Here is a 57,671-nt window from a genome sequence, read left to right on the forward strand (position 1 = left end):
CAAAGACTAAATTAATCACCAAACGGTATACACTCCTGAATATTTTTTACAAAAAATATAACCTAAACCGTAAACATCACATCATTAAAGTATCTATCTTTTTCTTATTTGTGCGGTGGCTAACAAGTTTATAAATTTTAATTGATACTAGCTGATCATACCTTTTAACAAATGAAAAACCACAAAGACTAAATTAATCACCAAACGGTATACACTCCTGAATATTTTTTACAAAAAATATAACCTAAACCGTAAACATCACATCATTAAAGTATCTATCTTTTTCTTATTTGTGCGGTGGCTAACAAGTTTATAAATTTTAATTGATACTAGCTGATCATACCTTTTAACAAATGAAAAACCACAAAGACTAAATTAATCACCAAACGGTATACACTCCTGAATATTTTTTACAAAAAATATAACCTAAACCGTAAACATCACATCATTAAAGTATCTATCTTTTTCTTATTTGTGCGGTGGCTAACAAGTTTATAAATTTTAATTGATACTAGCTGATCATACCTTTTAACAAATGAAAAACCGCAAAAGCTAAATTAATCACCAAACGGTATACACTCCTGAATATTTTTTACAAAAAATATAACCTAAACTGTAAGCATCACATCATTAAAGTATCTATCTTTTTCTTATTTGTGCGGTGGCTGACAGGTTTATAAATTTGGATGCCTAACCATAAAACGTTTAGCTAAAACGGTAACAATTATTTTCTTTATAATTTAAATACCTTATCTATTGTCTAAGATGCGGTTTTATGAGGTATTGATTACAGTCGTTTCTCGAATTACTGTAAATAACGTGAGTAATTCTGACATTTATTGCTTGATCTATCGATAAGAATATTGGCACAAATAGCACAATTTAGTATATAATCGCCCCTTATTTTTAAGACACTTTAAAACAAAAGGTAACAAACAGTATGGGATTTAAATGTGGGATTGTCGGATTACCGAATGTAGGTAAGTCAACGCTTTTTAACGCACTAACTAAAGCAGGCATTGAGGCAGCTAACTTTCCGTTTTGTACTATCGAGCCAAATACTGGGGTTGTGCCGATGCCCGATCCACGTTTAGATGAGCTAGCTAAAATTGTTAAACCACAACGCACTTTGCCAACAACGATGGAGTTTGTTGATATTGCAGGCCTTGTTAAAGGGGCGTCAAAAGGTGAAGGCCTTGGCAATCAATTTTTAGCCAATATTCGTGAAACCGAAGCCATTGGGCATGTTGTGCGTTGCTTTGAAAACGAGAACATTGTCCACGTTGCGGGTAAAATCGATCCTGCTGAAGATATCGAAATTATCAATACCGAGCTAGCATTAGCCGATCTTGAAGCGTGTGAACGAGCAATAACTCGCCAACAAAAACGCGCTAAAGGTGGTGACAAAGACGCCAAATTTGAAGTGGAAATCCTTGAAAAGTGTTTACCTCATCTTGAGCAAGGCAAAAAACTACTCTTATTAGATCTTAGCAAAGAAGAACTTGAAGCCATCAAATACCTTAGTTTTTTAACGTTAAAACCAACTATGTACATTGCCAATGTGAATGAAGATGGTTTTGAAAATAACCCTTATTTAGATAAAGTAAAAGCAATAGCAGAACAAGAAAAGGCGGTTGTAGTGCCAGTTTGTGCAGCAATTGAAGCTGAACTTGCTGAACTTGATGATGCCGATCGTGATGAGTTTATGCAAGATTTAGGTTTAACCGAACCTGGCTTAAATCGTGTGATTCGTGCTGGCTATAGTTTACTTAATCTGCAAACTTATTTTACCGCAGGCGTAAAAGAAGTTCGTGCTTGGACCATTTCGGTTGGTGATACAGCTCCACAAGCAGCAGGAAAAATTCATACCGATTTTGAAAAAGGCTTTATTCGTGCGCAAACCATCGCTTTTGATGATTTTATTAAATACGGCGGTGAGCAAGGTGCTAAAGAGGCAGGAAAAATGCGCGCCGAAGGTAAAGATTATATCGTGCAAGATGGCGATATTATGAACTTCTTATTTAATGTATAGTTGATTATTTTACGTCGCCTTTTGGCGACGTTTTTGTATTGACTTTATATAACTAATTAATATTAAGTTAACATTAAGATAAAATTAATTTTTTTACTTAAACGCAGGTGTTTCCTGAAACTTCTTGTCAAGCGTTTTAATAACAGATTGGTAAATATAAGGACTGCTCACTTTTATGTTACTCACTTTTCAACAAGCCAAACAGCAAGTACTACAAAGCGTATCAACCATAAAATCACTCACTCACGAAAAAATTGGATTATTCGATGCGCTAGATCGAATCACTGCTGAGAATGTGATTTCACCAATGAATGTGCCACAATTTGATAATTCTGCGATGGATGGTTATGCGGTTCGATTAGCGGATCTTAAGCAATCAACCTTATTACCCTTAGCAGGGGCAATTTTTGCAGGCGATGATATAAGCAATCTTCATTGGCCACAAGGTACTTGTTTACGCATTATGACAGGCGCTCCAGTGCCAAATGATGCCGATGCGGTTGTTATGCAGGAGCAGACCGAAAAATCTGATCTAGGGATTACCTTTTTAAGTAACGTAAAAGCTGGCGATAATATTCGTCGTATAGGTGAAGATGTTAAAAAAGGTGCGATCACAGTCAAAAAAGGGACTAAATTAACGATACCAACACTATCGACACTTGCAACATTAGGCATTAGTGATCTTGTTGTCTTTAAGAAATTAAAGGTAGCCATCTTATCAACGGGGGATGAATTAACGCCAATTGGTGAACCGTTATCAGGTAATGGTGCTATTTATGACAGTAATCGCTTTACGCTAAAATTATTACTGAGTAAACTTAACTGTGAAATTGTTGATCTTGGTATTATTGTTGATGATCCAAACCAAATTAAACAAGCGTTGATAAGTGCATCAAATCAGGCTGATTTGGTGATAACCAGCGGCGGTGTTTCAGTCGGTGATGCTGATTATACCAAAACAGCCTTAGAAGAGCTGGGTACAATCAACTTTTGGAAAATGGCAATAAAACCAGGCAAACCTTTTGCTTTTGGTAAAATCGGCAATGCGCTATTTTGTGGTTTGCCGGGTAATCCTGTTTCAACCTTGGTGACATTTTACCAATTAGTGCAGCCTTTGATTTTGGCGCTTTCAGGGCTTGAAGATTCATCCAAAGATTTAAGCTTTAAAGTTAAAACAGCAACAAATCTTAAAAAAAGTATTGGCAGATTAGACTTTCAACGTGGCATGTTGCAAATCAATGCACAGGGCGAATTAGAAGTAAGTACAACTGGAGCGCAAGGTTCGCATATTACTCAATCATTTAATCAAGCAAACTGTTTTATTGTGCTTGAACAAGAACGAGGCAATGTAGCTAAAGGTGAACTTGTTACTGTTGAGCTATTTAATGCGCTATTAAAGTAGCCTAGGTTCAGATTAATGCACTATTTAATATCAAAATAGTGCAACCAATATCGCACCTGCCGCGATCATGGCAACGCCAATCCCTGCTAATAACGAGATCTTTTCACCAAATAAAACCACAGCAAACACAACCGCAAACACAACACTTAATTTATCAATTGGCGCAACTTGCGACACCTTGCCTTCTTTGATCGCCATAAAGTAAAATAGCCAAGATAACGCACCTGCAATACCGCTTAGCGCAATAATAAGTAATGCCTTTTTATCATTAAAAAAAGTGTTGATAAGATTTAATTTACCTTGAACAACAACCACACCGACTAAAAAAATGGCCATTACAACGGCACGAATTGCAGTTGCGGTGTTAGCATCAAGATGCTGTAAACCTATTTTCCCTAAAATAGCTACACTTGCCGCAGTAATAGCAGAAAGTAATGCGTAAATAAGCCATGCACTCATATTAGTATTTATCGACTTTAAATAGATATTGTTGATTATTGGAATTAGTATTACATTGTTGCGATTTATTCATTACACCACGACAATCTTCTAAAACACCGTGAACTTTTGACCAATGATAGGTCTTACCTTCGTCGTTTTTGCCACCACATCCGACTAATGCTAAGCTAAACATTAAACAAGACATCCCAATAATGGCTGATTTCATTTACTCCTCCTTTTTTGGCAAACGCATTGAAATAATAAACGGTATTACGTTTGTTTTTATTTGAATTATTCTACTTCAGAATCAATACGATTAATAGCTTGGCTACCACCTATTTTTATTAGATGAAAAGAGCGATTACCTTTGTAGGCATTTAATAATTGTGGAGGTTCGTCTAATGGTTCATCAGCTAGCTCAAATGCCCCCCAATGAATAGCTATTGCACAATGACAATTGAGTTCGTCATATAATTGTACAGCTTGTTTGGGGTCAATATGTTGTGATTGCATATACCAACGTGGTGCATAAGCGCCAATAGGGATTAAAGCCAAATCAATTGAAGGAAATCGCTTAGCGATCTCTTTTAATTCAGCAGAGTAGCATGTATCCCCCATAAAATAGACTGTCTTTGATTGATCTTGATTATCAATATTAGATTGAATCACCCAACCACACCATAATGCTTTATTTACATCAAATAATCCACGATTGCTCCAGTGTATAGCCGATGTTGCCGAAAAAGTAAGCCCATCAACAGTTACGCTATCCCACCAATCTAATTCAGTAATCTGTTTTGCTCCCAATTTTAATAATGCTTTTTTTAAACCAAGAGGAGCCATTATTGCAATATTAGGAAAACGCACAATTAATTTCCGAATGCTATGATAATCAAGATGATCATAATGGTTATGTGAAATTACAATAAAATCAATCTGCGGTAGTTGTTCGATTTCTAAAGCTGGAGGTGTGCGACGTTTCGGTCCGATCAATTGTAATGGCGAAGCTCGTTTAGAAAAGATAGGATCTGTCAAAATCATTTTACCGCCCAAACGAATCAATGTTGTTGAGTGACCAATCCACCAAACTCTATCATCGGGCAAGTCAAGATTTATTTGCTCAAACCACGTCTGATTAAAGTTGTGATAACCCTCTTTAGGAGGTAAAACTTTACGTTCAAAACGCCAACGCAAAAACTCACTTATTTTTATTTTAAAAGATTCGTCGTGCCTAAACCCTTTAGCTGTATGATGTTTTTTGTTAGTAATTAAATCTTGCTTTTTATTATCTATCATTGTTACAGTATCTTTACCACTAGTTAGTTTATTTATTTGCCGTACGTTCAATTATTACAGCAACATTTCGAGCATTAGCTATTGCATTCGGTTTGGATACTTTAACTTTAAGCCAATTAACCGAAAATTGTTGAATAATACGCTCAGCAATACGCTCAGCAACACATTCAATCAATTCAAAATTCGAACATTCAACCAATTGTGTTATAGTTTGACTAACCACAAAATAATCTAAGCAAAGTGATACGTTATCACTTTCTCCAGCAGGTTTATTATCCCACGCCATTTCAAGATCAATAATTAATTTTTGTTTGATGGTCTTTTCCCACTCATATACGCCGATGGTGGTTAAAACAGTTAATCCTTCGATTAATACCCTATCTTTGCTATATGTATTCATACCTGATTCCAAAACATAAGTTACATTAAATAGAGATTACCGAATCTTGTTAAATTACGCTATAATTTATTGCAAATAATATAAGATATACAAAATTATGACTCGAATTTTTCAACCATTTACCATTGAGCCAAATAGTCTTGTTACCCTAGATGATAATGCATTTAACCATCTTATTCGCGTGTTACGCATGAAAGTAGGTGAAAATATTATTTTATTTGATGGTTCAAACCATATTACTCCTGCAGTTATATATGAAATCAATAAAAAAACAGTTACAGTAAAAACCTCTTTGCCCATTTTAGATAATCGTGAATCACCATTAGATATTCACTTAGGGCAAGTGATTTCACGCGGTGAAAAAATGGAGTTTACAATTCAAAAATCAGTCGAATTAGGCGTAGCGAGTATTACCCCACTCCTTTCTGAACGTTGTGGCGTCAAACTTCATGAAGAAAGGCTCGAAAAGAAAATCCAGCAATGGCAAAAAATTGTTATTTCTGCTTGTGAACAATGCGGTCGAAACGTGATCCCAGTTATTCATCCAGTAATGAAGTTAGAAAGTTGGTGTGCTAGTTTAACCGAAGGCTTAAAACTCAATCTACACCCCAAAGCTGAATATGGTATTAAACAGTTGACTAATACGCATAAACAAATTCACTTACTAATTGGACCTGAAGGTGGTTTATCTGATAATGAAATTAGCATGACACATAACTATCATTTTTCAGACATTTTACTCGGCCCTAGAGTGTTGCGAACAGAAACTGCAGCATTAACGGCTCTCACCGCCTTACAAGTACATTTAGGCGATCTTGGATAAATATATCTTATACAAATGATAAGTAATGATTGCTTTGCAACTGAACTTGTAACGAGTATGATAACAACAAATATTAAATTTTAATTTGGGTATTATGATTAAAAACCTGTTAAAAAGTTTCAGGAATACCCATGTTTCAGTATAAAACAATTTTATAAAGACAAAATAGGTAAGGAGTCATCATGATAAAGCTGGGCATTGTAATGGATCCAATTAGTCACATCAAAATAAAAAAAGATACCAGTTTTGCCATGTTACTTGAGGCGCAAAAAAGGGGTTATGAACTTTTTTATATTGAAATGAATGACCTTTTTCTAGATACTGGCGAAGCTTATGCCACAACTCGCTCTTTAACAGTTTATAACGATAAAGATCATTGGTTTGAATTTGGGCAAGAACAGACAATTCCACTAAGTGACCTTGACACAATTTTAATGCGTAAAGATCCACCTTTTGATACTGAATATATCTATGCTACATACATTCTAGAGCGTGCCGAAGCTAACGGTGTGTTAGTCGTAAATAAACCACAAAGTCTACGCGATTGTAACGAAAAGCTTTTTACCGCTTGGTTTGCCGAGTTTACACCAAAAACCTTGGTTACACGTCAAACACAGCATATCAAAGCTTTTCACGAACAACACCATGATATCATTTTAAAACCACTTGATGGCATGGGGGGATCATCCATTTTTCGAATCAAACAAGACGATCCCAATGTTTCAGTGATTATTGAAACGTTAACCGAACATAACACACGTTATTGCATGGCTCAAAACTTTATTCCTGCGATTAAAGACGGTGATAAACGTGTATTAGTGGTTGATGGTGAACCTGTACCTTATTGTTTAGCACGAATCCCTCAAAAAGGTGAAACTCGTGGCAACCTTGCTGCTGGAGGACATGGCGAAGTTAGAGCCTTAAGCGAAAGCGATTGGCATATAGCTAAAAGCATCGCCCCAGTTTTAAAAGAAAAAGGCCTACTATTTGTAGGACTTGATATCATTGGTGATAAGTTAACCGAAATTAACGTTACCAGCCCAACCTGTGTTCGTGAAATTGAAGCAGCTAACCCAGGCCTTTCAATTACCGGTATGTTAATGGACGCAATAGAACATCGATTAAATAAAAAGAGTTAAACAATGATTAGAGAATATAAACCCACAGATTTAAACAGTGTAATGACGATATGGTTGCAAGGTAATTTGCAAGCTCATAGCTTTATCAATCCTGAGTTTTTTAAACAAAATTGTGATTTAGTAAAAATGTTAATTCCAATGTCTACTTTATACGTTCAAGACCTTGATGGAGTTAAAGGGTTTATCGGTATAACTGAAAATTATATTTCAGGTCTATTTGTAGATGAAGCTTTTCGCCGGCAAGGAACAGGTAAAGCTCTTGTTGAAAAAGCAAAACAACGCCATAACGAACTGTTGGTACATGTTTATAAAAAAAATACTAATGCGATCAACTTTTATCTTTCTCAAAATTTTGAAATTGTTTCAGAATCGATCAATGAAGAAACAAATGAACCAGAATTATTAATGCACTGTAATGTTGAACACAACGTTAAAATTGGCAAATGTGCATTATAAAATTAACTTGAATGTAAAACTATGAATTTAAAAAACCATTTTATTATCGCAATGCCAACACTTGATGATTCTATGTTTAGTCATTCAGTTATTTATATTTGTGAACATAATCGTGATGGCGCTATGGGGATTATGATTAATAAACCAATTATTGAACTTAATGTGGCAACCGTTCTTGCACGTTTAGAAATTACATCACCTACAAGTTGCGCAGAACTAGAACAACCTGTATTTTGTGGTGGCCCCATTGCTGATGAACAGGGTTTTATTTTACACACACCTTTAGATGGGTTTGCTTCTAGTATTCAGATTTCAGATGATGTGATGATTAGTACTTCGCTTGATGCACTTAAATCAATCGGCTCTCCTGAACAGCCCCAAAATATCTTTTTGGCTTTAGGTTATTCAAGCTGGCAGTCTCTACAACTCGAAAATGAAATTGCTCGTAATGATTGGTTAGTGGTTGATGCCGATCCTCAAATTATTTATGAAGTTGCCATTGATGAACGTTGGCAAAAAGCCGCTCAATCACTTGGAATCAATATGAATACTATTTCACACCAAATGGGAAATGCATGACCCATGGCAACCATTATCGCATTTGATTTTGGCACTGCCAGTATTGGAGCGGCTATTGGACAAGATATAACTAAAACAGCCAATCCTTTATGCTCGTTTAAAGCCCGCGATGGTATTCCTAACTGGCAAACTATCGAAAAGGTCTTAAATGAGTGGAAACCCGACTTTTTAATAGTTGGGTTACCCTTAAATATGGATGGTACAGAACAACCTCTTACGGCTAGAGCACGCAAATTTGCTAACCGATTACACGGTATGTTTGGCTATCAAGTCCATCTACAAGATGAGCGCTTATCAACTGTTGAAGCTAAATCTCATATATTTGCATCTCGTGGTTTTCGTGCACTGAAAAAAGGTCATGTAGATGCTACATCGGCAATCATTATTTTAGAAAGTTGGTTTGAAAATAATTAGTAATTTTATTTAATTGGTTATTTTGTAAATAATTAATCGCCATTAAATTTCATCCTTGCTAAAATAGTAACAACTTTTTATTGTAAGGACTACTTACCGTGTCAAACAACAATTCTCTTAGTTATAAAGATGCTGGTGTCGATATTGATGCTGGCAATGAACTTGTTAATCGTATTAAATCTGTTGTTAAAGAAACCAAACGACCTGAGGTTATGGGTGGACTGGGTGGCTTTGGCGCACTGTGTGCTATTCCACAAAAATATAAAGAACCTATTTTAGTATCTGGTACCGATGGTGTCGGAACTAAATTACGTCTAGCCATGGATTTAAATCGCCACGAATCAATCGGCATCGATTTAGTAGCAATGTGTGTTAACGATCTGATTGTACAAGGTGCTGAACCTTTATTCTTCCTTGATTATTATGCTACCGGCAAACTTAATGTTGATGTTGCAGCCACTGTGGTAACTGGTATTGCTGAGGGTTGTAAACAATCGGGTTGTGCTTTAGTTGGCGGTGAAACAGCCGAAATGCCGGGTATGTATCATGGTAATGACTATGATTTAGCAGGATTTTGCGTTGGTGTTGTTGAAAAGTCGGCTATGATTGACGGTAGTAAAGTACAAGATGGTGATGCATTAATTGCATTAGCATCAAGCGGTGCTCATTCTAATGGCTATTCATTAGTGCGTAAAATAATTGAAGTCAGCGGTGTAAATCCTGCCACTGAACAGTTAGATGGCAAAACTCTTGCCGATCACCTACTTGCACCAACTAAGATCTACGTTAAGTCCGTTCTTGACCTTATTACTCAAGTTGATGTGCACGCCATTGCCCATATAACTGGCGGTGGATTCTGGGAAAATATTCCTCGTGTTTTGCCTGAAAATACTCAAGCAGTCATTAATGAAGCTAGTTGGCAATGGCCAGCAATATTTAATTGGTTAAAACAATCGGGAAATGTTAGCCGTCACGAAATGTATCGAACTTTTAACTGTGGTGTTGGCTTAATTATTGCTTTACCAAAACAGTTAGCCGATAAAGCAATTACTTTACTAAATAATCATGGTGAAAAGGCTTGGCTATTAGGTGAAATTAAACACGCTACATCAGGCGAGCGCGTTGTAATAAAATAGCGTACAATCTATTGGAGATATTATTCAACTTTATAAGTTGGATAATATCTATAAACTATTCCCATAATTATCGATTTAAACAATAATCTATGGTATGACTCTAAGATATTATTATTTTATTTTCAGTCGTCATCATTCATCTATTAGAAACCCAAAAAATCAACGCATTTTACTTCAAAATTAATGTAAAATAGCTCAAAGCAATCTAAGTTTTTGATACAATAATATAAAATATTATAACAAAGTAATGTCATAACACTATAAAATAAAAGGTTTTTTAATGATCATATCAGACGCTAATAGTGCGGTGTCATCCGTCGCTTATCGGGCAAACGAAGTCATTGCTATTTACCCAATCACACCAAGCTCAACCATGGCCGAGCAAGCTAGTACTTGGGCTGAGTTTAATAAACCAAATGTCTTTGGTGATACACCAAGAGTGATTGAAATGCAATCCGAAGCAGGTGCAATTGCAACCGTTCATGGGTCATTAATGACAGGTGCACTTGCAACTTCGTTTACTTCATCACAAGGTTTGCTTTTAATGATCCCATCGCTGTACAAAATAGCCGGTGAACTGACTCCTTTTGTTTTGCATGTTGCCGCACGTACTGTTGCAACGCATGCTCTTTCAATTTTTGGCGATCATTCTGATGTGATGGCAATTAGGCAAACTGGTTTTGCGATGCTTTGTTCTAGTTCAGTGCAAGAAGCGCAAGATTTTGCCTTAATTTCGCAAATGGCCAGTTTTAATAGCCTTGTTCCTTTTGTTCATTTTTTTGATGGATTTAGAACCTCACATGAAGTTAATAAAATCTATCCAATAAGTGATGACCAAATCCGTAATTTATTACCACACGAAGCCATTAAAGCCTATCGCTCACGAGCATTAACGCCTGATAAACCGGTAACTCGAGGTACATCAGCTAATCCTGATACATACTTCCAGTGCCGAGAAGCGATAAATACTTATTATGATAATGTCTATCAACATGTTGTTGATGCTATGGATGCTTTTGCAGCAGAAACAGGCCGAAAGTATCAACCATTTGAATATTATGGTGCTAGTGATGCTGAGCATATTATTGTTATTATGGGATCTGGTGCTAGCACCGCAAAAGAAGTAGTTGATGTTTTACTTAAACAAAACGAAAAAGTCGGGGTTGTGATCGTTCGGCTATTCCGCCCATTTTCAGCCAATCATCTGCTCGAAGTTATTCCAAGTACTGTTAATAAAATTGCTGTGCTTGATAGAACTAAAGAGCCGGGAGCACAAGCCGAACCGCTTTATTTAGATATTATGACCGCATTTGCTGAAAGCCTGTCGCGCAAAGAATGCGCAACTATGCCACTTATTATAGGTGGACGTTATGGGTTATCATCTAAAGAATTTGATCCTCGTTGTGTACTTGCTATTTTTACTGAACTTGGATTAGATAAACCCAAACCACGTTTTACCGTTGGTATTTATGATGATATAACTGGGCTTTCTTTACCTTTACCTGACCAATCAATACCACAAAAATCTGCTCTTGAAGCGCTATTTTATGGGCTTGGCAGTGATGGCACGGTATCTGCAACCAAAAATAATATTAAAATTATTGGTGATAATTCTCCTTTTTATGTACAAGGATATTTTGTATATGACTCTAAAAAGGCAGGAGGTTTGACGACTTCACACTTACGAGTCAGCTTAGATCCAATTGATTCACCCTATTTAATTACCAGTGCACACTTTATTGGCTGCCACCAAGATCAGTTTATCGATAAATATCAAATTGTTAATAAGTTAAAAGACGATGGCATCTTTTTGCTTAACACGCCGTATAGCAAAGATGAAGTTTGGCATAGACTTCCAAAAGAAGTGCAAGCTCAATTAATACAAAAACGAGCACACTTTTACATTGTCAATGCGGCAAAAATAGCTCGTGAATGTAATTTAGGTGCAAGAATTAATACCGTTATGCAGGCGGCATTTTTTCATCTAGCTGGAATTTTTAAAAACGATTTTAATATCGCCCAATTAAAAGAAGTCATTGCCAAAAGTTACAGCAGTAAAGGACAAGATTTAGTTGAAAATAACTGGAAAGCGCTCGACTTAGCTATAGCTTCGCTTGAACAAATACCACTTAGCTGTGTTGACCAAAGCAGTTCAACAATGCCATCTATTGTACCTGCTAACGCGCCTGATTTTGTTAAAACAGTCACTGCTGCAATGTTAGCTGGTTTAGGCGATAATTTGCCTGTATCAGCATTTCCACCCGATGGAACTTGGCCTATAGGTACAACTAAGTGGGAAAAACGTAACATTGCTGAAGAGATCCCTATTTGGCAACCCGAACTCTGTACCCAATGTAATCATTGTGCGGTTGCTTGTCCTCATGCAGCTATTCGAGCTAAGGTTGTTGATCCTGATGAAATGATCAATGCGCCTGATTCATTAAGCTCACTTGAAGTAAAAGCTCGTGATATGAAGGGACAACGATATGTTTTACAAGTTGCACCAGAAGATTGTACGGGCTGTAATTTGTGTGTCGAAGTTTGCCCAGCTCGTGATCGTAATAATTTTGAAATTAAAGCCATTAACATGCAATCACGTATCGATAATCTTGAGACTCAACGCACTAACTTTGAGTACTTTACTGCATTGCCTGATCGTGATATCAGCACGCTTGAACGCATTGATGTGCGCACATCACAATTACTTACACCGCTATTTGAATATTCGGGTGCTTGCGCAGGTTGTGGCGAAACACCATACATCAAATTGTTGACCCAACTTTATGGTGACCATTTAGCCATTGCCAATGCCACTGGCTGTTCCTCAATTTATGGTGGCAACCTCCCATCATCTCCTTACACTACTGATCGAAATGGTCGTGGTCCAGCTTGGGCAAACTCATTATTTGAAGATAATGCAGAGTTTGCATTAGGATATCGTATTACTTATAACCAACATAAAAAACGAGCGTTACGCTTACTTGATTATGTAGCTGGCGACATTTCGCCCGAAATAGTCATCGCCTTAAAATCGCCAGAAACCTCTATAGCGGAAAAACGTCAACAAGTCGAGTTATTACGTGAACAGCTTGCACACTTAGATTCTTCGCAAGCACAAGAGTTGATGATAGATGCAAATTATTTGGTAGATAAGTCAGTTTGGGCTATTGGTGGCGATGGTTGGGCTTACGATATTGGATTCGGCGGGCTTGATCATGTTATGAGTTTAACTGATAACGTAAATATATTGGTATTAGACACTCAGTGTTATTCAAACACTGGAGGTCAACAATCAAAAGCTACGCCGATGGGTGCGGTATCAAAATTTGCTGATTTAGGTAAGCATAAAGCACGTAAAGATCTTGGTGTTAGTGTAATGATGTATGGCCATGTCTATGTTGCACAAGTTGCATTAGGTTCACAACTTAACCAAACTCTTAAAGCCTTACAAGAAGCCGAAGCTTATGATGGACCATCTTTAGTTATTGCTTATAGTCCTTGTGAGGAACATGGCTATGATCTGGCTAAATCGCATGAACAAATGAAAGATCTAGTTAAATCAGGATTCTGGCCTTTGTATCGTTACGACCCACGCCGTATGGCAGAAGGCAAACCAGGATTGGTGCTAGACTCAAAAGCACCAAATAGTGAGTCACTAACTGGTATCTTACTAAAAGAACAACGTTTCCGTCGTTTAGAAACACTTGAACCTGTAATTGCAAATACCTTGCATGAACGTTCAACAAAAATGGCAGAGTCTAAATATAAATTCTTACAGATGCTAGCAACCTATTCGGATATTGAAACACCAGCAGATAGCTAACAATGATCACCAACGGTAAAATAGTTACCCTCGGTAATTTACAAATCATTATAAAGGACTGTTATTAATACAGTCCTTTTTATGTGCTTTTTTTGAGCAATAAGGCACCAAATAGGTGCGTATTTAGCTTAATCTGTCCTCAATAATAACTATCTTATCGTTAACTTTTTGTTATCTAATACTGTACAAATCAGTAATCTTAGTGATTTTTTAAAACTTGGTATTATTTTTGCATGATTGATAATTGACCATATAAAAATTAATTAAATGGGAGGTGAATCATGATATCCAATTTAAACGTCAGTAGAAGAAAATTAATCACATTTTCCAGTGCGGCAATTGCAGGGCTATCTATTAATCAATTATTATCTAAAGCTCATGCAATAGAATCGCAAAACTCGATTTCATTCTCTCTACCTATGCTTGAAAATGTTGCAACGCCTGATATTAACAACCCAATAAGGCTCAATTTCAATGAAAATGCGCTTGGTATGTCACCACGTGCAAAACAAGCTGCAATTGATGCTGTACCAAAAGCTAATCGCTATGCCAAAGCCGAAATGCCACTACTTAACAAACGATTAGCTAAACATCATAAAGTCGATGAAACTCAAATTTTATTAACTGCAGGATCATCGGAAGGTATTCGAAGTGCTATTTCTGCATTTGTTAAGCCAAATACTCAATTAGTCATTCCAGAGCTTACTTATGGTGATGGAGAACATTTTGCACAAATCTTTAATTTAAAAATTACTAAAGTACCAAGTTTGCCAGATTGGCAGATCGATATAAAAGGCATACAAAAAGCTGCTGAAGATTATAATGGATTTTCAATTGTTTATTTGGTTAATCCAAATAACCCTACTTCGACAGTTTTTGCAACAGGTGAAATTGAACCTTGGATAAAAAGCAAACCTAAAAATACGATCTTTATTGTTGACGAAGCTTATGCTGAATTTGTTAATGACCCTGTATTTAAGTCAGTTGATGAATTAATTGCAAAAGGTTGTGACAATATTATATTACTTAAAACATTTTCAAAAATCCATGCAATGGCTGGATTACGAGTCGGTTATGCAGTCAGCTCAGTTGCAAATATTCAAAATATGGCTCAATATGTAGCTGGCGAAAAACTCAATTATTGTGGTGTTTGCGCTGCACTTGCATCAATAGATGATCAACCATTTTTAACATACTCTAAAAAAGCGATCGATGTGTCACGTCAAATCATGGAAAAAGCGTTATCAAATCTAGGTTTACACTATTTAAAATCACAAACTAATTTTATGTTTCATCAAAGTCCGATTAATTTAAAAGATTATCGTGAATTAATGAAAAATAATTTCATATTGATTGGTAGAGACTTCAATCCTGCAACAAATTGGTGTCGAATATCACTTGGTTCACCAAGCGAAATGCTCTATGTAGCAAATACAATGAACGAATTAAAAAATAAAGGCAAGATTTAACAATAGCTATTTTATTACAGATAAAAAATAAGCTCTTTAATATTGATTAATTTAAAGAGCTTTTTATTATTATCTTATTCTTTAAAAAAGGAAATTTAACTACCCATAACGCGACGCGCCATCCAGTAACGCTTCTTCCAATAACTGTCATTTAAATTTGAATAAGTTACACCTTTTGATGTTGAAGCATGTAAAAATTTACCATCTGCATAATAAATGCCAACGTGTAAACCGCTTGCTCCGCGACCTGTTTTAAAAAATACTAAATCACCAGCTTTAGGTGTGTTCACCTTAACACCTAATTTAGCTTGTTCAGCAGCACTTCTTGGCAAATTTTTTGAAAATTTGTTTTTAAAAAAGTTCATCACCAAAGCTGAACAATCACTACCGGCTAAAGTTGTTCCACCATAACGATATGGCGTGTTTTGCCATTTTTTATAGTGAGATTCTATTTTAGTTAACATAGCTCGGTTAGATTTAGTATTTTTAGCAGAAACTTGACTTTGGGTAGTACTACAGCCAAATAACATAAAAGCAGAAAAAATCAATGTAATTATTAAAAAATGTCTTTTTATATTAATGCAATTGCTGAGCGACATTCCTAATAGTCGATTGTCTTTTTTTGTCATTTCTTTTTATTCCTTTATTTAACGTCGACCAATGCGAATAACGTCTTGCTACTTTTAAGCTTTTAGGTAACACACCTTTTTCCCATTCAGTTTTATCTAATTTAGACAATCTGACTGGGCTCGTATCCGCATGGCTGCGATGATTTAAGCTTTCTTTAAGGCGAATTAATCGTAAAGAAAGAAAACAGATAATAACATCATCAACACTTAATTTATTATAACCAGAAAGCTGATACCGCATTCTAGAACCATAATGCTTGGCAGTTTGCATTAAACTACCAACTACAGCGCCAACCAATGCAGCTGAACCAAGTGAAATACCACCTGTTGCTAAATCAATACTTGCACCAATTGTTGCCCCCGATACAAAGCCTTTAGTCAAATGCATGCCCATTGTTTTTAATGCATCAATATTAAAAAGGTCAGCATTATAACGGCCTTTGATTAAAGGCAAGCTTTCTTCACTTTCTTGGGTTGAATCAAATTGATACAATTTCAATAATTCGTTAATCGCTGTTTGTTCTCGTTTTCTAACTTTATTTTGCATATCAGCAATAGCTTGATCATCGTTTAGTTTAGCCATTTCATAAAAGGCGGTGACATCAACGAGCGTTTCAGCAATAATCCGATTAGCCGTTTGATTACGAGATTTACGAATTTGTGCGATTTTATCTAGCCAATTATCTAATATTTCTTTAGCTGGTTCAACCAGTAAAGCAAGGCTATGGTATAAACGCTCTTCACCATCTAAAGGAGGGAAAATAGCGTCAAATCGAATAATAGCATGAATCCCAATACGTGACAGTAATCTTTTCCATTCATTTTCATTTTGGTTGCTATCAGCAATAAAGTTTAAAACGGCTAATATCGGTTTATCGCTATTGGCTAAAATAGCTAATTCATCATGATATTTAGGCAATACAGGTTCACGAACATCTATCACATAGATAGCAACATCACTATTTAGTAGTTGTTTGATAACTTTTGCTTCTTGATTAAAGGTACTTTCAGCCTCTGGGCTTTGTAAAAAAAGAGTTAATTTGTCGACACCATCAAGTTTTGCATCAGTAGGTAGTAATTGGTTAATATAATCATAAAGCGCTAAACTGTCTTCTAATCCTGGCGTATCATAAAAGATAATCGATTTATTATTCTCAAGTGGTAAAGTTATTGATTCAACATGTCTTGTGGTACCTGGACTATCAGACACATGACCAAAATGACTATTGCGAATTAAAGTGCGTAATAAAGATGTTTTGCCGACATTAGCATGACCAACCATAGATAATTTTAACGTTGATAGCATGTTAGAGATCCTCACCTAGCCAGTCAGGTTGAGCCAACTGTAAAGATAATGATTGCCAATTATGATACTGTTTACCTTGATTAATAAACCAAATACGCGTCTGCTGAGATTTATTAATCAGTTGATTAATAAAATTCAATACTCCCCTATCTGGCGCTCTATCGGTATCAACCGCAATTAATAATTTTTGAGCTGGCGTTAATTGCAAATAATCTAGAATATTACTGCGCTGTTCACGGGTATTTAAAAAACCTAAAAATGAAACAGAGTCAGGATAATGCCAACTTTCTTGTACATCTACGGCAACCAAAAAAGCACCCTGGCCATCTTCAATGGAATTCATAGAAAAATTCCATTGATAATTACTGTTGCCTAGCTTATCAGCATCTTCAATGTTAACAATTAATAATGGTTGTAGTTGGTTGGCTAAGGCTTGATAATCGGAATGAGAAATATTTAGCTGAATCTGACGACAACTAATCAACCAATTAACGCCACAAAATACCATACATAAAAATCGTAGCATCAATCCATAAACAATAAACACACCCAATAACCAAACAGCCCACGACGAACGAATTTCACCAGTGTTTAAAGCATTTTCACTTAATTTTATTATTTCGTCTTTAGGAATGTCAAAACCAAATAATGATGGGAAATAGCCTAGATAGTGCGTTAAACGAACAATGGTATCAGAACTAAGTAATGTAGTTTGCCACTCAAAACTATAGTGCTTGGTTGAAAATAACACAACTAAAACTAATAATGCACAACTTAAAATCACAGTCCAAAATAGGTTAAGCACAAATCCAATAAGCCAACGTATGCGGGAACCAAATAGTTCAACAAATGCAGGAATCAATTGTTGCACCGTTTTTTTTTGAGAAAGTTTTTTAGCTAACCACAGCCAGCAATGAATCAATAAACTACCACCAAAATTGGTAAAGAAAAAAAACGAACCAAGCCAAATAATTAGTGTAATTAAATGGACTCCTAATAAACTAAAAAGTGCCCAATACAAATTGATAGGGTTTTGGCTTAAAGCCCCCAATGCTAAAGAACTACCTAAAAATACAGATAACAATAGCAATAATACAAAAGACAACTTTACAGACTGTATTAGTATTTTTTGTGAAGAATATAGCCCGTTTTGTTTTGACAATATAGTGGCTCGCATCACAATTCGATCAGTGATCGATATCTGTTCCGCTCTTACTTGTCGGTTGATGTCTTGGTCAGCAAACCGTCCAGATTCGCTTTCAATTAAATGGATTGTTTGAGTCAACCAGAGGGATTTTAGCTTTTGTCGCATTAGACTTAATCTTCACCATTATAACCAATAAACTATAAAACAAACGCGACAAAAGTCGCGTCAAAAAGTCGAATCAATTATTGTGTAATTTCACTAATTTTACTTAATAATGTTTGAATTCGTTGTTGCCATATTTGTTGATCTTGTTTTAGTTTTTCGTTTTCATCACGTAATGCTTTCATTTCATCAGAACTATCATTAATCAGTTGCTCCAACTCTTGATTACCTTGTTTTAAAGTAGCAATCTCTTGTTGTAATGTGGCGATAGTATTAACGGTATGTTGGATTTTATTTTCCAATTGATTCAATATTTCTAATGACATATTTTTCCTCAAGCTTTATTTATTTGGTGTATAATATTAACTATTATACCGAATTCATTCTAAAATCAACACTATTTTAAACTTTAAGTTGGAGAAAATTATGCGTAAACCACTTGTTATGGGAAACTGGAAGCTCAATGGTAGTAAAGATATGGCTAAAAGCCTAGTTGCAGGGCTACGAAGCGAACTATCAAATAACACAGCTTGCAATGTAGCAATTGCACCACCAGTTGTTTATCTTGATTTTGTAAAACATCAATTAGATGGGGCTAATATCATTTTGGGAGCACAAGATGTTGGCGTGAATCTTTCTGGTGCTTATACTGGAGAAATATCCGTTGAAATGTTAAAAGATATTGGCGTAACTCACGTTATTATTGGACATTCTGAACGTCGTACTTATCACAAAGAATCAGACGAATTTATTGCTAAAAAGTTTGGTGTCATTAAAGAAGCAGGATTAGTGCCTGTATTATGTATTGGTGAAACCGAAGCTGAAAACGAAGCTGGCCAAACACAAGTTGTTTGTGCTCGTCAAATCGATGCAGTAATTAAAGCACTTGGTGTTCAAGCATTTAATGGTGCAGTAATTGCTTATGAACCAGTTTGGGCAATAGGTACTGGCAAATCAGCAACACCAGAACAAGCACAAGCTGTTCATAAATTTATTCGTGATCATATTGCTAAGCAAGATGCAAAAGTAGCGCAGCAAGTAATCATCCAATATGGTGGTTCTGTTAACGATAAAAACGCAGCGGAGCTCTTTACTCAACCTGATATTGATGGTGCATTAGTAGGTGGAGCTTCATTGAAAGCGGATGCTTTTGCAACAATTGTTAAAGCAGCCGAACAAGCTAAAAAATAAATCGCAATATAGTAGATAATAAAAAGACGCTTAATAACATAGCGTCTTTTTATTATTAAATTAATATTATTTTTGGTTTTTTAGCCGGTAACGCGAAGGCCAAATTTTTTCAACAGGGACTTTTAAATATTCAGAAATAATTCGCTCATACTTAGGGCAATGTCGATATAAAGCATTTCTTAAAGTATCAGCCTGCAATCCACTATCTCTCGACAATGCTCTTAGACTTCCGCCTCTTATTTTAATTTCACCTACTACTCTAGATGGTGTCCAGTCTTGATCTTGTTCTCTCATTATGAGATCCTCTATTAGTTAGATTCGTGCTATTGTAAAGATTATCGGTATCACAATATTAAAGAAATAATAATAAACCATATAGCAAAGAATAACACATAAAATGACGAATTAAAACAATAAAAACGAAAAACACTAAAAATGGAATAGAAAATGACAGAAAACAAAGTAAAAAAACAAGATAAAACGGAAAAAACACGAGCTTTAACTAATACAGGAGTTATTAACTTTAGAAATAGATTAAATCTTGTGTTAGAAGGCATATCGGGGAATGCTTTTGCCAAAAAAGTTGGCATGTCAGAAGCGGTAATAAGAGATTATTTATCGGGCAAAACTTATCCTGCACTAAATAGACTAGCCATTATTGCACAAAAGTGCGATGTACCTATTGAATGGTTAGTAACGGGAAAAGGAGAGTGCCGTTTATTGCCTGAATCTGCAAATCGGGGAGTGGTACATATTCCATTTCATCATTTAAACGAAACTAATAAATCTTATTCTCAAATTGAGTCAATCCCATTTGATATTACCTTAATAAAACATCATGGCTGCAACCACGAAGACTTAATTGCACTATGGGCCAAAGGCGATAGCATGGAACCTACGATATCAAATCATGATATTATTATTATTAACAAAGCATATAACAAACCCATTGATGGCTATTTGTATGCAGTTGAATATGAAGATCAAATTAGTATCAAACGTATACAAAACCAAGGTGCTAATTTGGCATTACTTTGTGATAATTCGAAGTACCCAGCCATTATTGGTGATAAGTATGGAGCACAAGAATTTAACATTATTGGATTAGTTGTATACCTTTTAAAAGATTTTAACTGATTCCATTTATTCTCTAAATAATACAGCTTTAAAAGTTTTGACTGATAAAACTGTATTATTCCTAGTGGTTTTTGTTTTTTTCTGCGAGGGTAGCATCCCGTAAAATATTAAAAACTTTCAGGGGATTATACGATTTAGTATAAAGTTAAAATAAAAATGAAATTAACATGATGATTGCTATCAGTATAACTTCATGTTTTTTTCCTTCGGTTATGCTAAAATTAATATCAAGTTTTTTTATTAATTTTACCTATTAATATAGCTATTATGCCAAATATAAACACTCGAAAAAAAGTCGTTGTCGGTATGTCTGGTGGCGTTGATTCTTCTGTTTCTGCTTATTTATTACAACAACAAGGATACGATGTTGTTGGGTTATTTATGAAAAATTGGGAAGAAGACGACACAGAGGAATATTGTTCAGCCGCTGTTGACTTAGCCGATGCGCAAGCAGTTTGTGATAAGTTAAATATTAAATTACACACAGTTAATTTTGCTGCCGAATATTGGGACAACGTGTTTGAGCACTTTTTATCGGAATACAAAGCAGGCCGAACACCAAACCCTGATATTTTATGTAATAAAGAAATAAAATTTAAAGCTTTTTTAGAATACGCAGCAGAAGATCTTGGTGCTGACTTCATTGCTACAGGACATTATGTTCGTAAACGTCAAACAGGTGATAAAGTAGAATTATTACGAGGGATCGACAATAACAAAGATCAAAGCTACTTCCTTTACACCCTTAGCGAAACACAAGTAAGCCAAAGCCTATTTCCTGTCGGTGAACTTGAAAAACCACAAGTGCGCAAAATTGCCGAAGAACTTGGTTTAGCAACAGCCACTAAAAAAGACTCTACCGGTATCTGCTTTATTGGTGAACGAAAATTCAGTGACTTTTTGGCTCGATATTTACCTGCACAAGCAGGAAATATTCGCACTGTTGATGGAAAAGTCATCGGTCAACACCAAGGGCTGATGTATCATACATTAGGACAACGTAAAGGATTGGGTATTGGTGGTTTAAAACAGGCCGATGACACACCATGGTATGTGGTTGACAAAGATTTGACTAATAACGAATTAATTGTAGCACAAGGCCATGATCACCCTGCACTATTTTCAAATGGATTAATCGCTCAACAACTACATTGGGTTGACCGTAAAGTAGTAACAGAGCCATTTAGCTGCACAGTAAAAACACGCTATCGTCAACATGATATAGCTTGCCAAGTGATACCTTTAGCTGATGACAAAATCAAAGTCATATTTGATAATCCCGTTGCGGCTGTTACACCTGGCCAATCCGCAGTCTTTTATCAAAACGAGGTTTGCTTAGGTGGCGGCATTATTGAAGAACAAATAAAAAGCTGTAAGGAGTACTAAATTGAATAATAAATACCATCATATTGCCATTGCCCTTGCTGGTGCGACACAAAGTGCTATATTAGTACCGCAATTAGCTAATACAGGTATTTGTAGTGCTGCTCTTTATGAACAAGCTATAAAAAGTATATTTAAAACCTCGCCAAAAACAACGGACGATGTTTATGATGGTATTAAAAATGTTAAAACAGGGTTACAAACGCTAATACAACTATTATCGTCAGGACAAAAAGAACAAACTCAAATTATTCGTTACTTGTTTGGCGCTCTTAGTATTACAAGTAAATTATTAAAAAATAAAGACGCATTAGATAAGATAGACCAACGATTAAAACGTATTTCAGGACTTTATCTAGACATAAATGATGAAACTGTTAGTACTAATATTGATGATCTGTCCTATTCATTAGCGGGGATTTATTCTGATTTCGTTAGCCCAATATCAACTAAAATCAAAGTTACTGGCAAAATTGAATTTTTACAAAACTCATTAGTGCAAGCAAAAGTAAGAACGGCACTTTTGGGTTGTGTCCGATCGGCCATTTTATGGTACCAAGTTGGCGGCAGTCGTTTTCAGTTTCTTTTTAGCCGTAAACGCATTTGTGAGGCAGCTCAACAACTATTAGACCAAATTAATCGTACAAACTAATTTGTACTTTATCACTGATATTTCAAAATAATAACGGAGTTAAACCGATGGAATTATCTGCACTTACTGCCCTTTCACCAATTGATGGGCGTTATGGTGACAAAACCACAGAATTACGCACCATTTTTAGCGAATATGGTTTATTAAAATACCGTGTTCAAGTTGAAGTTCGTTGGTTACAAAAACTAGCCTTACACGCAGATATTTTAGAGGTGCCAACTTTAAGCCAATCAGCTATTAATCATCTTAATCAAATTGTAGACCAATTTAGTGAGCAAGATGCAAGTCGCATTAAAGAAATCGAAAGAACCACAAATCACGATGTCAAAGCGGTAGAGTACTTTTTAAAAGAAAAAGTCAGCACCAATGAAGAATTACACGCGGTCAATGAATTTATCCATTTTGCTTGTACATCAGAAGATATTAATAACTTATCTTATGCATTAATGCTAAAAACAGCTAAAGAAACTGTCTTAGTGCCATATTGGAATAAACTCATTGATAAAATCACCTCGCAAGCTATCGCTTATCGTGATTTACCGCTGCTTTCAAGAACGCACGGGCAGCCTGCTACACCATCAACAATTGGTAAAGAATTTGCCAATGTCGCTTACCGCTTAAAGCGCCAATTAAAGCAACTAAAATCGGTTGAAATACTGGGTAAAATTAATGGTGCTACCGGCAATTATAATGCACATATGGTTGCTTATCCGCAAGTGAACTGGCATAAATTTAGTGAAGAGTTTGTTAACTCACTAGGGTTAACTTGGAATCCTTATACCACTCAAATTGAACCTCATGACTATATTGCCGAATTTTTTGATTGTGTGGCTCGTTTTAATACCATTATGATCGACTTTGATCGCGATGTTTGGGGATATATTTCACTAAATCACTTTAAACAAAAAACTATTGCTGGCGAGATCGGATCTTCAACCATGCCACACAAAGTTAATCCTATCGACTTCGAAAATTCAGAGGGCAACTTAGGGATTGCCAATACAATTATGAACCATTTAGGTAGCAAATTACCTATTTCCCGTTGGCAACGTGATTTGACCGATTCTACAGTGTTGCGTAATCTAGGTGTAGGTATTGGTTATGCCATTATAGCTTATCAATCAACCCTAAAAGGATTAAACAAACTCGAAGTCAACCAAGACTACTTACTTGAAGAACTTAATCGCAACTGGGAAGTATTAGCCGAGCCAATTCAAACAGTAATGCGCCGTTATGGTATCGAAAAACCTTACGAAAAATTAAAAGAATTAACTCGAGGCAAACGAGTTGATGCAAAAGGCATGCAAGAATTTATTGACTCATTAGATCTACCCGAAAGTGAAAAAACACGGTTAAAACAATTAACGCCAGCTAACTATATCGGTTATGCAGTTAGTTTTGTTGATAATTTAGATTAATCACTTAAATTCAATTAGCCAGATACATTTTACACTCTATCTGGCTATATTAATTTTTAATTAATTGTATTAACTAAATCGATATACAAATTGTGTAATAAAAATAAATCATTTAAGCAAAAATAAAACGGAAAACCCCATTGAACATTCGCATTGCAACACGAAAAAGTCCTTTAGCGCTATGGCAAGCTAATTTTGTTAAGCAACAACTGCTAGCTGCTCACCCCAATTTAACTGTGGAATTAATTCCCATGGTCACTAAAGGTGATATATTGCTGGATAGTCCCTTATCAAAAATTGGTGGTAAAGGGCTGTTTGTTAAACAGCTTGAACAAGCCATATTGAATAACGAAGCCGATATTGCAGTTCATTCAATAAAAGATATTCCTACCGAGTTTCCAAAGGGACTAATACTAGCTACCATTTGCAAGCGAGGCGATGTTCGTGATGCATTTATTTCAAATAATTATTCAAGCATAGATGAGCTTCCCGATGATGCCGTTATTGGAACATCAAGTCTACGACGCCAATGCCAGTTAAGAGCTAAATATCCACACCTACAAATTAAAGATCTCCGAGGCAATATAGGTACTCGCCTAGCTAAACTTGATAATCAAGAATATGATGCAATCATTTTAGCTTCTGTTGGTTTAAAACGCCTAAAATTAGAAAATAGAATAAAACAATATATTGATACGGACTTAATTTTACCTGCTGTTGGTCAAGGTGCAATTGGAATTGAAACTCGAACAGATGATAAAAAAATATTAGAGATTCTTTCAGTACTTGATGATAAAGATAGCCGAATTTGTATCCAAGCAGAAAGAGCAATGAACAAAACCTTACAAGGTGGTTGCCAAGTGCCTATTGCCTGTTATAGCCAACTATGCAATGATATTTTGACTTTACAAGGATTTGTTGGGAGTGTTGATGGAATGCAAATAATTAAATCTCAATTACATGGCCCTGCAAGCCAAACGGAACAATTGGGGCACAATCTAGCAATACAACTATTAAGCCTAGGTGCTGATAAAATATTACAGGAATTAAATGGCAAATGATTTATGTAACAAGACCCTCGCCAGAAGGCGAGGAGCTAGCTAAACAATTAAACCTTGCCAATTTATCAGCAACTCACCTTCCCTTATTTGATATTTTACCCGGAGCTGAACTGGTTGATTTAGAGCAACAACTTAATCACCTTTTGCCGTCAGATATTGTAATTGCACTATCGCCACAAGTTATTCACTCCATCAAAATTCATTTGCCAAATTTATCTTTTCCTGCAAATAGACACTATTTTGCAATTGGTAAAAAAACAGCAGAATTATTAAGCCAACTAACCACAACCAGAGTTAATTATCCTAAACAAGAAAATAGTGAAGGTTTATTAGCCTTGCTAAAAAGTACAACACTAACACATCGTACTGTCCTCATTTTACGAGGTAATTCAGGAAGAAATTTATTAGCTAACACATTAATAACCCAACAAGCTCAGGTCAAAATACTAGAATGCTATTACCGCAAACCAATAACCTATTGTGACAATATTTTAGCTAACAATATAAAAAATCAAATCATTATTATTACCAGTGTTGAACACTTAATGCGACTTGAAATTTATTGTCAAATACAACACAAACAACAAGCAAAACTCATTGTTACTAGTGAACGAATTTTCAAAAAAGCACAACAGTTAAATTGGCAAAACATTTTGCAAATAGCTGGAGCAAATAATCAAATTTTATTTAAAACAATGCTAACTCTATGTCATAATGCCAACATCAATTTCGAATAAATCTAAATGAGGTTATTTTATGCCGTTAAAATATTATGGTGCCAATGCAACACTTTCAACAATAAGCACAACTTCATTTAGTCAACCAACAATAACAGTGATTGAAAATGAAGCGAATGAAATTATGAAAAAAGATAAAAAAGAGCAAACAACCACTCAACAAAGTCCTGCAATAGAATCGAAAGCTCAAACCCAAAACATTAATAGTAGTAACCGCAATAACACAGGCAAAGCAACAGTTTCAAAATTATCGATAATAGCTATAGTATTAACTGCTTGCTTAGGTGGTCTTGGTTTTTATTATGGCCAACAGCAATTTGCAAAACAGCAAAAGACCATTTCAACATTACAAACGGAACTGGCCAATTTAAAGCAAACAACCAAGCAGAGCATAACAAATGATTTACACGATAGTATAAATGATGCTGTTAACAAACAAAATCAACAGTTCAGCAAATTAGAACAGCGAGTAGAACGTCAACTCGGTGATCAGCAAAAAGTACAACAACAATTAAGCTATCAAGTAAATGACACCTTAAAGCTAAACGAAAAAAGTTTACAAAACATCAACGAACGTTTAGCCGCTATGTCAACCACAGATCATAAAGTCTGGTTGATTTCACAAGCAAATTATTTAGTTCATTTAGCGGGGCGTAAAATTTGGAATGACCAAGATTACACATCAGCACGACTATTACTTAAAAGTGCCGACGAAAGCCTAGTTCAAGCTGATGACCCTAGCCTATTACCAGCACGTCAAGCAATTAGTAAAGATATAAACTCACTTGCTCAAGTCAGTTTTGTTGATACAGATGGTATTATTATTAATTTAATTGGGCTATCAGATGCCCTTACTGAATTACCTTTAGTTGGCAATTATCAAGAAATTGACCTTGGCATGACACAATATAACGAAGACTCAGCCAATAAAAATGATACCCAAGCAATTCAAGTCGAAAACATTAACACAGATAACAATCAACAAGAGCATACAAAAGAAGTAACATCGTCAGTCAGCGACTGGTCTAGCAATTTATTAAGTAGTGCAAAGACTTTTATGGATAAATTTATCACCATTGAAAAGCTCGATAATAAAGATAACGACTTCAAAGAATGCTTACAACAAGCAGGTCAAGATGAAAAACAAATCGTCCACTGCCAAATATTAAAAACGCCATTGAGCATAGAACAATCGCTTTACCTGCGTGAAAACATCCGTTTTCGCCTATTGATTGCCGCACAAGCAGTGCCAAGACATCAAGACTTAATTTACCAACGCGCACTTAGTGACACTGCAACTTGGGTTAATGCTTATTTTGATGGTAACGCACCAAGTGTTAAAGCATTTATTAATGAGCTTGATAATTTACAAAATCAGTCAATCAGCAATCAAAATGTGCCTGAAAACCTAACTAGTATCAGCGAACTTGAAAAACTAATGCAAACTCGCGTTCGTTCAATGTTGGCAAAATAGGAGAATAATCATGATAAAAATATTAATTATTTTCTTAGCGCTAGTAGGTGGATTTTTCCTCGGTCCGTTATTACAAGGCCATCAAGGCTTAGCAGTATTTGAATTTGTAAATTACCGTGTCAGCATGTCATTTAATTCATTTATGATACTTGAATTAATTGGCCTGCTTTGCCTTTATTTAATTTATTGCATTTTCAATAAAATATTTAACTCTAAAACAGCCCTAGGCAACTGGTTACGTTTAAAATCACCTAAAAAATCGATAAAACGCCTTGAACAAGCACAAATTTTATTATTAGAGGGTAATTATCAACAAGCAGCAAAACTCTTTACAAAAAGTGCTAAAGGGGCAAAAAACACCACGTTATCGTATTTACTTGCTGCACAAACACAAATTGACAACGATGAATTAATTCAAGCCAACCAATCGTTAGAACAAGCGGCTAGAACCTGTCAATCTAAAGAGATGTTTGCCTTTCAATTAGTACAAATTCGATTACAACTAAAAAACCATGAATACCCAGCTGCACGTATTGTGCTAGAGCAACTACTAAACGAAAAACCGCGTAACATTGAAGTACTCCGATTAGCCGATCAACTTTATTACGAAACTGGCGATTACCAAGCTGTTATCGATCTATTACCAGCAATGTATAAAGCTAAAGCTTATAATGAATCGCAATTAGATCAATTTAAACAAGTAGCTTATATTGCCCGAATCAAACAATTATCGACCGATAGTGATGCTCAAGCATTGACAAAATGGTGGCATTCTCAACCACGGGCTATATTGAACAATATGACATATCAAAAAGCGATGGCAACCTATCTTAATCAAATAGGCCAAAATAGCGAAGCTGAAAAACTATTAAAATCGATTAGCAAACTTGAACAAAAAGAAAGAACTTAATAAAACTATAAAAAACAGGGCAATGCTCTGTCAGATTAATGACAAAGAACCCGCTTTTTGGCGGGTTCATTGATCTAATATAGAGGAGTCCATTATTAAAAGGAATTCTTTTACTTAGATCACCGAACGGTTGATAGCAAACATAATTTAATCACCGATACCTATGTTACAGCCGGAAATGTCCATGATTCTCAGCCTTATATGGCTCGATTAAAACGCCAGTTAGAGCGGTTTGGCTTTAATCCGGTTGGTGTGGGTCTTGATGCAGGTCATTTTCGGCGTCCATTTGCCATTTACTGCTAGCAGAGCAGATATATCCGGTGTTGGGTTATTCAGGCCCAACCCATGGTGCGAATCCCAAACAACACCACGGACATCGCTATAAGAGCGAAAAATGAATTACAAAAAAATGATTTTCATTGGGATATATGTCAGAAATTACTTTTTTTAAATCACTTAACGTCATATTCTCTTGTTTTGCATGTTCTTCTGTTAATTGCTCAAGGGTTATTGGTGTAACACTAATTATTTTTATAGTACAAAAATACTCATCAGTTTCAAAAGTTCCAACACGAAGCTTATCACCAATTTTAAAATGTGATTCACTTTTATCTCGAATGGTAATGACTTTTAAACCAGCTAAAATATCATCCTTAAAACGTTGATAAAAAGTAATATCATTTTGCACAGCATTATCCCTATGTGAAAATTAGTCAAATTACTTAACAAGTATTAATCAAGCAAAGTAAATGTTTGTTTGTCCTGCGTTGTCGAATCACTACCAATATACACATTAAATTTTCCTGGTTCGGCAACATATTGCATTTTATTGTTCCAGAATTTTAGCATATCATATTTAATCACAAATTTTACTTGACCCTTAGTGTGCGGTTTTAAGGTAATATTATCAAAACCAATTAACTCTTTCACTGGGCGACTAACCGACGCTGTCACATCTTGCAAATAAAGCTGGACGGTCTGCATACCTTCTCTATTCCCTGTATTTTCAACATTAACGGTGACAATAATTTCACCATCTCGATTCATTTTAGTACTTGATAACGAAAAGTCCATCGCAAAATTGGTATAACTCAAACCAAATCCGAAGGGGAATAAAGGCTCATTAGGACTATCAAAATACGAGGTTGTATATTTGCCCATATTTTCAGTACCACGAGGACGGCCTGTATTTAAATGGCTATAATAGACGGGGATCTGCCCAACATTATAAGGGAAAGACATGGGCAATTTACCCGAAGGGTTATAGTTACCAAATAGTACATCGGCAATGGCATTACCTCCTTCAGTTCCTAAAAACCACGTTTCAAGCATCGCATCAGCTTGAGCATATTCTTCTGATAACGTTAGCGGACGACCATTCATTAAGACAATGATCAAAGGTTTACCTGTCTTTTTCATTGCTTTAATTAATTGTTTTTGAGTTGCTTGCAAAGATAGATCTGTTCTGCTTGATGATTCATGAGCCATACCTTCTGCTTCACCAACAAAAGCAATAACAATATCAGCTTTTTTAGCTATTTTCACCGCTTCTGCAATCATTTTATCGGCTGGTCGATTATCAAATTTAGTTGTTTCTCCGTATAAATTTAAAAACCGATATAAATTTTCATCATCAGAAAGATTGGCACCAAATGCATAGCTAATTGATTCAGGATTTTTAACTGCATTTTTAATACCTTCTAATGGAGTTACCGCTAAATTAGCACGCCCAGCTCCCGACCAACTCCCCAAAATATCACGTTTTGAATCAGCTAATGGACCAATCACCGCAATTTTCTTATTTTTAGCTAGCGGTAATATCTCATTCTCATTTTTTAATAACACAATACTGCGGCGTGCCACATCACGAGCTTCTTCACGATGTAATCGATTATCAGCAAACATTGTATCAATATCTAATTTTGGATCTAAATTACGATTAGGATCACTAAATAACCCCATATCATATTTAAGTTCAAGTACATGACGACAAGCTTGGTTTATTTCATCTTCTGTAATGGCACCTTCTTCGACTAATTCAGGCAAAAATTGTAAGAAATATTCATCATTCATACTTATATCAATGCCAGCTTTAATCGCAACACGTACAGCATCTTTCGGATCACTAGCTACGCCATGATTAATAAGTTCACGAATAGCTCCATGATCACTAACAACAACACCATCAAAATGCCACTGATTCCGTAGCACTTCGGTTAACAACCAATGATTCCCCGTTGCAGGAATACCATTAACGCTCACTAACGAAACCATCACAGCTCGACTACCTGCATCAATTGCTGCTTTATAAGGTACAAGATATTCTTGGAACATTTTGCGTTCACTCATATCCGTACTGTTATACTCACGTCCTGCTTCAACTGCGCCATAAAGTGCAAAATGTTTTACTGATGTCACCAATGATTTTTTATCGGCAAGCGATTGCTTTTGCATCTTTTCAACAAAAATACGTCCAACTTCTGAGGTTAAATAAGGATCTTCACCAAATCCTTCAGACACGCGTCCCCATCTAGGATCACGCGTAATATCAACCATTGGAGCCCAAGTTATATTTAACCCATCCGAGGTAGCTTCGTCAGCTGATACTTCAGCAGCTTTTGCAATTGCACTACGATCCCAAGTGGATGCAATACCTAAATTAATCGGAAAGATAGTTCTATGTCCATGAATTATATCAAAACCAAAAAATAGAGGAATTTTATTGGGAGATTTTAGAGCACGTTCCTGCATTTGAGAAAGGTCAGGTTCGACAACAGTATTAAAAATGCCACCAATTTCACCTGCTTCGATTTTATCAAGTACTTTGTCTAACGTTAGATCACCACCAACACTAATTAGGCGTAATTGTCCCGCTTTTTCTTGAAGCGTCATTTTTGATAATAGATTATCAATAAAAACTTTCTTTATTTCCTTTACTTCGCTATTAGGTTCTTGTGCAAACAAATGCCCAGAAAAGATAAGAAAAAATAAATATATAGCTACTTTTTTCATCATAATAAATATTGTTATAATTAAGAGGATAGACAAGTAGACATCATAACGTATTTACGAAAAATATCGTTTTTTATCTACTTATATTCAGGTTTAAAACATCATAATAGTTATTGCATCCCCTTATTCAAACGCTGTCTTTTCTGAAATTTTTTACAAAGTTCAAGGGATAATATTGCCGACAATTGTTAGCAATATCAACTCAATAACACATTAATCTCTAAAATTGGTAAATTGAAACGGTTGACCAAATTCGTTATTTTTAACTAATGTCATAGTAGCTTGTAAATCATCACGTGATTTACCTGTAACTCGAACTTGTTCTCCCTGCACTTGAGCTTGTACTTTAATTTTGCTATCTTTGATCGCTTTTACAATTTTTTTAGCTAACTCTTTATCAATACCCTGCTTAAGTTTAACCGTAATGCTATAAAGCTTACCGCTGTGCTCCATTTCTTCAGGGATTTCAAGTGCACCACCATCAATACCACGTTTAGCAAGTTTATCTCGCAAAATGTCAAGTAATTGTTGTACTTGGAAATCAGATTGGCTTACTGCTTTAATCGTTTCATTTTTTTCATTTAACTCAAACGATGCTTCAACATTTTTAAAATCCCAACGGGTGGTGAGCTCTCGAGTAGCGTTTTCAACGCCATTTTTAACTTCTGGCATTTGGATTTCAGAAACGATATCAAAAGAAGGCATAAATTCTCCTCTTCTTCTAATGGTTATAACTTAATGGTTATAAAATAAAGTTATGACCGCCTAAAAGTTAGGCGGTTTTAAAAGCAAATGTAAAATTAATCAATCGTACGTAGTAATTCGTTGATACCTACTTTACCTAATGTTTTAGCATCCACTTTTTTCACAATAACTGCGCAATAAAGGCTATATTTACCATCTTTCGTTGGTAAGTTACCGGAAACCACTACAGAGCCTGCAGGCACACGTCCATAGTGAACTTCGCCCGTTGCACGGTCGTAAATTTTAGTACTTTGACCAATAAACACACCCATTGAAATTACGCTGCCTTCTTCGACAATTACACCTTCAACAATTTCACTGCGTGCGCCAATAAAACAGTTATCTTCAATAATTGTTGGGTTAGCTTGTAACGGCTCTAAAACACCACCAATTCCAACACCACCTGACAGGTGAACATTTTTACCAATTTGCGCACAAGAACCAACAGTTACCCATGTATCAACCATAGTACCTTCATCAACATAAGCACCAATATTAACATAAGATGGCATTAATACGGTATTACGAGCAACATAAGCCCCTTTACGTGCAATAGCAGATGGAACAACACGGAAGCCTTCTTGTTGGAATCTTGCTTCATCATATTCAGCAAATTTTAATGGCACTTTGTCATAATAGTTAGTTGGACCGCCATCAATCAGTTGGTTTTCGTTAATACGGAAAGAGAGCAAAACAGCTTTTTTTAACCATTGATGAGTTACCCAATCACCATTGATTTTTTCTGCGACACGCATTTTACCACTGTCTAATAAAGCAATGCATTGGTTAATCGCATCACGTGTAACTGTATCAACATTTGACGGTGTAATTTCAGCACGACGTTCAAATGCTGATTCAATAATAGTTTGTAATTGTTGCATCTCAAGTTTCCTTTAATTTATAGCCCGTTAGCAAATAATAAATAAATGAGTAAACAGTATAATATAATCTTTCCTGCTTTTTAAGTGCTTTAATCAGATAGTCAAGAACAATATAAAACCAATCGAAAACAATCAAAATGCTAGTAGATGAAATGCAAATAATGGCAAAGCGACATAAAAGCAAAAAAGCAAATAAAATCAATAGTAACCAGCAAGCATAGTGCAGTTATTAAGTAATTTGTTGTAAAACTAGGTTATTTGCATTTGATGATTAAAATAATCTTCTAGAAACACATAAGGCGTTTTATCTAAAATCGCTTTGCATTGATATGCTTATTATACTTTCTGTTTTTCTATTTGTTTATGGACAGAGGCTTGGTAAATTTTTGATTGATATGATAGTTGTCACTCATTTTATTTAAACAAAGACAAACAACTCAATTCTTGTCAAAAAGTTTCAGGAAAGCATAGTGTTTAAGTAAAAAATTAAAAAAAAATCAGTGATAAATGTAAGAAACACCTACAACTAATTACTTTTATTGAAATAGAAAATAAAACATTTTCGAAAAAAACATAATTTATTTGGATGATGCCTCACAAATTTAGTATGTCAAATAAGCTGTTGTTGTATTCAAATATACACTACTTACATTGTGATATTTACAAAGATAATCTTATGCAAGATTTAGGATTTTCATTACTGGAGTTGTTAATAACTGTCTGTATTAGTGCCATTTTAGCTGCTATTGGTATTGAATATTGGAAAGAACAGCAACTTCAAAACGAGTTAGCATCTACAACTAAGCAACTCGCTTATTTTATATATGAAGTTCAAATAAAAGCTTCAACTAAAAATGAAAATTATATTATTCATCAATTTACATCACCATGGTGCATTGCAATTACTCGCGATGAAAAACCTGCCTCATGCAGCGAGGGAGTGCTTTATTTCATGAAACCAGATAATTCTGTTGAAATTAGTGAACTATCAAACAATAAAGATGCCTTAATTTTAGGACGCCGTAACTTAGCACAAACAATGTCTTTTCAATTAAGAAATAAAATAGGCACCAGTAGGGTTTTTGTTTCTTTGCTTGGGCGTATCCGTTTTTGTGCAGAAAGCAGCTACATAGCTGGATTACCACCATGTTAAAAACAGCTGGATTCTCCTTATTTGAAATGCTTATTAGCATCATATTATCTAGCCTTATTATTATGGGAATGACATCTTTTTACATTCAACTACAAACCAACAACACGCAATATTACCAAAAAACACGCTTAAAACAGGCTATAGACCTTGGGTTAGCAGGCATGAAAAAGGATATTAAGCGAGCAGGTTTTATTGCTAATGTTCCTAAAAAAATGACAACTAAGGCCATTGAAATTAATGAAAAGATGAAATGTATTATCCTCCGATATGACAGCGAAATTCGCAATTCTTGGGTGTGGAACGAATTAAATCCTACAAAGTCAGATGTCTTTACCTATCGTTATAAAGGAAACAACATAGCTTATAGAACAGGATCACTAAATTGTTTAGAAAACAAGTGGGAAAACTTATTTGATCCAAATGAAATCAAAATTATCTCCTTTCAAATAAAACAACTTCACGATGTGATTGAGCTATCAATTACGGCAGAGCTAAGAAAAAATAAGCAAATTAAATATCACACAACTGAAATTATCAAAAATGAAAATCGATTTTAAATTAAATCCCGTTTCGTCTGGATTTAGCACAATTATGATGATGATCATTTTGATGGTTGTGGGGTTAGTGTTATTAATTGGTTTCAATTTACTTATTTGCTCCTGGCAAAAAGCCACTTTAATGGAAAACCAATACTATCGGCAATTTAATCAAGCTAATTCGTCGTTAACTTGGGCAACAACCCAAAATTGGCAAGCACCTAAAGCCAATTGGCATTGCATGACTGAACCAACATACCAATTAAAAGCCTGCATAAAACTTTCTTTATTAAAAGTTGATAATTATGTATTAGTCCGAGGCGAAGCCCAAGGTGAAGACTTCTTTTTATATACACTCGCACATTTTGATAATAATCGATTGATTGTTGAAAAAGGTCATTGGCTCGATTATTGTCCTGAAAAAAAGGCTATTTTTTGTGAATAATAAAAATTTTGCTGGCTTTAGCTTGATTGAAGTCATGATAACAACACTACTATTTTCAATTATTATGCTAGGTTTTATTAATTACCAACAAGCATTACTTAATAAACATCGCTACTTTGCCAACAACCTTCGTGCCAATAAAATTGCATTTCAGCTACTTGACAGCTACCCCTATACTAACCAGCAAATTATCCCTTCTGGTTGGCAATATAAGATCACAAGTAAAATCTATAATACCGAGTGTAAAATGGTGGAAATAACAGTTAGCACGCCTAACAAACAAATCATCAAACAACAACGTTTTTTTTGCGATTTACATTGATATTTACCGATTAAATTTCTTTCAGTCACCTAACCAGTTATGTAGAAGTTGTAAAACCTGTTGCGTTTTTTCGGCATGAACATTGTGCCCTACCCCTTCAACCACTTCTATTTTTGCATTAGGGAACTGGTCAAAAATAGCTTGGTAAGTATCATCAGTAATATAAGTTGAATTACCGCCTCGTATAAATAACGTTGGTTTTGACCAAGGCGAAATTGTTTGCCAATCGCAAATATGCCCATATTGCTCATTAATAGCTTGAATGTTAAATAACCAACGCTCATTTTTAAACGATTTTAATAAAAAAAGTATGATTGCATCACTAATACCAGCTTGTTTCATTAAATTCATAATCTGTTTTTTATCGGTAATATGGTTGGTAAGGCAATAAGTTAATACTCTTAGAATAATCGCATTAGATGAACTGTGATATTTTATCGGTGCAATATCAATTGCTACTATTTTTTCAATAGTATCAGGAAGCAGTTGTGATAATTGCAAAGCAACCTTTCCGCCCATAGAATGACCAATTAGAATTATCTCTTTTAACTTTAAATCATGACAAAGTTCGGCTACGTCTTCAGCCATCATTTGATAGTCCATTTTATCAGACCAAGGCGAATGTCCATGATTACGCAGATCAACTTGCACAGTTTGATAATACTGCACAAAATCCTTCGCTAGCATATTTAAATTATCTAAACTCCCAAATACCCCATGTAAAAATACTATCGGCTGTCCATCACCCTGTAATTTATAGTTTAATTTCATACTTTAATTCGACCAATTATTTTAAGTGGCATTATTATACGTCTATTTTCAATACCATCACCGATTAATTCAATAACCACAATTTGCATAAATATGATAGAATTTAATACCAACTTTTTAACTAGTGTTAGGCCATATGTTTCAAAATAACCCTCTACTCGCACAATTAAAACAAGAACTCCATGAGCAAACACCACGCGTTGAAGGCACTATTAGAGCTCATGAAAAAGGATTTGGTTTTTTAGATGTTGATAATAAAAAAAGTTATTTCATCCCTATTGCTAAAATGAAAAAAGTTTGCAATGGTGATAAGGTCTCGGGGACAGTAATAAGTAATAATGATAAAGAGTCTTTTGAACCTGAATTATTAATTGAAAGTGCATTGCAAAAATTTATTGGCAAAATAGGCTTTCAAGATCGTGCAATGGTTATTTATCCTGAAAATATGTCAACTAATCTAGCCATTCGTTGCAAAATAAACAAGCAAGTTAGCGAAAAACTAAAAGAAGGCGATTGGGTTGTGGCAACGCTTGTTTCTCACCCTTTGCAAGAAGAACAGAATCAATTTCTTGCCGAAATTGTTCGTTTTGTTGCAGAAAGCAATTCTCCTTACCAACTTTGGCTAAAAACATTAGCGCGCTACGATTTAGAAACTCACGCCCCACAGTTCGCTTCATTATCAATTAACGATACTGAACTTGATAACCGTCAAGATTTAACCGATGTTAACTTTTTCACCATCGATAGCGAAGATACAGAAGATATGGATGATGCAATTGCAATTTCTAAAGGTGAACGAGGAGATTATCAATTGATGGTCGCCATTGCTGATCCCACTGCTTATGTATTGCAAAATAGCGAACTTGATCATATTGCTAAAATTAGAAATTTTACCACTTATTTGCCTGATTTTAATATCCCTATGCTACCCAAAGAGCTTGCAAATAATTTATGTTCATTAAAAGCAAATCAAAAACGTCCAGCAATGATATGTAAAATGAGTATTGACGAAGCCGGTAATATTATTGGCGATGATATCACTTTTATGCCAACTTGGATTGAATCAAAAGCTAAACTAACCTATAACAATGTTTCTAATTTTTTAGAAAATAATGGAGATTTAGAAACTAACAATCCAATTATTAAACAGCAACTTAAACATTTAGCTGACTTAGCAAAAATTCGTATGACATGGCGGCAAAATCATGCTTTAGTTTTTAAAGATAATGGAGATTATCGTTTTGAACTTGATGAAAATCGCCAAGTTAAATCAATAATTAAAGAGTCTCGTCGGATTGCAAATCAAATAGTAGAAGAAGTCATGGTTTTAGCTAACCAAGCTTTAACATTGCAATTAAAAAATAAAATTGGTTTTGGAATTTTTAATATTCATTCAGGTTTTGATAATAAATATATTGAACAAGTAGTGACTTTTTTAAATGATAACGGAATCACTGAATTTGATAAAGAATCATTATTATCTTTTGATGGTTACGTAAAGTTGCGTCGTATAATCGACAATACTCCATTTTTGTCAACAAAGCTTCGCAAATTCCAAAGCCCTGCTGATTTCTCAACTGAACCTAAACCACATTTTGGTTTGGGATTTGATGCCTATGCAACATGGACTTCACCAATACGTAAATATGGTGATATGGTCAACCATCGATTAATCAAGGCATTTATCCGATCACAAGAATTAATCGCACCAGATAAAGATCAATTAAAAAACATGAATGAAAGACGCAAAACATTACGCTATGCAGAACGTGATATGGCAGAAAATCTTTATGCTCAATACTTGTCAAATAAGGTTGGTGAAAGTTTTTCTGCTGAAATTATAGATATCAATCGTGGTGGGGTTCGAGTTCGTTTATGTGATATAGGCGCTTTTGCATTTGTGCCACTTTCAATGATTCATTCTGTCAAGGAAGAAATTATCTCGTTACCTGAGGAAGGAATCATCAAAATTAAAGATGAGGTTTGCTACAAACTTGCTGATACTATCTCTGTTATTATTCACCAGGTTAAAAGCGAAAATCAATCAATTATTACAAAGTTAGCCAACAATTAAAAAATAAAAGAAGGATTATTTTGCTCGAATGTACGGCTTTTTGCTGTTATTTTTACCCCTGATGCAAATCAGGGGTAAAAATAATTAAGACTTTATTGCATTTTTAATATCAAACCTCTTTTTCTTATTAAAAATATCTGTTATCTTTCGGAGCTCTAGAAATAATGAATTAATCATTAAAATGAACAATAATTCAGGGAGGCTATAATGTCAATTCATGGACACGAAGTATTGCATATGATGAGTGGAAACAATTATACCGAATCTTCTTTACTTGATGCTATCAAAAGCAAGTTTGGAGAAGATGCCATATTTCATACTTGTTCAAAATCCAACATGAATGCCGAGCAACTGATCGCTTTTTTAAAAGCAAAGGGGAAATTTAAACCCTCAGTTGATCATGAAACTAAATTTACGGTCGATAATAAAAAAATATGCAAACATTAGAAAAAATTGACCGTATATAAAGTACAATTTTTATAAATTTAATTTAATCTGCTAGTGTTTTTTAAATTAATAAGAGTATATAATTTCGCGCTACAGCAATAATCGTTATAAGTGGCTGTTGTTACTAATAACGTGACTAAATTAGTGGCAAAGTTGCTCGCTTTAAAATTAACCTAAAGAATATGCTCATGGAATTTGATAAATGAAAGTAAGTAATATCCTTATATGCACCTTTGTTGCTATTCTTGTCACAAGTTGTGCAAAAAAAAATTTACCTTTAAAAAATAATGAACCAATTTCCGAAACAGAGCAACTATCTCTATTAAAACAACAAACTGAAACTAACGACCCTTATGTTGTTGATGCTAAAAATCAATTAATTCGGTTTGTTGGTGATAAAAACTTCGATAACTACATTATTAAACAAGGTATTCTAAATTGTAAAGGCGATAATAACCTCTCCTCTTGTGTATTGAATTTTTATTTAAATGAACTATATAAATTAAAGTATCATGTGCAACTCAAAAAAGTAGTTGAGGAAAACCAAGCCGAACATAATATGGAACTAAGTAAAATAAAAGCAACTGAAAACAATATAAAAAGTTATTGCCAATATTCAGCTGATTTCGTTGCAGCAATTTATACAAAAGATAATGCAAAAATAACACAATATTTTCGACCACAATTTAGAATGTCAGAACAAGATATATCATCCTTAAAAGCAAAGATTACTAAAGATGACTATTCTTACTTCCTAATAAACGAAAACCCAAGCATTCTTCAAGAAATGAAAGTGGATTACGTTGAGAAATGCTTAGATGATCCAAAAAACAATATTATCAATTATTTCAATATTTTTAGATAATACTAACGCGAGTCTTTTATGTGCAATTTATTTCCAATTCATAAGTTTAATAAAACTTTAATTTGCAAGGTGCTTTGCATAGCTTCAGCTACTTGTATTAGTTTTTCTGCATGGGCTTTTTCGCTTGATGATGTAGTTGAAAAAGCTGAAAAACTATCTAAAAAAGCTTATGTTCAACCATCTAAAAATATTCCTAATGAATTAGCATCTTTACAATTTGCTGATTACCAAAAAATTTTATTTAATCATAAAAAAGCTTACTGGGGTGATCAAAAAAGTCGTTTCAAACTTGAGTTTTATCATGAAGGAATGTACTTTGATGTTCCAATAAAGATCAATGAAATTGTTAATAACCAAATAACTCCAATACAATATGATCCTAGTTATTTTGATTTAAGCCAGATTAATCTTGATAAACTAGATACTAAAAATTTGGGTTTTGCTGGTTTTAAAGTCCATTACCCAATTAATAACCCAACAAAAACCGATGATGAAATATTTTCAGCTCTTGGTGGCAGTTATTTTCGTGCGGTAGGTAAAGATCAACGCTATGGTCTTTCGGCAAGAGGGCTTGCCATTAACACTGGAGAAATGTCTGGTGAAGAGTTTCCACGTTTTAAAGAATACTGGATTGAAAGACCAGAACCAAATCAAAAACATTTAGTCATCTATGCATTACTTGACTCACCAAGCGTAACTGGTGCTTATAAAATTACATTGATTCCAAGTATTGATACTACTGTTACAGTTCAAGCTAAGGTCTTTTTCCGCGATTCTGTAAAAAAACTTGGCATTGCCCCACTAACCAGTATGTTTTTATTTGGGCCTAATCAGCCATCACCATTGTTAAATTATCGACCTGCAATGCATGACTCTAATGGACTATCAATATTAGCAAATAATAACGAATGGATCTGGCGTCCATTAAATAATCCTAAACGTCTATCTTTTTCATCGTATAGCTTAGAAAACCCAAAAGCTTTTGGCTTAATTCAGCGTGATAAAGGTTTTGATGATTATCAAGATCTCGATGATCACTATGAAAAACGACCAAGCGTTTGGACTGAAATTTTAGGCGATTGGCAAAAAGGACGAGTCGAATTAGTTGAAATCCCTACTGCTGACGAAACTAACGACAATATTGTTGCGTTTTGGGTACCTAAAAAACAATACAAAGCAGGCGATGTACTTGATATAAAATACCGCTTACATTATTCATTACATGAATTACAGCGTTATCCTAATAATATCGCAAAAGCTATTAGTACCCGATTATCACTCGGCGATATAAAACAAGCTAATTTAATTCGTAAACTTGATGGCTCTAATGCGTACGTGATTGACTTCGCTGGTCCTTCATTATCAGAAAAAGACCCAGTCAAAGCTATTTCAAGTATTACTAACGGCTCTATTGTAAGCTGTGATTCACAATACAATCCAATAATAAAAGGATGGCGTGTAATTGTTAGATTCAACGTCCAAGATAGTAAAAAGGCAACAGATATTCGTGTACAACTTGCTTCGCAAGCAACTAATGAAGTGATTTCTGAAACTTGGAGTGGGCAATACCCAGCACAATAGTAATGTAATAGTCATTATTATTATAATAAGATAAAAATATGAAAAAAGATTACTTTGCAAATCTACCTGGTGCTGAAGTTTGGCGTCAAAAATATGAAAATAATACAACACCACCTGATGATGTCGAGTTCTTAAAATATCGTTTAAATCAGATTGGTGATACTGATTCTTTTATTGATGAGCGAAAACAACAACCAAGTTATCCTGAAGTTGAACGCGTTTCAATTCAACCTCAAATCTGGAACCAGCGCTATATTGCCAAGTCAAAACATAACTTTAATATTTTAGCTATAATTCGACGCTTTATTATGTTTGCACTCATTGTAGTACAAACATATTATGGAACCACTTATCTATCTTCTTTATTACCATACCAAAATTGGCAAAAAATCAATTTTATGACTAATTGGGATATCAATCCTGAATTAGCCATCTACAGCATAATACCTTATATCATACAAGGGGCGATTATTATCCTGTTTGCTATTTTGTTTTGTTGGATCTCCATTGGATTTTGGACCAGCATTATGGGCCTAATTTTAGCCGTCATGGGTAAAGACCGTTACACTATTCCTATTCCCAAGGACCCAGCATCACATATCGACGCAAAGCATCGAACCGCTCTTGTTATGCCAATTTGTAATGAAGATGTTGCTCGAGTATTTGCTGGGTTACAAGCAACTTATCAATCTTTAGCTGAAACAGGCCACGCAGCTTGTTGTGATTTTTATATATTAAGTGATACTAACGATCCCGATCTATATGTGAACGAACTTAAAGCTTGGGCTGAATTTAATGCAGCAAAACAAAACAATGGTTGCAACGTTTTTTATCGCCATCGCAAACGCCGAGTAAAACGTAAAAGTGGTAATATTGATGATTTTTGCCGTCGTTGGGGGCACCAATATGAATACATGATGATCCTTGATGCCGATAGTATCATGACAGGCGATTGTATTTTAAAAATGATCGCCATGATGGAAATGACACCTAAAGCAGGTATTTTACAATCACCGCCAAAATCAGTCAGAATGACCACGCTTTATGGACGTATTCAACAATTTGCCAATCAGATTTATAGTGATATATTTTGCTCTGGCACACACTTTTGGCAACTAAGCGAAGCACAATATTGGGGTCACAATGCAATGATTCGCTTAAAACCTTTTATTGAGCATTGCATATTATCGCCATTGCAAAAACGTAAGGGTCCAATTCATATTTTATCGCATGATCTAGTTGAGGCGACTCTGATGCGTCGTGCTGGTTATGGCGTCTGGATTGCTTATAATATGAATGGAAGTTATGAAGAGCTTCCCGGTAATATGATTGAAGATTTAAAACGTGATAATCGCTGGTGTATGGGTAACTTAATTAATTTAAGACTAATCTTCAAAAGTGGTATTAAATTGACCCATCGTTTAATGTTTGCTACTAGTGGCATGGCTTATATTTCGTCATTATTGTGGCTGGTATTTTTAATATTCTCGACACTATTATTATTGGTGTTTAATATTTCTGAGCCTCAATATTTCTTCCAACCTAACCAATTTTACCCAACTTGGCCAAGGTGGGATGAACAATTAGCCATTCAACTATTATCAACCACCATGGTCTTGCTATTTGCACCAAAATTCTTTAGCTATGGCATTATTATAGCTCGAACTGGAGCAAAAGATGTTGGTGGTATATTTAAATTAACCTTATCAATACTAATTGAAATGATCTGGTCTATGATCTTAGCACCAATACGTATGATCTTTCATAGTAAATTTGTACTAAAAGCATGGATGGGCAGTAAAATACAATGGAAATCACCATCCCGAAGTGACGATGCTTTAACATGGGGCGAGTCATTTTATTTTTGTTGGCCACTTTCATTATTAGGTATTGTCTGGTTAGGAGTAATTGTCTGGTTAAATCCACAATTTACTTATTGGTATATAGCCATATTAATACCTTTAACCATTTCACCTTTAGTAATTAGAGTATCTGGGCTTTCAAGTATCGGCATGAAGGCAAAAAAAGCAGGACTATTTTTAACCCCTGAAGAAACGCATCCTACAAGAGCTGTTACTCTTACAGGCGAATATTTAATTAAAACTGAAACTGCATTTGTTGAGCATGGCTTTGTTATGGCGTTGGTCGATCCTATATATAATGCGCTAACTTGCGCTTTATCGACTTCAAGACATAGAGTTAATAATAAAAACCAACAAAAACGCAATGAGCTTATTGAACAATATCAACACATAGACTTAGAAAAAATGAGTAAAGAAAAGCAGTTAGCTATTTTAGAAGACCCAATTATTCTTTCCGCATTACATCGTCATATTTGGCAGCAACAAGAAAAATACGACAATTTGTTCTCAATATGGCAAAATGAACGCCAACAATAAGAAATAGGGCTTTTGCCCTATTTCACTTCTTTTTAGTAACTTATCAAAATCCATGGATATTTTTATGACTTGGCAACCTTCTGCACCTATAAATAATTTACTTAAGCGCGCAAAAATTGTTTCTCAAATTCGTCAATTTTTTGCTGATCGCTGTATTTTAGAGGTCGAAACACCTACCTTAAGCCAATATGCAGTAACAGACGTACATTTAAGCTCTTTTCACACTAAGTTTTTAAAGCCTGGTGAAATCGATGATCAACAAGGGCGAAACATGTCATTAATTACTAGCCCTGAATATCATATGAAACGCTTACTAGCTGCTGGTAGTGGACCAATTTATCAAATGTGTAAATGTTTTCGTAATCATGAAGAAGTCAGCCGTTATCATAACCCTGAATTTACCATGTTAGAATGGTATCGCATCCAATTTGATATGATGCAAATGATTAATGAAGTCGATGACCTATTACAAACTATTTTAGATTGTGAACCTGCTGAACGCATCTCTTATCAAAAAGCGTTTCAACGACATCTTAATATTGATCCTTTGGAAGCCGATCACGCAACCTTAGTCAATGCAGCAAATCAGCTTGATATCGGACTTAACACAGATAATTATGATAAAGATGGATTGTTACAATGCTTATTCACTTTCGGTGTTGAACCACATATTGGTCAAGACAAGCCTATTGCTGTATTTAACTTTCCAGCATCACAAGCTGCATTAGCCGCTATTAGCCCAGAAGATCATCGTGTAGCTAGCCGATTTGAGTTCTATTACAAAGGTGTTGAACTTGCTAATGGTTTTAAAGAGTTGACTAATGCACAAGAACAACGAATGCGTTTTGAACAAAATAATTTAGATCGTGCTAACCAAAATCTACCTACACAAAATATTGATATTGAGTTACTAGCCGCAATGGAAGCAGGACTTCCAGACTGTGCTGGCGTTGCTGTAGGATTAGATCGTTTAATTATGCTCGCCCTAGAGAGCAACAACTTAGATGATGTCATTTCATTTACTTTTGAAAGGGCTTAATTATGTTCAATATTTTAGGATTAACCGAATGGATTGCCATTATTATTGGGATTGTTGCCTTAATGTTATTTGTATTTGCTATAAAATCTCAATCAACAATTAATAATTTACAGCAACTATTCGATCTACAACTAATTCAAAAAAAGGAAGAAAACCAAACTTTAGTAATTCAAGTAAAACAACTTGAGCATGAATTAGAGCAGTATCGACAACAAAATCTAGCGCAGAATGTTAAAATTAGTGAACTCAAAACGCGTTTAGAAGAAACGTTAAGTGCAACACATGAACGACAAACCATACTAGAACAAAGCGAACAAAGGCTTACGACTCAGTTTGAAAACCTAGCTAATCGTATTTTTGAACAGAGTGGCAAAAAGATTGAACAACAAAATAAGCAAAGCCTTGATTTTTTACTTTCGCCACTAAAAGAGCAACTAGAAGGTTTTAAAAAACAAGTACAAGATAGTTTTGGAGAAGAGGCAAAAGAACGCCACACACTGACGCATGAAATCCGTAACTTGCAACTACTTAATGAACAAATGAGTAAAGAAGCAACCAATCTAACTAATGCGTTAAAAGGCAATAACAAAACCCAAGGGAATTGGGGAGAATTTATTCTAAGTCAAATTCTGGACAATTCAGGATTACGTTCAGGTTATGAGTACGAAACACAAGTTAATCTAACCAACGAAAACAATCAACGATTACAACCTGATGTCATTGTTCACTTACCGCAAGGAGGTGATGTAGTTATTGATTCTAAAGTGACCTTGGTTGCCTACGAACGCCATTTTAATAGTGATGACGAAAACGTTAAAGCAAAAGCAATGGCCGAACATTTAACGGCTGTGCGTAACCATTTAAAACAACTTAGTCAAAAAGATTATCATAAACTTATTGGAATTAATTCATTAGATTATATTTTGATGTTTATTCCTGTCGAGCCAGCATTTTTAAGTGCAATAGATAATGACCCAACATTAATTAACGATGCTCTGAAAAGTAATATTATGATAGTAAGCCCCACTACTTTATTAGTTGCATTACGGACTATCCATAATTTATGGCGGTTTGAATATCAAAATCGTAATGCTGAACTTATTGCCGATAGAGCAAGCAAATTATATGACAAAATGCGTGGCTTTGTTGAAGATATGGAAAATCTGGGCAGTTGTTTAGACAAAGCTCAGCAAACCTATCAAAATTCCATGAATAAATTATGTAAAGGTCGTGGAAATGTAATTGGACAAATTGAACGATTTCGTGAAATGGGTGTCGAAGTTAAAAAACCGATTAATCCAGATATTACCTTATTATCAATGGATGAATTGAATAACGAAAATGAGAGTAAATAAACAAAACCTAGATTCACGATTATGGGAAATAAGTGTATACTCATCGCACGCAAAGAGGAATTGAATATGGCAAAAAAGCAAGACAAAGAAGTAAGTTTCGAAGAGACACTTAAACAGCTCGAAACCATTGTAGCTCAATTAGAAAACGGCGATCTACCATTAGACGAAGCACTAAATGAGTTTGAAAAAGGGATCAAATTAGCAAAAGCAGGACAAAAACAGTTACAGCAAGCTGAGCAACGTATTCAGATTTTATTATCTGAAAATAGTGACGCCGAACTGTCAGAATTCTCAAATGATGATAATGAATAGTTTAAAGCCATTACAAGAACGAATTGATTCGTTTTTAACCACCTATATTTCACAAATTGAATCATCTCAACTTCAACAAGCAATGGAGTACAGCTTGCTAGCTGGTGGAAAACGAATTCGACCTATTTTAGTCTATTTAACTGGACAAATGTTTAATTGCCCCCTTTCTAAGTTAGATGAAGTCGCTGCTGCCATTGAATCAATTCATACTTATTCATTAATTCACGATGACTTACCTGCAATGGATAATGATGACTTACGCCGTGGCAAACCAACCTGCCATATCCAATTTGGTGAAGCTCAAGCAATACTTGCTGGTGACGCCTTACAAAGTTTAGCCTTTTCAATACTAGCAAAAAGTAAATTAATCGATGCTGAAACTAAAATTAATATGATAACTGAACTTGCCCATGCCAGTGGCGTTAATGGCATGTGCCTTGGTCAATCACTTGATTTACAGGCCACACATCAATCAATTAATCTTGAACATTTGCAAAAAATACATTGTTATAAAACAGGAGCATTGATCAAAACGGCAATCCGTTTGGGTGCTTTTGCATGCGGTGAAATAGCTAAACCTTATCAGCTAATACTCGATCGCTATGCTGAAGCAATTGGGCTAGCATTTCAAATTCAAGACGATATTTTAGATATAATTGGCGAGCAATCTATTATGGGTAAACCCCAAGGTTCAGACCTTACTCATGAAAAAAGTACATACCCTGCATTAATTGGGCTAGATAGCGCAGTAAAACTAACCCAGCAACTCTATCAGCAAGCTATCGATAGTCTAAAACAAATACCTTATAATAATCAGCCATTACAGGAACTTGCTGGTTATATTATTAATCGCAATAGTTAATAACTAGCTAAAATACAGCATTACATAATGAATTTAGATAATTACCCTTTGTTAAAACAAATAAACTCGCCTGAGGATCTAAGATGTTTTCCTCAGTCACAGTTATCGTCTATTTGTCACGAGCTTAGACAATATTTACTCGCATGCGTAAGTCAATCAAGTGGTCATTTAGCATCGGGACTAGGTGTGGTTGAATTAACAACAGCCTTGCATTATGTTTATCACACACCTTTTGATAAAATTATTTGGGATGTTGGTCATCAAGCTTACCCTCACAAAATTTTGACTGGTCGACGAGATCAAATGCTTACTATTCGTCAAAAAGGGGGACTTCATCCATTTCCTCATCGTAATGAGAGTGAATATGATGTACTAACCACAGGTCATTCTTCAACTTCAATTAGTGCAGCGCTTGGTATTGCAATTAGTGAACAAAAAAAACAATCCGGCAAAAAAGTAGCCGCTATTATTGGTGATGGAGCATTAACTGCTGGTATGGCATTTGAAGCGATGAATCACGCTGGTCATGTTAAGTCCGATATGCTAGTGATTGTCAACGATAATGATATGTCAATTTCTGAAAATACTGGTGCACTTAACCAACATCTAACCCAAATCTTATCAAGTAAAGCCTATACATCTTTTAGGGAAAATAGCAAACGTATATTAGCTAATATTCCACCATTAAAAGAGCTTGTAAAAAAAACTGAAGAACACTTAAAAGGATTAGTCACACCAGCTATCTTATTTGAAGAACTTGGATTTAATTATATAGGTCCTGTTGATGGGCATGATATTGATGGATTGGTCGCAACTTTACAAAAAGTTCGCCAATTGAAAGGTCCACAACTGCTTCATGTAATAACACAAAAAGGAAAAGGCTACGCACCAGCTGAAAAAGATCCGACTTTATGGCATGGCGTACCAAAATTTAATCCAAATGATGGCATATTACCTACTACTCCAAAAGTTGTGCCAACATATTCGCAAGTATTCGGCGATTGGTTATGCGAAATGGCGCAAAATGATAAACGTTTAATGGCAATAACCCCAGCAATGCGAGAAGGTTCAGGTATGACAAAATTTGCAACTAGTTATCCTAACCAATTTTTTGATGTTGCAATAGCCGAACAACATGCGGTAACCCTTGCTGCTGGGTTTGCAATTAGTGAATTAAAACCTGTTGTAGCTATTTACTCAACTTTTTTGCAACGCGCTTATGATCAAGTGATTCATGATATTGCTATTCAAAACTTACCTGTCTTGTTTGCCATCGATCGTGCAGGTATTGTTGGCGCCGACGGCGAAACCCACCAAGGCGCATTTGACTTAAGTTATTTACGCTGCGTACCCAATATGGTTATCATGACCCCAAGCGATGAAAACGAATGCCGACAAATGCTCTACACAGGCTATTTACATAATGGACCTGCTGCAGTGCGTTATCCTCGTGGTGAAGGCAGTGGCGCACAGCTTATGCCATTAACTGCCATTCCATTAGGGCAATCTAAATTATGTCGGCAAGGAAAAAATATTGCTTTACTAAATTTTGGCGCTTTACTTTCAGAAACTTTACAAGCTGCTGAGCAAATTGATGCTACAGTCATCGATATGCGCTTTGTTAAGCCACTTGATGAAAAAGTCCTTTTGCACATAAGCCAAACTCATAATATACTTGTCACCATTGAAGAAAACAGTATTAAAGGTGGTGCTGGTAGCGGCGTCGGTGAATATCTGTTATCGAAAAAAATAAAATGTGATGTTTTAAATATTGGACTCCCTGATAGGTTTATTCCTCAAGGATCTCAAAGTGAGATAAGACAAGAAATAGGGCTAGATCAAAAACACATTATCGATAAAATTAATAATTTTATGAATCAATAGGTTAAATATGGAAACTCAAGCTGTCACTATTCAAATTTTTGGACGAACACTAAAGTTCAATTGTCCTGTTGATGAAGTCGAAGCACTTAATAGTGCTGCAAAAGATTTAGATGAGCGCTTAACAAATTTACGAGAAAAATCCCCTCAGGTTAATAGTGATCAACTTATTATTACTGCGGCACTGAATATTTCTTACGAACTCTCAAAAGAAAAACAAAAAAGCAATGAATTTAGCGATCGACTAAAAATGCTACAACAATTACTCGATTCTGCACTAAATACCAACAACTAATATTTAAATTGTAAATTTAATACAAATGGTATTGTATGATCTGATAAATTTTGTATCATAATAATCACCTCTGAGATGCTCGCGATATGGGTTAGTCCCCTGAGCCGATAATCTTATCTTAAGAACGGAGTGATTTTTAATTGGTGAGTATGCCTTACTTGTAAGGAAACCTAAAAATTAAAACACGATGTTCACCTTGAACCTCGGGTTCAAGGGTTACGACCCTAACGACATCTTGGAGTTTCTTTCGACCTTTTTATAAAAAGTAAAACGGTATGAACATCAGGCAAACAATTCGTCAAAAAAGGCGACAACTATCCCTAGCAGAACGCAATATTGCTCAACTAACGATATATCAACAAATTTTTCACCATCAAGCCATTAAAACCGCAAAAAATATTGCCATATTTTTATCATTTGATGGCGAAGTCGAAACTAGGCCTATTATAGAGTTTTTATGGCAACAAAATAAATCTGTCTATTTACCTATTATTCACCCTTTTTCCTCTAAACATTTACTCTTCTTAAAATATACTAGCCAAACTCAACTTATAAAAAATAAATTTGGTATATTAGAACCAAAGTTAAATGTATTAAATGTACTTCCTTACCATCAACTCGACATTGTTTTTACGCCACTAGTTGCTTTTGATCAACGAGGTTATCGTATGGGAATGGGGGGGGGATTTTACGACCGATTACTAGCAAATTATAAAACTCAACAAATTTTACCAATTGGACTTGCTTTTGCTTGCCAAAAAGTCCAACATATTGAGAACAAACCTTGGGATATTCGATTGCCCGAAATTATTTACGCTTGAATTTATTGATAACAATTTAGAAAATTGTCAAAATTTTCATAATTATCAAAAAATAAATGATTTAGTGTATTATTCCATTGAGAACCTTAAATTTAGAAATACACAAATTTATAGATATAAATTAGATGTTGCGAGTTTAAATATATTTTAACGTATTGAAACCCCCCAATATCCAGCTTTTTACTATGCACTACCGTCCCATATATATGTATTAGTAATTTTAAATTCAAAAATTAATTGATTATTTTAATTTAAAAAAGCGCTTTTAATATACTAGAAAGGAGTGTTGCAATGTCAGAAAAAAAAGTCCTAACCACCAATAACGGTGCCCCAATAGCCGATAATCAAAACTCTCGAACTGCTGGCCCTCGTGGTCCAGTATTGCTTGATGATTATCAACTCATTGAAAAACTAGCCCATTTTAACCGTGAAAATATTCCTGAAAGACGTGTACACGCCAAAGGCTCTGGCGCACACGGTACCTTTACGGTAACAAATGATATCACTCAATATACTCACGCTAGTATATTTGCTAAGATAGGTAAACAAACCCCTCTTTTTGCAAGATTTTCAACAGTTGGTGGAGAACGTGGCTCATCAGACACCGCCCGCGACCCTCGTGGATTTTCAGTCAAGTTTTATACAGAACAAGGAAATTGGGATATCGTAGGCAATAATACCCCTGTATTTTTTATTCGTGATCCACTCAAATTTCCTGATTTTATTCACACTCAAAAACGTGACCCTAAAACTAATTTAAAAGATCCACAAATGATGTGGGATTTTTGGTCTTTATCACCAGAATCACTTCATCAAGTTACTATTTTATTTTCTGATCGCGGAATCCCTGATGGTTACCGCCATATGCACGGCTATGGTAGCCATACTTATAGCTTAATCAATAAAGATGGCGTTCGCACTTGGGTTAAATGGCATTTCAGAACTGAGCAAGGAATAAAAAACATTCATCCTAAAAAAGCAGCAGAAATGGATGGAACTAATCCAGATTCAGCACAAGAAGATTTGTTCAAAGCCATTGAGCGAGGAGATTATCCAAAATGGCGACTTTACATACAAGTAATGACAGAAGAACAAGCTAACAACCATCCAGAAAACCCATTTGATGTCACTAAAGTATGGTCACAAAAACAGTACCCATTAATTGAAGTCGGCGTTATGGAACTGAACCGTAATCCTGAAAACTATTTTGCTGAAGTTGAACAAGCAGCATTTGAACCAAGTAATGTAGTTCCTGGAACAGGTTTATCACCCGATAAAATGCTTCAAGGTCGAATCTTTGCTTATGCCGATGCACATCGTTATCGTATAGGAACTAATTATCAACAACTACCGATCAATGCTCCAAAATGTCCTGTTCATAATTATCAACGTGATGGCGCAATGCGCTTTTATAGTCCAGATAATGCGCCTAACTATGAGCCTAATAGCGTCGATAACGCACCAAAACAACAGCCACAATATGCCGAACCGCCAATGCATGTACCAGCTGGCACAATGGACAGGCATGATCATCGTATTGATGACGACTATTACTCACAACCACGCGCACTATTTAATTTAATGCAGCCTGATCAAAAACAACTGCTTATTGATAATATCGCAGGATCAATGAAAAACGTCAATCAAGACATTCAAATCAGGCAGCTCAAACACTTTTACAAAGTCCATCCTGATTATGGTTCAGGAATTGCCAAAGGATTAGGGATTGATATTGACCTAATAAAAAGTTAGTACTTAAAATAACAATGCCGACTAACTTCGTCGGCATTTTAGAATGTTGGCTACAACTACCGATAAAAAATACACATCGATAATCGCACAAAATTTATAGGAAAGTTTTCACCCACTAGGCTACACGGTATTACCATAGCTTATAAATTAAATTAGTCAACAGCTATCAAAATGGTCATATTAAGTGTAAGTAAACACCAAGTTATTTACACTTTATGATTAAAATAATCCGCTAAAAATCATAAGGCGTTTTCCCTGAAATCGCTTTATGCGGTTTAACGGTATGATAAAAACCAATAAAGCGTTTAAGCTTTTATTTTCACTCTTTTGCATCGCTAAATATTGGCTGCTTATGCCGCATTTCAATTCAAAGTTCGTATCACGCTTTTCAGCTTTTCCATTAGTTTATAGGCAGGTGATTTTTGCTTGATATACCAGTTATCACACAGTTTATCTAAATAAATCAAGATATTATAATATTTTGTTAAAAAGTTTCAGGAGTGTACTACGTTTATGTATAAAAACATTAAAAATCAAACAGATACAAAATACAGGTTTTGTTATCGCCTTTAGCTTGCCGTCTTAATTTATTTTCAATGGGTTTTTCGATTTTAAACAAACGTTTAATACCCTAGCTGATGGTTTTATAACATTGGTTCTTACTGGTTAAAGGCACAAACAGCTTTCATCAGGCTTGTTTAGCATATTATAAATGCTCTAGCGAATGACCATAGAGTGTTTGACCTAATGAGTAACGGTTATTTTTCTTTATGGCGTCCGCGTTATATCGCTTGCTTGTGATAGGACATTAGTTTTGTTTTTTTTATGTATATTTATTACAGTTGTTTCTTAAATTACTGTAAACAATGCGAGTAGTTCCTACATATTAAGCAATATAACTGCATAAACTAAAGTATTAAATTTATCCCTATTAAATAATCTGCTACAACTAAAAATAATAATGAACAATTGCTTTTGATGGTTTATATTGTATATATACTGTTTTAAATAAAGCAGTTAAAGAAATTGAAGATAAAAAAAAGGCTAGTCAATGAAAATCATTAAGCTAATTATTATATTATTGTTTAATTGTGTTGGAGGATTGTTAAGTTATCAATGGTGTTATCGTTTTATCAAAAGACAATACCATACACCTGAATATTATTATTTAATGTATTATGGATTGTGTTATTTCTGTTTTATTCTTATTTCAATCTTCATTTTAAACAAAATAAAAAAACCGTCAGGTTTAGTCTTTTGTGGTTTACTTATTGGCATTTTAATTAGCCTCATTTTTATAATTATTTATCAGTTAATTCAAGATCCTTATTTATATCAGCGTTATTTAATCAATTCGATTGGTATTGATTTGCTGATATCATCATGGGTTACCCTTAATTTTATAATATACCCAGCTATTTTATTATGCTGTCACTACTCAATTTTTTGGATTGAAAAAATATATAAGAAATGTATTTTCAAGCAATGATAAATGCTTCCCATAGATAAAATATTAGGCAGTACTCACGAGTATAAATTACTTATTTAGCCAATACATTGTAGCGTGAGCGAACAATTAACCCTCTGCATAATGCCGACTAAACTTAGCCGGCATTATCATTTTTATAATAGTGCTATTTATAACTTAATTATTTGATTCAACTCATTGAATAATAATGAGTAATCCACTTTAGTAAAGTCCGTTACATCAACTTCGAGCAATTTACCTAAAACAAATTGATCATATTGTCGTGTTTGGCAGACTTGATAAAATTGCTCCTTAGTAATTAAATCATCAGCAAGATTTCGATTTTCTAACCTATCGCCATAATGATAATGTTGCATAATATGGCATAAATGGCGCTCAGGTGAACGATCACGCTGATAACGACGTTGCCATATCACATCAAAATCAGCAACTAAGCGAATGGTTATCACTTGATAGTGATATTGCTCAGCAAATTCACTCAGTTGCTTTTTTTGTTTATCACTAAATGGGTATTCAGAAATAATCACTCTTTTACCTGCATCCATATACAGTTGTAAAACACCGTAATAAAATTGCCAAACTTTGTGCTCTAACGCTTCTTTTTCAGCTTTACAGTTAAAACCGATTGACTCAGCATATAAAATTTTAGCTTCATCAGGGGTTATAACAAAGCTATCTTTAAATTTCTGTTGCAATTGATTAACTAGATAGGTTTTCCCCGTACATGGACAGCCTGCCAGTAAAATTAAATATTTCTGCATGCTTACATACCTTAGTTAATACGACTATTAACGTTAAGAAACAAACTCATTTTATGTTTGACAATTTCCTTAACAGCTCGATTAGCCGGAATAACATTGTGCCGTAACGATTTATTCACTTCGGTATCAGCAAACTTATCTTTGGCAACTTGGGTCCAATTTACTAATAATTCAGTGCCTACATTAAATTTACGAATACCGTTATTAATTAGCTCAGGATAATCTTCTTCTTTAACGCCTGTACCGCCATGAATCACCAGTGGAATATCTACCATAGCGTGAATCTCTTTCAATAAAGGAATATTCACCTCTGTTTTTGATTTAAACTGCCCATGATTAGTACCAATGGCAACAGCCAAGGCATCAATACCCGTTGCTTTAACAAACTCTAAAGCATCATTTGGTTTAGTATAGATTCGATCATTAGGATCGACATGAATGCCCTCTTCAGTTCCCCCAATTGTACCCAACTCACCTTCGACCGACACACCGCGCGCATGTGCATACTCAACTACCGCACGGGTTTTTAAAATATTTTCTTTAAATGGTAAAGAAGAACCATCAAACATCACCGAGGTAAAGCCACTATTGATCGCTTCTTTAATATCATCAAAACTTTTTGCATGATCTAAATGCAATACAGCATCAACAATCTCTTCATTGGCAATGGCCTTTACCGCATTAACGAGCACTTTAAAACCAATATAACGTGCAGTATCAACACTAGTTTGTATAATAATTGGTGCACCAACTTCTTTCGCTGCGCGTAACATATCGGGCAACATTTCTAAATTATGCGTGTTGAACGCGCCCACGGTAAAATTGAGTTTTTGAGCTAATAATGTGACATCTTTTAGTGTGGTATACATAATAATTTCCTTTAATCTCGTTGAACTGTAACTTGTTTGGCGATATTGCGCATTGAGTCCATTTTATTCATCCAAAAATCAATATCGTGCATCGAACCATTTTGTGCTGCATCGGCACGTTTATGGTTGTACAAATTCATCAATGCTTTATAACCCTCTCCAATTGATTTTTTATGTTGTAAACTCTTTTCTAAATATTCAATTGCAAAATCAGCACGATCTAATTGACAATATAACAGTCCAGCTTTTTCGCATAATGCGGCTAAAACTACCGCATCATCAGTTTGGTCAATTTGTTGTAATAGCTGGTTAATATTTTGTTCAATTTGTTCGATTTGCTCTGATGACAGACTGCTTTTTACTTCTGACTTTTGGGTTGATAGCACTTTAGGCTGCTTTTTTTTAAAAAAGTTGAACATATTACGCTCCTAAATTAAAAGTGCTTTAATATTGGGCTTAATATCCATGCATAAAGTAACGCCACAGTCACCGTATCAACATCGGTTGCGGTTGCATTAATAAAGCCCATTTGGTTAAAGATAGTCACAAGCAATGCCGGTAACAAAGTAATAAAAAATCCATGTGCAATACCACCAATAAGTGCTCCACGACGACCTCCTACTGCATTACCAAATATGCCAGCTGTACCGCCCGCAAAAAAGTTAGTTAGCATGCCTGGTAAAATCATGGCTAATCCAAAAACTGGCAAGGTTAACATCGCAATCACCGTACCAATTGACGTAGTAATAAACCCTAAAATTACCGCATTAGGGCTATAAGGGAAAAACACCGGACAATCAAGTGCAGGTATGGCATTAGGAACAACTTTCATCGCAATGCCTCTAAATGCTGGCACAATTTCGCCGAGCAATAACCTAACGCCAGCTAATAACACATAGATGCCTACTACAAAAATAATCGCTTGCGTAAAGGCATACATCACATAATGTTGTCCACCAGACAATGTTGAAGCATATTCTTCACCAGCAAAAAGAACGGTAATAATATAAAGTGGTATCATTACCACCATGACCGATAAATAAGTATCTTGCAAAAATTCAAATGATTTAGGCAATTTCATATCTTCAATTGAATGTTTGTTTTCACCTCGTTCGCCGACCACATAGGCAACCCCTGCTTCAAACAAATAACCAATTGTACAAAAATGCCCAAGTGCTATATCATTAGAGCCAGTGACCTTTCGGATAATTGGTTGAGCAATAGCTGGCATAAATACAGCAAAAAGTGCACCAATAAGACCTCCAACAACAATTAGGGGCACCCCTGAAAGTCCAGCAAAACTTCCAAATACGGTGGTCATGGTTGCCATCCAAAGAATTGCCTGACCAGTTAAAAAGATATATTTCCAGCGTGTAAAACGAGCAATTAAAATATTAAAAATAAAAATCATCAAAAAAGTAAGGGCAATATCACGGCCTAATCCTAATTGATTCATTGCTTGCCCATTGATTGCTTCAATAGATGGAATAATCCCTTGCATATTAAAACCAGCAGTAAAAATATGACCAAAATAAGTCAAACTGCCCACAATGATACTTGACCCTGCATTAAGCACTTGAAAGCCCAATAATGTTTTAAGGCTTCCTGAAATAACTTGTCCTACTGATTTACGTTGTAAAATCAACCCAAACATAGCAATTAAGCTGATCGTTATCGAAGCTTGAGTTAAAATATTATCAATAATAAAGTTAATCACATTCATGATGTTATTCTCCTATTTCTGAATTTAAAGTAGTCCTTTTTGTTGCAAAACTGGACTTAACTTTTCATCGATTTCAGCTTTCGATACAATATTTTTGAGATAGACAATTGAGGTCTGTTCGCTAATATTAAATTTAGCAAACTGAGGGCGGAAATTTTCAGCCGTAATGATGATATCGGCGTTCATTGCCGCGGCAGATGAAATATCGGTATGATCTAACTTAGCCTCAATACCTTTGGCTTTTAGTACATCTTCGGTCGCCATTTGTGCAGCAAAACTACTGCCTAGTCCTGCACCACAAACAAATAAAATGGTTAAATTACTCATCTTCTATCCTCCTACAGGTTTAATGGTCAATCCGACTCGGGATCATTAAATAAAATTGTCTTAAATTGCTGTACCGAATGGCACATTGTTAAGCGTTCAAGTTTTTGTTCATCATTAATCAACTCAATCAAACTGCGCATAATATTGAGATGAGAAAACGAATCGATAGCTGCCAAACAAAATATAATTTTTACCGGACCCATTTCAGAATTACCAAAATCAACAGCATGACGCATGGTTACCACACTCACCCCTAATTGATTTACGCCGTCTTCAGGTCGAGCATGAGCCAAAGCTAAATTCTTGCCTATTACTATATATGGACCATATTGTTCAAC

The 57,671-nt window shown here is 35.0% G+C and carries 56 protein-coding genes, 1 other RNA gene and 1 pseudogene (1 of these 58 running past the window's edge); 38 read left to right on the forward strand and 20 right to left on the reverse strand.

Annotated elements, in window-relative coordinates:
* The first annotated feature begins 940 nt into the window (after positions 1-940).
* Positions 941-2,032, forward strand: coding sequence for a redox-regulated ATPase YchF (ychF, locus tag A9G35_RS12010; protein ID WP_034910937.1), 1,092 nt, complete (start codon positions 941-943; stop codon positions 2,030-2,032).
* 175 nt (positions 2,033-2,207) lie between these two features.
* A complete protein-coding gene (gene moeA / locus A9G35_RS12015; protein WP_065637068.1) occupies positions 2,208-3,434 on the forward strand; it encodes a molybdopterin molybdotransferase MoeA in 1,227 nt (408 codons plus the stop codon).
* A gap of 30 nt (positions 3,435-3,464) precedes the next feature.
* Here the strand turns inward: moeA and A9G35_RS12020 are convergent, their stop codons facing one another.
* The 4 genes from A9G35_RS12020 to folB form a co-directional block, all read right to left on the reverse strand.
* Positions 3,465-3,893: an EamA family transporter gene (locus tag A9G35_RS12020; RefSeq protein ID WP_034910942.1), complete on the reverse strand. Its 429-nt coding sequence runs from the start codon at positions 3,891-3,893 to the stop codon at positions 3,465-3,467.
* Position 3,894: 1 nt separating this feature from the next.
* A complete protein-coding gene (locus A9G35_RS12025) occupies positions 3,895-4,101 on the reverse strand; it encodes a hypothetical protein (RefSeq protein WP_065637069.1) in 207 nt (68 codons plus the stop codon).
* A 65-nt stretch (positions 4,102-4,166) separates the two neighbouring features.
* Complete coding sequence (locus tag A9G35_RS12030; protein WP_065637070.1) at positions 4,167-5,171, reverse strand: MBL fold metallo-hydrolase; 1,005 nt, start codon at positions 5,169-5,171, stop codon at positions 4,167-4,169.
* Positions 5,172-5,199: 28 nt separating this feature from the next.
* Entirely contained in the window at positions 5,200-5,571 is a 372-nt protein-coding gene (gene folB / locus A9G35_RS12035; protein ID WP_034910947.1) for a dihydroneopterin aldolase, read from the reverse strand.
* Positions 5,572-5,668: 97 nt separating this feature from the next.
* On the opposite strand from folB, the gene rsmE reads away from it, so the two are divergent.
* The 8 genes from rsmE to A9G35_RS12075 all read left to right on the forward strand — a co-directional run bounded on the left by rsmE (position 5,669) and on the right by A9G35_RS12075 (position 15,410).
* Entirely contained in the window at positions 5,669-6,394 is a 726-nt protein-coding gene (rsmE, locus tag A9G35_RS12040; RefSeq protein ID WP_034910951.1) for a 16S rRNA (uracil(1498)-N(3))-methyltransferase, read from the forward strand.
* 182 nt (positions 6,395-6,576) lie between these two features.
* A complete protein-coding gene (gene gshB, locus A9G35_RS12045; RefSeq protein WP_034910954.1) occupies positions 6,577-7,533 on the forward strand; it encodes a glutathione synthase in 957 nt (318 codons plus the stop codon).
* A 3-nt stretch (positions 7,534-7,536) separates the two neighbouring features.
* Complete coding sequence (locus tag A9G35_RS12050) at positions 7,537-7,989, forward strand: GNAT family N-acetyltransferase (protein WP_034910958.1); 453 nt, start codon at positions 7,537-7,539, stop codon at positions 7,987-7,989.
* A gap of 21 nt (positions 7,990-8,010) precedes the next feature.
* The gene (locus tag A9G35_RS12055) at positions 8,011-8,568 is read left to right on the forward strand and encodes a YqgE/AlgH family protein (RefSeq protein WP_034910961.1); all 558 of its coding nucleotides are present in this window, start codon (positions 8,011-8,013) and stop codon (positions 8,566-8,568) included.
* A gap of 3 nt (positions 8,569-8,571) precedes the next feature.
* Positions 8,572-8,982: a Holliday junction resolvase RuvX gene (ruvX, locus tag A9G35_RS12060; RefSeq protein WP_034910963.1), complete on the forward strand. Its 411-nt coding sequence runs from the start codon at positions 8,572-8,574 to the stop codon at positions 8,980-8,982.
* Positions 8,983-9,080: 98 nt separating this feature from the next.
* Complete coding sequence (gene purM / locus A9G35_RS12065) at positions 9,081-10,118, forward strand: phosphoribosylformylglycinamidine cyclo-ligase (protein WP_065637071.1); 1,038 nt, start codon at positions 9,081-9,083, stop codon at positions 10,116-10,118.
* A gap of 280 nt (positions 10,119-10,398) precedes the next feature.
* The gene (gene nifJ / locus A9G35_RS12070) at positions 10,399-13,941 is read left to right on the forward strand and encodes a pyruvate:ferredoxin (flavodoxin) oxidoreductase (RefSeq protein WP_065637072.1); all 3,543 of its coding nucleotides are present in this window, start codon (positions 10,399-10,401) and stop codon (positions 13,939-13,941) included.
* Positions 13,942-14,222: 281 nt separating this feature from the next.
* The gene (locus A9G35_RS12075) at positions 14,223-15,410 is read left to right on the forward strand and encodes a pyridoxal phosphate-dependent aminotransferase (RefSeq protein ID WP_065637073.1); all 1,188 of its coding nucleotides are present in this window, start codon (positions 14,223-14,225) and stop codon (positions 15,408-15,410) included.
* 95 nt (positions 15,411-15,505) lie between these two features.
* Here the strand turns inward: A9G35_RS12075 and A9G35_RS12080 are convergent, their stop codons facing one another.
* From A9G35_RS12080 to zapB, 4 genes are all read right to left on the reverse strand, one after another.
* Complete coding sequence (locus tag A9G35_RS12080) at positions 15,506-16,039, reverse strand: C40 family peptidase (RefSeq protein ID WP_081300219.1); 534 nt, start codon at positions 16,037-16,039, stop codon at positions 15,506-15,508.
* Positions 15,987-17,345: a DUF3482 domain-containing protein gene (locus tag A9G35_RS12085; RefSeq protein ID WP_065637074.1), complete on the reverse strand. Its 1,359-nt coding sequence runs from the start codon at positions 17,343-17,345 to the stop codon at positions 15,987-15,989. Before A9G35_RS12085 ends, A9G35_RS12080 begins: the two co-directional genes overlap by 53 nt.
* 1 nt (position 17,346) lies before the next feature.
* On the reverse strand, positions 17,347-18,657 hold the full coding sequence (locus A9G35_RS12090) for a DUF2868 domain-containing protein (protein WP_065637075.1): 1,311 nt from the start codon (positions 18,655-18,657) through the stop codon (positions 17,347-17,349).
* Between the two features lie 77 nt (positions 18,658-18,734).
* Positions 18,735-18,980 carry a cell division protein ZapB gene (zapB, locus tag A9G35_RS12095; RefSeq protein WP_065637076.1) on the reverse strand — a complete coding sequence of 82 codons (246 nt, stop codon included), beginning with the start codon at positions 18,978-18,980 and terminating at the stop codon, positions 18,735-18,737.
* A 100-nt stretch (positions 18,981-19,080) separates the two neighbouring features.
* On the opposite strand from zapB, the gene tpiA reads away from it, so the two are divergent.
* The gene (gene tpiA, locus A9G35_RS12100) at positions 19,081-19,845 is read left to right on the forward strand and encodes a triose-phosphate isomerase (RefSeq protein WP_065637077.1); all 765 of its coding nucleotides are present in this window, start codon (positions 19,081-19,083) and stop codon (positions 19,843-19,845) included.
* 66 nt (positions 19,846-19,911) lie between these two features.
* Here tpiA and A9G35_RS12105 read toward each other — a convergent pair whose 3' ends face one another.
* The gene (locus A9G35_RS12105) at positions 19,912-20,139 is read right to left on the reverse strand and encodes a helix-turn-helix domain-containing protein (RefSeq protein ID WP_065637078.1); all 228 of its coding nucleotides are present in this window, start codon (positions 20,137-20,139) and stop codon (positions 19,912-19,914) included.
* A gap of 153 nt (positions 20,140-20,292) precedes the next feature.
* Here A9G35_RS12105 and A9G35_RS12110 point away from each other — a divergent pair, with 153 nt between their 5' ends.
* The 9 genes and pseudogenes from A9G35_RS12110 to A9G35_RS13970 all read left to right on the forward strand — a co-directional run.
* Positions 20,293-20,982 carry a LexA family transcriptional regulator gene (locus A9G35_RS12110; protein ID WP_065637079.1) on the forward strand — a complete coding sequence of 230 codons (690 nt, stop codon included), beginning with the start codon at positions 20,293-20,295 and terminating at the stop codon, positions 20,980-20,982.
* Positions 20,983-21,249: 267 nt separating this feature from the next.
* Positions 21,250-22,368, forward strand: a complete 1,119-nt coding sequence (gene mnmA, locus A9G35_RS12115) for a tRNA 2-thiouridine(34) synthase MnmA (protein WP_065637080.1) — start codon at positions 21,250-21,252, stop codon at positions 22,366-22,368.
* A 1-nt stretch (position 22,369) separates the two neighbouring features.
* On the forward strand, positions 22,370-23,017 hold the full coding sequence (gene hflD, locus A9G35_RS12120) for a high frequency lysogenization protein HflD (protein ID WP_065637081.1): 648 nt from the start codon (positions 22,370-22,372) through the stop codon (positions 23,015-23,017).
* Between the two features lie 47 nt (positions 23,018-23,064).
* A complete protein-coding gene (gene purB / locus A9G35_RS12125; RefSeq protein ID WP_065637082.1) occupies positions 23,065-24,435 on the forward strand; it encodes an adenylosuccinate lyase in 1,371 nt (456 codons plus the stop codon).
* A 140-nt stretch (positions 24,436-24,575) separates the two neighbouring features.
* Positions 24,576-25,496: a hydroxymethylbilane synthase gene (gene hemC / locus A9G35_RS12130; RefSeq protein WP_065637083.1), complete on the forward strand. Its 921-nt coding sequence runs from the start codon at positions 24,576-24,578 to the stop codon at positions 25,494-25,496.
* Complete coding sequence (locus A9G35_RS12135; protein WP_065637084.1) at positions 25,493-26,233, forward strand: uroporphyrinogen-III synthase; 741 nt, start codon at positions 25,493-25,495, stop codon at positions 26,231-26,233. The genes hemC and A9G35_RS12135 overlap by 4 nt, the downstream gene beginning before the upstream one ends.
* A 19-nt stretch (positions 26,234-26,252) precedes the next feature.
* The gene (locus tag A9G35_RS12140; protein ID WP_065637085.1) at positions 26,253-27,707 is read left to right on the forward strand and encodes a uroporphyrinogen-III C-methyltransferase; all 1,455 of its coding nucleotides are present in this window, start codon (positions 26,253-26,255) and stop codon (positions 27,705-27,707) included.
* 10 nt (positions 27,708-27,717) lie between these two features.
* Positions 27,718-28,617: a heme biosynthesis HemY N-terminal domain-containing protein gene (locus tag A9G35_RS12145; protein WP_065637086.1), complete on the forward strand. Its 900-nt coding sequence runs from the start codon at positions 27,718-27,720 to the stop codon at positions 28,615-28,617.
* A 105-nt stretch (positions 28,618-28,722) separates the two neighbouring features.
* Positions 28,723-28,994 (forward strand): annotated as a pseudogene (locus A9G35_RS13970) (IS5/IS1182 family transposase); the annotation flags it as partial.
* A gap of 2 nt (positions 28,995-28,996) precedes the next feature.
* On the opposite strand, the gene yqfB reads toward A9G35_RS13970, so the two are convergent.
* The 4 genes from yqfB to dapD all read right to left on the reverse strand — a co-directional run bounded on the left by yqfB (position 28,997) and on the right by dapD (position 33,254).
* The gene (gene yqfB / locus A9G35_RS12150) at positions 28,997-29,305 is read right to left on the reverse strand and encodes a N(4)-acetylcytidine aminohydrolase (protein ID WP_065637087.1); all 309 of its coding nucleotides are present in this window, start codon (positions 29,303-29,305) and stop codon (positions 28,997-28,999) included.
* 44 nt (positions 29,306-29,349) lie between these two features.
* Positions 29,350-31,632 carry a beta-glucosidase BglX gene (bglX, locus tag A9G35_RS12155; protein ID WP_065637088.1) on the reverse strand — a complete coding sequence of 761 codons (2,283 nt, stop codon included), beginning with the start codon at positions 31,630-31,632 and terminating at the stop codon, positions 29,350-29,352.
* Between the two features lie 210 nt (positions 31,633-31,842).
* A complete protein-coding gene (locus A9G35_RS12160) occupies positions 31,843-32,334 on the reverse strand; it encodes a YajQ family cyclic di-GMP-binding protein (RefSeq protein WP_065637089.1) in 492 nt (163 codons plus the stop codon).
* A gap of 95 nt (positions 32,335-32,429) precedes the next feature.
* Positions 32,430-33,254, reverse strand: a complete 825-nt coding sequence (gene dapD / locus A9G35_RS12165; RefSeq protein ID WP_065637090.1) for a 2,3,4,5-tetrahydropyridine-2,6-dicarboxylate N-succinyltransferase — start codon at positions 33,252-33,254, stop codon at positions 32,430-32,432.
* Positions 33,255-33,930: 676 nt separating this feature from the next.
* Between dapD and A9G35_RS12170 the strand changes: the two genes are divergently transcribed.
* From A9G35_RS12170 to A9G35_RS12185, 4 genes are read left to right on the forward strand one after another with little or no spacing between them, the layout of a single operon-like run.
* The gene (locus A9G35_RS12170; protein ID WP_065637091.1) at positions 33,931-34,407 is read left to right on the forward strand and encodes a prepilin-type N-terminal cleavage/methylation domain-containing protein; all 477 of its coding nucleotides are present in this window, start codon (positions 33,931-33,933) and stop codon (positions 34,405-34,407) included.
* A complete protein-coding gene (locus A9G35_RS12175; RefSeq protein ID WP_065637092.1) occupies positions 34,401-34,964 on the forward strand; it encodes a prepilin peptidase-dependent protein in 564 nt (187 codons plus the stop codon). The genes A9G35_RS12170 and A9G35_RS12175 overlap by 7 nt, the downstream gene beginning before the upstream one ends.
* Entirely contained in the window at positions 34,948-35,388 is a 441-nt protein-coding gene (locus A9G35_RS12180; RefSeq protein WP_065637093.1) for a DUF2509 family protein, read from the forward strand. Before A9G35_RS12175 ends, A9G35_RS12180 begins: the two co-directional genes overlap by 17 nt.
* The gene (locus tag A9G35_RS12185; RefSeq protein WP_065637094.1) at positions 35,381-35,710 is read left to right on the forward strand and encodes a prepilin-type N-terminal cleavage/methylation domain-containing protein; all 330 of its coding nucleotides are present in this window, start codon (positions 35,381-35,383) and stop codon (positions 35,708-35,710) included. Before A9G35_RS12180 ends, A9G35_RS12185 begins: the two co-directional genes overlap by 8 nt.
* Before the next feature lie 21 nt (positions 35,711-35,731).
* Here A9G35_RS12185 and A9G35_RS12190 read toward each other — a convergent pair whose 3' ends face one another.
* A complete protein-coding gene (locus A9G35_RS12190) occupies positions 35,732-36,481 on the reverse strand; it encodes an alpha/beta fold hydrolase (protein ID WP_065637095.1) in 750 nt (249 codons plus the stop codon).
* A gap of 136 nt (positions 36,482-36,617) precedes the next feature.
* Here A9G35_RS12190 and A9G35_RS12195 point away from each other — a divergent pair, with 136 nt between their 5' ends.
* From A9G35_RS12195 to A9G35_RS12260, 14 genes are all read left to right on the forward strand, one after another.
* Complete coding sequence (locus A9G35_RS12195) at positions 36,618-38,555, forward strand: exoribonuclease II (protein WP_065637096.1); 1,938 nt, start codon at positions 36,618-36,620, stop codon at positions 38,553-38,555.
* A 207-nt stretch (positions 38,556-38,762) separates the two neighbouring features.
* On the forward strand, positions 38,763-39,002 hold the full coding sequence (locus A9G35_RS12200; RefSeq protein WP_065637097.1) for a YecH family metal-binding protein: 240 nt from the start codon (positions 38,763-38,765) through the stop codon (positions 39,000-39,002).
* Positions 39,003-39,204: 202 nt separating this feature from the next.
* A complete protein-coding gene (locus A9G35_RS12205) occupies positions 39,205-39,867 on the forward strand; it encodes a hypothetical protein (RefSeq protein WP_034910661.1) in 663 nt (220 codons plus the stop codon).
* An 18-nt stretch (positions 39,868-39,885) separates the two neighbouring features.
* The gene (locus A9G35_RS12210; RefSeq protein ID WP_081300221.1) at positions 39,886-41,448 is read left to right on the forward strand and encodes a glucan biosynthesis protein G; all 1,563 of its coding nucleotides are present in this window, start codon (positions 39,886-39,888) and stop codon (positions 41,446-41,448) included.
* A 38-nt stretch (positions 41,449-41,486) separates the two neighbouring features.
* Positions 41,487-43,847, forward strand: coding sequence for a glucans biosynthesis glucosyltransferase MdoH (mdoH, locus tag A9G35_RS12215; RefSeq protein ID WP_065637098.1), 2,361 nt, complete (start codon positions 41,487-41,489; stop codon positions 43,845-43,847).
* A gap of 64 nt (positions 43,848-43,911) precedes the next feature.
* Positions 43,912-44,886: an elongation factor P--(R)-beta-lysine ligase gene (gene epmA / locus A9G35_RS12220; RefSeq protein ID WP_218057282.1), complete on the forward strand. Its 975-nt coding sequence runs from the start codon at positions 43,912-43,914 to the stop codon at positions 44,884-44,886.
* A gap of 62 nt (positions 44,887-44,948) precedes the next feature.
* A complete protein-coding gene (gene rmuC / locus A9G35_RS12225) occupies positions 44,949-46,241 on the forward strand; it encodes a DNA recombination protein RmuC (protein WP_442903183.1) in 1,293 nt (430 codons plus the stop codon).
* Positions 46,242-46,307: 66 nt separating this feature from the next.
* The gene (gene xseB, locus A9G35_RS12230; RefSeq protein ID WP_034910657.1) at positions 46,308-46,553 is read left to right on the forward strand and encodes an exodeoxyribonuclease VII small subunit; all 246 of its coding nucleotides are present in this window, start codon (positions 46,308-46,310) and stop codon (positions 46,551-46,553) included.
* On the forward strand, positions 46,543-47,415 hold the full coding sequence (gene ispA, locus A9G35_RS12235) for a (2E,6E)-farnesyl diphosphate synthase (RefSeq protein WP_141673883.1): 873 nt from the start codon (positions 46,543-46,545) through the stop codon (positions 47,413-47,415). Before xseB ends, ispA begins: the two co-directional genes overlap by 11 nt.
* 27 nt (positions 47,416-47,442) lie before the next feature.
* Complete coding sequence (gene dxs, locus A9G35_RS12240; protein WP_065637102.1) at positions 47,443-49,299, forward strand: 1-deoxy-D-xylulose-5-phosphate synthase; 1,857 nt, start codon at positions 47,443-47,445, stop codon at positions 49,297-49,299.
* Positions 49,300-49,306: 7 nt separating this feature from the next.
* Positions 49,307-49,591 carry a cell division protein ZapA gene (zapA, locus tag A9G35_RS12245; RefSeq protein WP_065637103.1) on the forward strand — a complete coding sequence of 95 codons (285 nt, stop codon included), beginning with the start codon at positions 49,307-49,309 and terminating at the stop codon, positions 49,589-49,591.
* A 64-nt stretch (positions 49,592-49,655) separates the two neighbouring features.
* Positions 49,656-49,837: non-coding RNA, 6S RNA (ssrS, locus tag A9G35_RS12250), on the forward strand.
* Between the two features lie 29 nt (positions 49,838-49,866).
* Positions 49,867-50,412, forward strand: coding sequence for a 5-formyltetrahydrofolate cyclo-ligase (locus A9G35_RS12255; RefSeq protein ID WP_065637104.1), 546 nt, complete (start codon positions 49,867-49,869; stop codon positions 50,410-50,412).
* Between the two features lie 291 nt (positions 50,413-50,703).
* The gene (locus A9G35_RS12260) at positions 50,704-52,164 is read left to right on the forward strand and encodes a catalase (protein ID WP_065637105.1); all 1,461 of its coding nucleotides are present in this window, start codon (positions 50,704-50,706) and stop codon (positions 52,162-52,164) included.
* Positions 52,165-53,802: 1,638 nt separating this feature from the next.
* On the opposite strand, the gene A9G35_RS12270 is transcribed toward A9G35_RS12260, so the two are convergent.
* The 6 genes in view from A9G35_RS12270 to A9G35_RS12295 are tightly spaced (at most 26 nt apart) and all read right to left on the reverse strand, a layout consistent with a single transcriptional unit that may run on beyond the window.
* Positions 53,803-54,414, reverse strand: coding sequence for an AAA family ATPase (locus A9G35_RS12270; RefSeq protein ID WP_065637107.1), 612 nt, complete (start codon positions 54,412-54,414; stop codon positions 53,803-53,805).
* A gap of 11 nt (positions 54,415-54,425) precedes the next feature.
* Positions 54,426-55,283 carry a class II fructose-bisphosphate aldolase gene (locus A9G35_RS12275; RefSeq protein WP_065637108.1) on the reverse strand — a complete coding sequence of 286 codons (858 nt, stop codon included), beginning with the start codon at positions 55,281-55,283 and terminating at the stop codon, positions 54,426-54,428.
* 11 nt (positions 55,284-55,294) lie between these two features.
* Positions 55,295-55,702 carry a hypothetical protein gene (locus A9G35_RS12280; RefSeq protein WP_065637109.1) on the reverse strand — a complete coding sequence of 136 codons (408 nt, stop codon included), beginning with the start codon at positions 55,700-55,702 and terminating at the stop codon, positions 55,295-55,297.
* A gap of 14 nt (positions 55,703-55,716) precedes the next feature.
* Positions 55,717-57,006, reverse strand: a complete 1,290-nt coding sequence (locus A9G35_RS12285; protein ID WP_065637110.1) for a PTS sugar transporter subunit IIC — start codon at positions 57,004-57,006, stop codon at positions 55,717-55,719.
* A gap of 24 nt (positions 57,007-57,030) precedes the next feature.
* Complete coding sequence (locus A9G35_RS12290; RefSeq protein ID WP_065637111.1) at positions 57,031-57,333, reverse strand: PTS sugar transporter subunit IIB; 303 nt, start codon at positions 57,331-57,333, stop codon at positions 57,031-57,033.
* Between the two features lie 26 nt (positions 57,334-57,359).
* Positions 57,360-57,671 carry the 3' end of a BglG family transcription antiterminator gene (locus A9G35_RS12295; RefSeq protein ID WP_065637112.1) on the reverse strand. 1,779 nt of this gene lie beyond the right edge of the window, so 312 of the gene's 2,091 nt are visible here — the last part of the coding sequence; the start codon falls outside the window, past its right edge — the gene reads right to left on this strand; the stop codon is at positions 57,360-57,362.

This window comes from Gilliamella sp. Choc5-1 (genome assembly GCF_001690595.1).
In the GTDB taxonomy this organism is placed as follows: domain Bacteria; phylum Pseudomonadota; class Gammaproteobacteria; order Enterobacterales; family Orbaceae; genus Gilliamella; species Gilliamella apicola_M.

Coding starts and splice junctions, on each gene's coding strand:
- ychF (WP_034910937.1), top strand. CDS start 941: ATGGGATTTAAATGTGGGATTGTCGGATTACCGAATGTAGGTAAGTCA.
- moeA (WP_065637068.1), top strand. CDS start 2,208: ATGTTACTCACTTTTCAACAAGCCAAACAGCAAGTACTACAAAGCGTA.
- A9G35_RS12020 (WP_034910942.1), bottom strand. CDS start 3,893: ATGAGTGCATGGCTTATTTACGCATTACTTTCTGCTATTACTGCGGCA.
- A9G35_RS12025 (WP_065637069.1), bottom strand. CDS start 4,101: ATGAAATCAGCCATTATTGGGATGTCTTGTTTAATGTTTAGCTTAGCA.
- A9G35_RS12030 (WP_065637070.1), bottom strand. CDS start 5,171: ATGATAGATAATAAAAAGCAAGATTTAATTACTAACAAAAAACATCAT.
- folB (WP_034910947.1), bottom strand. CDS start 5,571: ATGAATACATATAGCAAAGATAGGGTATTAATCGAAGGATTAACTGTT.
- rsmE (WP_034910951.1), top strand. CDS start 5,669: ATGACTCGAATTTTTCAACCATTTACCATTGAGCCAAATAGTCTTGTT.
- gshB (WP_034910954.1), top strand. CDS start 6,577: ATGATAAAGCTGGGCATTGTAATGGATCCAATTAGTCACATCAAAATA.
- A9G35_RS12050 (WP_034910958.1), top strand. CDS start 7,537: ATGATTAGAGAATATAAACCCACAGATTTAAACAGTGTAATGACGATA.
- A9G35_RS12055 (WP_034910961.1), top strand. CDS start 8,011: ATGAATTTAAAAAACCATTTTATTATCGCAATGCCAACACTTGATGAT.
- ruvX (WP_034910963.1), top strand. CDS start 8,572: ATGGCAACCATTATCGCATTTGATTTTGGCACTGCCAGTATTGGAGCG.
- nifJ (WP_065637072.1), top strand. CDS start 10,399: ATGATCATATCAGACGCTAATAGTGCGGTGTCATCCGTCGCTTATCGG.
- A9G35_RS12075 (WP_065637073.1), top strand. CDS start 14,223: ATGATATCCAATTTAAACGTCAGTAGAAGAAAATTAATCACATTTTCC.
- A9G35_RS12080 (WP_081300219.1), bottom strand. CDS start 16,039: ATGACAAAAAAAGACAATCGACTATTAGGAATGTCGCTCAGCAATTGC.
- A9G35_RS12085 (WP_065637074.1), bottom strand. CDS start 17,345: ATGCTATCAACGTTAAAATTATCTATGGTTGGTCATGCTAATGTCGGC.
- A9G35_RS12090 (WP_065637075.1), bottom strand. CDS start 18,657: ATGCGACAAAAGCTAAAATCCCTCTGGTTGACTCAAACAATCCATTTA.
- zapB (WP_065637076.1), bottom strand. CDS start 18,980: ATGTCATTAGAAATATTGAATCAATTGGAAAATAAAATCCAACATACC.
- tpiA (WP_065637077.1), top strand. CDS start 19,081: ATGCGTAAACCACTTGTTATGGGAAACTGGAAGCTCAATGGTAGTAAA.
- A9G35_RS12105 (WP_065637078.1), bottom strand. CDS start 20,139: ATGAGAGAACAAGATCAAGACTGGACACCATCTAGAGTAGTAGGTGAA.
- A9G35_RS12110 (WP_065637079.1), top strand. CDS start 20,293: ATGACAGAAAACAAAGTAAAAAAACAAGATAAAACGGAAAAAACACGA.
- mnmA (WP_065637080.1), top strand. CDS start 21,250: ATGCCAAATATAAACACTCGAAAAAAAGTCGTTGTCGGTATGTCTGGT.
- purB (WP_065637082.1), top strand. CDS start 23,065: ATGGAATTATCTGCACTTACTGCCCTTTCACCAATTGATGGGCGTTAT.
- A9G35_RS12135 (WP_065637084.1), top strand. CDS start 25,493: ATGATTTATGTAACAAGACCCTCGCCAGAAGGCGAGGAGCTAGCTAAA.
- A9G35_RS12140 (WP_065637085.1), top strand. CDS start 26,253: ATGCCGTTAAAATATTATGGTGCCAATGCAACACTTTCAACAATAAGC.
- A9G35_RS12145 (WP_065637086.1), top strand. CDS start 27,718: ATGATAAAAATATTAATTATTTTCTTAGCGCTAGTAGGTGGATTTTTC.
- bglX (WP_065637088.1), bottom strand. CDS start 31,632: ATGATGAAAAAAGTAGCTATATATTTATTTTTTCTTATCTTTTCTGGG.
- A9G35_RS12160 (WP_065637089.1), bottom strand. CDS start 32,334: ATGCCTTCTTTTGATATCGTTTCTGAAATCCAAATGCCAGAAGTTAAA.
- dapD (WP_065637090.1), bottom strand. CDS start 33,254: ATGCAACAATTACAAACTATTATTGAATCAGCATTTGAACGTCGTGCT.
- A9G35_RS12170 (WP_065637091.1), top strand. CDS start 33,931: ATGCAAGATTTAGGATTTTCATTACTGGAGTTGTTAATAACTGTCTGT.
- A9G35_RS12175 (WP_065637092.1), top strand. CDS start 34,401: ATGTTAAAAACAGCTGGATTCTCCTTATTTGAAATGCTTATTAGCATC.
- A9G35_RS12180 (WP_065637093.1), top strand. CDS start 34,948: ATGAAAATCGATTTTAAATTAAATCCCGTTTCGTCTGGATTTAGCACA.
- A9G35_RS12190 (WP_065637095.1), bottom strand. CDS start 36,481: ATGAAATTAAACTATAAATTACAGGGTGATGGACAGCCGATAGTATTT.
- A9G35_RS12195 (WP_065637096.1), top strand. CDS start 36,618: ATGTTTCAAAATAACCCTCTACTCGCACAATTAAAACAAGAACTCCAT.
- A9G35_RS12200 (WP_065637097.1), top strand. CDS start 38,763: ATGTCAATTCATGGACACGAAGTATTGCATATGATGAGTGGAAACAAT.
- A9G35_RS12205 (WP_034910661.1), top strand. CDS start 39,205: ATGAAAGTAAGTAATATCCTTATATGCACCTTTGTTGCTATTCTTGTC.
- A9G35_RS12210 (WP_081300221.1), top strand. CDS start 39,886: ATGTGCAATTTATTTCCAATTCATAAGTTTAATAAAACTTTAATTTGC.
- mdoH (WP_065637098.1), top strand. CDS start 41,487: ATGAAAAAAGATTACTTTGCAAATCTACCTGGTGCTGAAGTTTGGCGT.
- epmA (WP_218057282.1), top strand. CDS start 43,912: ATGACTTGGCAACCTTCTGCACCTATAAATAATTTACTTAAGCGCGCA.
- rmuC (WP_442903183.1), top strand. CDS start 44,949: ATGTTATTTGTATTTGCTATAAAATCTCAATCAACAATTAATAATTTA.
- xseB (WP_034910657.1), top strand. CDS start 46,308: ATGGCAAAAAAGCAAGACAAAGAAGTAAGTTTCGAAGAGACACTTAAA.
- dxs (WP_065637102.1), top strand. CDS start 47,443: ATGAATTTAGATAATTACCCTTTGTTAAAACAAATAAACTCGCCTGAG.
- zapA (WP_065637103.1), top strand. CDS start 49,307: ATGGAAACTCAAGCTGTCACTATTCAAATTTTTGGACGAACACTAAAG.
- A9G35_RS12255 (WP_065637104.1), top strand. CDS start 49,867: ATGAACATCAGGCAAACAATTCGTCAAAAAAGGCGACAACTATCCCTA.
- A9G35_RS12260 (WP_065637105.1), top strand. CDS start 50,704: ATGTCAGAAAAAAAAGTCCTAACCACCAATAACGGTGCCCCAATAGCC.
- A9G35_RS12270 (WP_065637107.1), bottom strand. CDS start 54,414: ATGCAGAAATATTTAATTTTACTGGCAGGCTGTCCATGTACGGGGAAA.
- A9G35_RS12275 (WP_065637108.1), bottom strand. CDS start 55,283: ATGTATACCACACTAAAAGATGTCACATTATTAGCTCAAAAACTCAAT.
- A9G35_RS12280 (WP_065637109.1), bottom strand. CDS start 55,702: ATGTTCAACTTTTTTAAAAAAAAGCAGCCTAAAGTGCTATCAACCCAA.
- A9G35_RS12285 (WP_065637110.1), bottom strand. CDS start 57,006: ATGAATGTGATTAACTTTATTATTGATAATATTTTAACTCAAGCTTCG.
- A9G35_RS12290 (WP_065637111.1), bottom strand. CDS start 57,333: ATGAGTAATTTAACCATTTTATTTGTTTGTGGTGCAGGACTAGGCAGT.